Source organism: Echinicola marina (assembly GCF_020463795.1).
Taxonomy (GTDB): domain Bacteria; phylum Bacteroidota; class Bacteroidia; order Cytophagales; family Cyclobacteriaceae; genus Echinicola; species Echinicola marina.
Genome location: NZ_CP080025.1, coordinates 5,622,501 through 5,680,171, shown reverse-complemented (window position 1 = coordinate 5,680,171; position 57,671 = coordinate 5,622,501). Strand labels below are relative to the sequence as shown.

Here is a 57,671-nt window from a genome sequence, read left to right as displayed (position 1 = left end):
AGTGAGCTGGAAAAGTCTTCAAAGTATTTTTCGCAGGTTATTGGCTGGGTCTTCATATTTGTATGTCGTTTTTCTAAAAATACAAAATTCCATGAAAAAAGCACCGAAAAATAATCGGTGCTTATAATTTAATTTTACTCTAAATAATAGTTTTAACGTACACTATAAGATTGCCTAAATGCCCGTCCATTTGGGGTGAGTCCTTCAAGGACCAATCTTCCACTATAGTCTTCTAGGAATTGACCTATTTCCTCTGGATCCTTGGCAGGTTCGCCATTTATTTTGGTGAGAATAAATCCATTTCCAAGACCTAGTTCGTTTAAATATCCTCGGGATAGAGAAGTGATTTTTATCCCATATTCTATTTGCATCTTATCTTTTTCAACAGTGTTAACGGCTTCCAGTCTGGCTCCTAGAAGGGCGGAAGAATAGAACGCTCTTTTGATGATTCCAGTGCCACCTTCCAGGTTCTCAAGTGTGAGGTTGGCCGTCTTAGGTTTGTTGTCCCGGATATAGGAAATATTGATTTTGTCTCCAGGGTAATAATAAGAAAGGGCTTCTTCAAAGCTTCCTTTTCCAGTTATTCTTGTCCCATCAATACCTGTGATGACATCATTAACTTTTAAACCGGATTTTTCGGCAGCCCCATTTCGAATGATATGGCTTACTACTACTCCATCTAAGGATTTTAGATTCATTTCCTCGGCCAGTTCTGGCGTTATTTCTACTGCTTCAATGCCGGGGATTGCTTTTTGGACTTCTCCATATTTTATCAAATCATTGGCGATCTTCGAAGCTATATCTGCAGGTACTGCAAAACCATATCCAGTGTAGGAGCCTGTTCGGGAGAGAATAGCGGTATTGATGCCCACTAGTTCTCCCTTGGTGTTAACCAAGGCTCCTCCTGAGTTACCTGGATTAATGGCCGCATCTGTCTGGATAAAAGATTCCAAGGGGAAATCTCCCCCTAGGATATTGATCTGTCTTTCTTTGGCAGATACAATTCCTGCTGTAACTGTGGAAGTAAGATTAAAAGGGTTGCCCACGGCGATAACCCATTCTCCGATTTTCAGGTCTTTGCTGCTGCCTTTTTGAATGGCAGGTAGCCCTTTAGCTTCGATTTTCAGTACTGCTATATCTGTATTTGGATCAGTGCCAATGAGTTTGGCCTGATAGGTTTTTTTATGATGAACCACTTCTAGTGTTTCTGCATTTTCTACCACGTGGTTATTGGTAATGATATAGCCATCTTCAGAAAAAATCACACCAGAACCTGTGCTGACCCTTGGCGCTGGATTTCCCTGAGGCCCAAAGAAAAAGTCAAACATGCTATATCGTCGGTAGTCCGTACCCGAGAAATTCTTGATAAAGACAACAGATTCTGTGCTTTTTTCAGAAGCTTCCACAAAGGAAACAGGTAAGTCCATAGACGCCGTTGTATTTCTTGGGGTTTCGGCTGTATAATTTACTTGGTGAGATAAGTTTTCTTGCTGTATAAATTCATTTGAAGCTGTATCTACATCATCCATTAGAAATTCCTGATGAGACCATGCCCCCAAAAGGCCAGCAGAAAAAGCAATAATAATAGTTTTTAAGTTTTTTTGCATTTGGCTATTATTTAGAATTACTGAATAAACGCGCTTTTTAGATTTAAGATAAACTCTTTAACATTTTTTAATATTTCTGTTAGTTGTACTTTCTTTATAATTATGGTCAATTGATCCTTGAGGATATTGTCGAGCAATAGCAGTCCAAGGAAATGCCAAATTGCCCAAGGGTGAAAAAGTGGCAAAAAACAAAGGAAAAGTCTTTGAAGCTTGTAAATTTGTCAGCTTATTGAGAAGCCTTTATAATTGCCAAAGAGACAAAACGTCTCCTTAAAGAGAAATAAGACATCAATGTCAAAGAAGAAAAGAGTGGCCCTTTTGGGGTCAACAGGAAGTATCGGGAAGCAGACCTTGGAGGTCATTGCCCAGCATGAGGATAGGTTTGAGGTAGAAGTTTTGACCGCCCAAAATAATGTTGATTTACTTATTGAGCAGTCTTTGGCTTTTATGCCCAATGCAGTGGTCATTGCCAATGAGAATCATTATCCAAAGCTAAAAGCAGCATTGGATCCACATTTTATCAAGGTATATGCCGGTGAGGCTGCATTGGCACAAGTGGTGGAGATGGATAGTATAGATATTGTCCTTACTGCTTTGGTGGGCTATTCAGGCTTATTACCCACGATTAGTGCCATTAATGCCGGGAAACAAATAGCGTTGGCCAACAAAGAAACATTAGTGGTGGCCGGTGAACTGATTACCAAATTGGCTCAGGAGAAAGCAGTGAATATTTATCCTGTTGATTCAGAGCATTCTGCTATTTTTCAGTGTTTGGTAGGCGAATTTCACAATCCTATCGAAAAGCTAATTTTGACCGCTTCGGGTGGGCCCTTTAGAGGGAAGGACAAGGCTTATCTTGCCCATGTGACCAAGGAGCAGGCTTTGAAGCATCCCAATTGGGATATGGGGGCCAAGATTACGATTGACTCTGCATCACTGATGAACAAGGGGCTGGAAGTGATCGAGGCAAAATGGCTTTTTGGGGTCAGTACAGAGCAAATTGAGGTGGTGGTACATCCACAATCAATCATCCATTCCTTGGTTCAGTTTAGAGATGGTAGTATGAAAGCGCAACTTGGGCTTCCGGATATGCGTATTCCTATTCAGTTTGCCCTGAGTTATCCCGATAGATTTGAATCGGACTTTCCAAGGTTTGACTTTAGCGAGTATGCTTCATTGGATTTTGAGGCACCTGATTTGAAGACCTTTAAGAATTTACAATTGGCATTTGATGTCCTTGAAAAGGGAGGGAACAGCCCGTGCGTGTTAAATGCAGCCAATGAGATTGCCGTGGCCGCATTTTTGAGGGATGAAATAGGCTTTTTGGAAATGTCAGATGTAATCGCTGAAACAATTGGCAGGGTGGACTTTGTGTCCAAGCCTGCTTTGGAAGACTTTATAGAGACTGACAAAAAGGCAAGAATAATAACGGAAGAAATAATTAAGCATAAATAATATAACATGGATACTTTAATAATGGTGGGCCAACTCCTGCTGGGGTTATCGATTTTGGTGGGCCTGCATGAAGGCGGTCATATGCTTGCAGCAAAGCTGTTTGGGATGCGGGTCGAGAAGTTTTCTATTGGTTTTCCGCCAAAAATAGTAAGCTTTAAATATGGTGAGACGGAATATTCCTTGGGAGCAATTCCTTTGGGCGGTTTTGTGAAGATTTCTGGTATGGTAGACGAATCCATGGATACAGAGCAGTTGAGTTCTGAACCCAAGCCTTGGGAGTTTAGGGCAAAACCCGCTTGGCAGAGGTTGATTGTGATGTTGGGGGGGATAATTGTCAATGTAATTACAGGTATCATTATTTTTATTGCTTTGGTCTATAACCGTGGAGAGACCTATTTTTCCAGAGAGCAGATTATAGAACATGGTATAGTCGCTTATGATATAGGGCAGCAAATCGGTTTTCAGGATGGAGATAAGGTGCTGGATGTAAACGGCCATACATATGAAAGTTTAGCTGATCTTTCGAGTGGAGATGTGCTGTTGAGTGAAAATGGTTATTATACGGTGGATAGGGATGGTGAAATCTTGAAAATTGATATCCCAAGGGGTTTTATCAACTCATTCTCAAATAAGGAGAGCCTATCTAATTTTATAGATATCGGAGTGCCTTTTACTATTAAAGAAGCTACAAAAGGAAAGCATGCGGCTACTTTTGGTTTGCAGGAAGGCGATAAGATTTTGGCTGTGAATGGGGAAAGAATAAGGTATTTCTCAGATTTCCAGCGTGTATTGGAGGAAAATGCCGCCAAAAAAATTGAGCTTGCCTATGAGAGGAATGGGCAAAGAAAATCAGGTACTATGGATGTCTATGAGGATGGTACCATAGGAGTATTGGTCAATCCACTGATTCAGCCTGTAAGGAAAGAATTTACTTTTAATGAGTCCATCGGTAAAGGAACTGAAAAGGCCTTCAGTGTAGTGATCGTTAATGCCAAAGCATTGGGGAAAATGTTTACTGGGGAAGTTTCTACCAAAAATGTGAGTGGTCCTATTGGAATGGCCAAGATATATGGCAGCCAATGGGATTGGGTGAAATTTTGGAGCATTACAGGTTTGATTTCCATGATTCTCGCCTTTATGAATTTGCTGCCAATTCCAGCCTTGGACGGTGGACATGTGGTGTTTTTGTTATATGAGATGATTTCAGGGAGAAGCCCATCAGAAAAATTCCTAGAGAATGCCCAGAAAGTAGGTATGGTTTTACTACTGGCTTTGATGGTGTTTGCGATTGGAAATGATATATTGAAATTGTTCACCGGAGGTTAAGCATGAAATAGATACTGCCATTTTGTACCATTTAAAACATTGGCATATCCATTGAGTTTAGTAGAAGAACCTTTGATTTTAAAGGTTCTTCTTTTATTTTAAATTTAAATATGACAAAATAACAGTCATTCTCTATATGAATAAAAACAATAGTCCATTATATCAATCATTGATCGTAGGAGATTTTGCAAGTGAGGGAGACCTGATCCAGTTGATCACTGATGATGAGGACGATGATCAGTCGCAAAACGAGGATTACGCAGAGGAGATTCCTATCCTGTCCGTAAGAAATACGGTGCTTTTTCCCGGGGTGGTAATTCCAATAACTGTCGGAAGAGAAAGATCTATAAAGTTGGTCAAAAAGGCCCAGAAAGGCGATAAGATGATCGGGGTATGTGCCCAGATCAATCCAAATAATGATGATCCTTCTTGGGATGATATTTATCAGGTAGGTACCATTGCCAAGATCGTGAAAATGATCGTCCTTCCTGATGGCAATACGACGATAATTATTCAGGGAAAGAAAAGGTTCAAAATCAAAGAGCAGGTAACAGAGGATCCCTATTTTCAGGCAAAGGTGGAATATTTGTCGGAGAATTTTCCAGAAGGAAACAAGGAGATCCAAGCATTGGAAGAATCTTTGAAAGAGGCGGCAGTTAAGATTTTGCAATTGAATCCTGATATTCCTAGGGAGGCCCAGGTAGCTTTGGACAATATCGATAACACAGCATTTTTGACCCATTTCTTGTCTTCTAATATCAATGCGCCCGTTGAATCGAAGCAGAAGCTGCTGGAGATTAATGATGGCTTAGACAGGGCTACCCTGCTGTTGGAATTCATGATGAAGGATATACAGATGTTGGAGTTGAAGAGCGAGATCCATAAAAAGGTACATACGGATATAGACCAGCAGCAAAGGGATTATTTCTTGCGCCAGCAAATGAAGGTGCTCCAAACAGAACTTGGAGAAGAAGGGCCCGAAAAGGAAGTGGAAGAACTTCGCCTAAAAGGTAAATTGAAAAAATGGCCAGAAGAGGTAGGAAAGCATTTTGAAAAGGAATTGGATAAGATCTTGAGGATTAATCCTTCCGCAGCAGAGTATCCCATAGCCCTGAATTATGCAGAGGTAATGGTGGAATTGCCTTGGAATGAATTTACAGAAGATAACTTTGACTTAAAAAGGGCCAAGGAAATCTTGGACAAAGATCACCATGGCCTTGATAAGGTCAAGGAGAGAATAATAGAATATTTGGCTGTACTGAAGCTTAAAAAGGACCTTAAAGGCCCAATATTGTGCCTGTATGGCCCTCCGGGTGTTGGTAAAACTTCCTTGGGTAAGTCAATAGCCAAAGCCTTAGGAAGAAAGTATGTCCGTATGTCCCTTGGTGGACTTCATGATGAGGCAGAAATACGTGGGCATAGAAAAACCTATGTGGGTGCCATGCCTGGGAAGATCATCCAGAACATGAAGAAGGTTAAAACGTCGAATCCGGTCTATGTGTTGGATGAGATAGATAAGCTAAGCTCTGATTTCAGAGGAGATCCGTCTTCAGCTTTTCTAGAAGTGCTTGACCCTGAGCAGAACAGCGCTTTTGTAGATAATTACCTTGAGGTGGATTACGACTTGTCCAAAATCTTGTTTATAGCCACTGCCAATTCACTTGAGAGTATCCAACCAGCTTTGAGAGATAGGATGGAAATCATCGAAGTGACAGGTTATACCATGGAGGAAAAGGTGGAGATAGCCAAAAAGCATTTGATCCCTAAGCAAAGAAAAGAGCATGGATTAAAGGCAAAAGATATCAATTTCGACAAAGCGGCAATTGTAAAGATCATTGAGGATTATACTCGTGAATCTGGAGTAAGAAGCCTTGAAAGACAGGTTGGCACCGTAATTCGAAATGTAGCAAAATCCATTGCCATGGAAGAGGAATATCAGAAAAAGATCAGCCCAGATATGGTCCGAAAGATTTTGGGCGGAGAAATCTTCGATAAGGAAATGTACCAAGATAATAGTGTGGCAGGTGTGGTTACCGGACTTGCTTGGACCTCCGTTGGTGGTGAGATTTTGTTCATCGAATCATCACTGAGCAAAGGAAAAGGAAAACTTACGCTTTCTGGCCAATTAGGTGATGTAATGAAAGAATCAGCGATGACGGCTATCTCTTATTTGAAGTCAAAAGCTGAGAAGTATGGGATCGATAATAGGATTTTTGATAATTACGACCTGCATATTCATGTGCCAGCAGGTGCTGTGCCAAAGGATGGTCCTTCAGCGGGGATAACCATGTTGACCGCTTTGGCTTCGGTATATACACAGAGGAAAGTGAAGGCCAAACTGGCCATGACTGGTGAAATTACCCTGAGGGGCAAGGTAATGCCTGTAGGAGGAATAAAGGAAAAAATCCTCGCAGCGAAAAGGGCCGGAATCAAAGAAATTATTCTGTGTAAAAGGAATCAAAAGGATATCGAGGAAATCGATGAACAATATATCAAGGGAGTGAATTTCCATTTTGTGGACAATGTGGACGAAGTTCTTGAGATTTCCCTACTGAAAAATAGAGTCGATGAACCTTTGCAGTTTTCTTTCGAGAACAACTCAAAATCCGTTGAGGCTTAAGTATATTTTGATAACCGGCAGCATTAATCTTGCTGTCGGTTATTTTTTTCAAGCTTTTGTCAATCATTCATTTTTAAGCTTGATACTTTCTTGTAGCTATTAGTGTTAGATATAACAGCTTCGGCAAGACGGGAAAAGGAAAGCTTTAATTTGAACTAAAGTCATGTCGACATGTTTTATGTGTTAGTATGACAAATGAATTAAGAGAATAAATGGAACCAATTAGCCTTGGTTTCTTGACATAAAGACATTATGAAAGAAATTAATAATTTGACCCCCAAACAAATTGTCCATGAATTGGATAAATATATCATAGGACAGCGGGATGCAAAACGAAATGTAGCGATTGCCCTTAGAAACAGGATCAGAAGGATGATGGTGAAAAGTGATTTGCAAAAAGATATTGTGCCCAACAACATCTTGATGATCGGATCAACAGGGGTAGGAAAGACAGAAATAGCCAGAAGACTGGCGAGTGTGGCCAATGCACCATTTACCAAGGTAGAAGCATCAAAATTCACAGAAGTAGGTTATGTGGGTCGGGATGTGGAAAGTATGGTGAGGGATTTGGTAGAGCAGGCCATCAATTTAGTGAAGGAAAATAAGAACGAAGAGGTAAAAGAAAAGGCCGCCGAGAATGTGGAGGACATTTTATTGGATATCCTTATTCCACCAGTGAAGACTGCAGGTTTCAGCACTTCGAGGTCTATCAGCAATGGAGACTTAGATCCAGAAAAGGCATCAGAGCAGGAATTGAATGAAAAGACCCGTGAGCGTTTTCGTGAGAAATTAAAAAATGGAGAGCTTGAAGAAAGGAAGATTGAAATTAATGTGAAGCAATCTTCACCCGTAGGGGTAGGTATGATTGGGAATGGAATGATGGATGATGCAAGCATGGCGGGTTTGCAAGATATGATTAGTGGGATGATGCCCAAAAAGACCAAGAAGAGAAAATTGACTATTTCCGAAGCCCGGAAAATATTGATGGAAGAGGAGACCTCTAAGTTGATTGATTTTGATGAGGTGAAAGAAGAAGCCATATTCCTTGCCGAAAACAATGGGATCATTTTTATAGATGAAGTGGATAAAATAGCCTCAAAAAGTGGAAAGAATGGAGGTGGTCCAGATGTAAGCCGTGAAGGGGTCCAGCGGGATTTGTTGCCTATCGTAGAGGGTAGCTCGGTAAATACTAAGTATGGCCTGGTGCATACTGACCATGTGTTGTTTATTGCAGCAGGAGCTTTCCATGTGAGCAAACCATCGGATTTGATTCCTGAACTGCAAGGACGTTTCCCTATTCGTGTGGAACTAGATAGCCTTAGTCAGGAAGATTTTACCAGAATATTAAAAGAGCCTAAAAATGCTTTGACCAAGCAGTACCAAGCCTTGTTTGGTGCAGAAGAAGTAGTTTTGGAATATACGGATGAGGCAATTGAGGAAATCGCAAGAATAGCCTTCAAGATCAATGAAGAAGTGGAGAATATTGGGGCTAGAAGGTTACATACGGTAATGAGCCATTTGTTGAATGATTTTCTGTTTGAGGTGCCAGATACTATTCAGGCAAATTCTAAGATCATGATCACCAAAGATATGGTGGATGAACGATTAAGCTCATTGGTTCAAAACAGAGATTTATCCCAGTATATATTATAATTAAAAGAAAAGGAGGCAAATTTGTCTCCTTCTTTGTTATCAGGTATTCAGTATGAAACATCTATTTATTTTAACAGGTTGCAGTAAAGGGCTGGGCAAAGCTTTGCTAGGCAGTTTGTTAGAAAATAAAGAAAACCATGTCCTGGGCATATCCAGGTCTGCTATGCAAGAGCAAGAAAGATTTGTCCACATACAATTGGATCTGGCGGATACTACTGCCCTGATCAATGTTTTGCCAGAGGTCTTTCCTGAAGGAGATTTTGAGAAGGTTGTTTTGATCAATAATGCAGGCTGGATAGGAGAGATAGCTCCTTTAGGTAAATTGGATCCAGTGGGAATTTTAAAAATTCACACCATTAATGTGGTGGCTCCAGCGATATTGATCAATGAGTATGTGAAGAAATATGCTGACAGGGAAATGGAAAAGTTGGTGGTGAATATATCTTCAGGTGCAGCAGTGAAAGATATAGATGGTTGGTCCGGTTATAGTAGCTCAAAATCAGCGCTAAACCGTATTTCAGGTGTTGCTCAAGAAGAAAGTGACTTGAATGGCTATGGTATACGATATTTTGCATTGGCGCCGGGAATTGTGGATACCCCCATGCAAGAGGATATTAGGTCTGCAAAATCAGCAGATTTTAGTGGTCTGGAGAAGTTTCGATCCTTTAAGTCCAATAATGAACTAAGCTCTCCAGTAGAGGTTTCCAAAAAGGTGATTTACTTAATAGAACACTCTGATCTGTTCAAAGGGGTAATTCAGGATGTAAGAAAGTTTTAATTTCCAGTTTGGTTTTTTGGATAATCAAAGAACCAAACTTTAGCGTTTCGGGGGCTTATTTTTTCCCATGAATCCGTTTCAAAGATAAAGCCAAATTGTCCACAAGTAGGGAGATTGTCTATGTCTCCTCCAAGCTTTTCTACCAAATCATTGAGGCCTGGATTATGACCAAAAACAAAAGCTGTATTTTTGCTGTCAGGAATATGCCTAATTGTTTTCAATATATGACTTGATGATGCATGGTATAATTCATTGGTGAAATGAACTTGGTTTGGGGCATACTCCAAATTTTCGGCGGTTATTAAAGCCGTTGTTTTGGCTCTCTCGGCATCAGAAGAAAGCATATAGTCTGGTTGGATGTTTTTTGTTTTTAACCTTTGGGCCATTCTGGGAGCATCTCTCAATCCTCTTTCGGCAAGCGGTCTTTGGTGATCTTCCAAGAAGGGGTTAGCCCAAGAAGATTTGGCATGACGGTATATTACTAATTTTTTCATAATGATAAGATACTAAAAAAACATATTTGTTTTTTGGATGAATATTTTTACTTTAATAATTCGTTTTTAACCACTAACAATATTAATTATTATGCTTACTGGAACTGTTAAATTTTACAATGAGGCAAAGGGGTTTGGTTTCATTATAGACGATGAAACCCAAAATGATGTATTTGTCCATGCAACCGGGCTCGTTGACAAGGTCGAACAAAATGACAAAGTGTCTTTTGATGTAAAAGAGGGAAAAAAAGGATTGAATGCTATTAATGTAAAAAAGGAATAGTGTTTTTCAGGCCATTTTTTACACAAGAAAAGCGCACGGGATCATGCGCTTTTTTTTATGTCTGTGTGTGAATTTCCTCTATTCATGAAGGTTTTTATGTGTTGAGAAAAAAGAAAAGGATGGATACGCTTAGAACTATGATCATCCTTTTTGACTTGTCTTTAATTTCATGAGGAATTTTTCTTTTTCGAATAACCAATATGGCCAAACTCAAGGCCATGAATTGAGCGGCTAGGCCAAAGCCATTCAAGAAAAATATTTTCTTAGGATCCGCAAAGGCAGTTATATTGTTGATTAAAGGAATGAAGCAGAGGATTATCCCTACTATGCCAATGGTAAAAGACCTTTGCAATAATTGCTGGGGGTCTTTATTGTTTAAGTTCATCTTTGCTGCACTATTTGATTTTTGATTTTCTTTTTTGGAAATATTGGTTGATTTCTTCCAAGCTGAGCGCATTGAAGGTCATGGATTTACTCAATCCACCTTTTCTGCCGACCAAAACACCGTATTTCATATGTGCGTAGCCTGCTTTTTCATGAGCATCTGGGTTGATGGAGAGTTGTACGCCTTTTTCCAATGCATAATGTACCCATCTCCAGTCTAGGTCCAGTCTCCATGGATTGGCATTTATTTCAATGACAACTTGATTGGCAGCACAGGCATCAATGATAGCTTTATGGTCTACAGGGTAACCTTCCCTTCTGAGTAAAAGCCTTCCTGTAGGGTGTCCTAAGATAGTCGTATATGGGTTTTCTATGGCCTTTATTAGTCTCGCTGTGGCCTTTTTTCGGTTCATGTTTAGGCTGCTGTGAATGGAGGATACAATAAAGTCAAAGGATGCCAATACCTCGTCTGGGTAATCCAGATTTCCATCAGGTAGGATGTCGCTTTCTATACCACTGAAAATTTTAAAAGGAGCGAGTGCTTCATTGAGCTGCTTTATTTCATTTTGCTGCTCTTCTACTTGTTCTATGGAAAGCCCCCCTGCATAAGAGGCCGTTCTGCTGTGGTCCGAAATGCCTAGGTATTCATATCCAAGTTCTTTACAGTATTCGGCCATTTCTTTAAGACTATGTTTGCCATCACTGTAAGTAGAGTGATTATGAAGAATGCCTTTTAGATCAGTTTCTTCTAATAGTGTCGGAAGTTTGTTTTCTTTGGCCAGTTCTATTTCAAACTGGCCTTCTCTTAATTCAGGGAGAATATAGGCCAAGCCGGCTTCTTTATAAGCGTCTTGTTCCGAGTTGAAATTTTTGGATTTGAAGAAGCTTCCTAAAGTTTGCTCAGCATCTAAAGGTGCCAAAAGGTGGGCATTACTTGGGGTGCGCAGTAATTGCTCGTTTACGAAGGAGTTAGGCTCTGCTGCGAAAATGATGATTTCTAATTCCTTTTCCTTAAGCTTTCCTCTCCAGGTGAAAGGACTGGATACTTTTTTGTCTTGCTCCAGTACATCTATTTGATTAATTTTTTGAAAGGCTGTTTTACGATTGTCTGTGCTGAGGATTAACTCAGCCTTGTCTATGATTTCGGATTTCCTTGCATATTCTCCCGTGATGGCAATGTTTTCTTTGCCAAAAAGCTGGTTGAGTTTCTCCCATAATCCTTCTATATCCGATTCTATATCTGCATAGTGCCATTTTCCTTTATTGGAGGCGATGAATTCCAAAGACTGAATTATACTTTCCTGGGTCTTGGTACCAAAACCTTTAATTTTGGCCACTTCTCCTGCCTGACAGGCTTCCAGAAGTTCATGTACAGAGGTGATGCTAAGTTCTTTCCATAGCACTTTGATTTTCTTTGGCCCAAGCCCTTTGATTTCCAGTACTTCGAGAAGTCCCTTTGGGGTGTCTTTTAGAAGTTCCTCAAGGTATTCATGCGTGCCTGTCTCTTGGAGCTGTACAATTACCTCTGCAATGCTTTTTCCTATACCATTGATTTTTTGAAGCTCTTCCTTGGAGAGGTTTTCCAAGCTAATATTGCCTTGGTCTATGGAGTAAATCGCGGAAGTGTAGCTTTTGATTTTGAAGGCATTTACTTCGTGGAGCTCCATTAGCTGGGAGGTCAATTTCAGTATTTTGGTGATTTTTTTATTGTCCAAAGTGATCTATAGTTTTTGGATTTTGAATGGTACAAATGTCCGTAATAATTGTTTTAAAATAAAATCATATACCTTATCTTAAGGAACAATCAAGTTATAAATATGCGCTTAGAAACAAATAAAGTACTGCTATTATTTTTGCTGATATTCTATGTTCAGTTGGGGGGCATGGCTCAGGTTCAGTTTGTGCAGCGGGCAGAGGTACCAACAGAATGGGAGGATTATGATTATATCGTGATGCCCACCAATGATGGGACTATTGCTTTTAGAACCAAATCAGAAAGAGGGCTAAGGTCCCAACAAAAGCTGCAATACTTTACTACAGACAGGCAGTTGAACAGTTCAGTGGTTTATGAATTTCCAGTGGAGGATTATTATCACCTTTTGGGCTTTGATCTGGATGATGACTACTTGTACGTATTGTTTCAAGAAGGGGAATCCATTTCTGGTGACAGGATTATCTATACTGTAAGTCTAAAAGATCAAGTGATGACCGCTGTTACCTTGGAAAGTGTCTTGGATATGGATTTACAAGAGTTTTTGGTGATGGAGGGCAAGGCCATTTTGATGGGGATGATGGATTACAGGCCTGCGATTCAGGTTTTTGATATTAAAAGTGAAGATGTTATTACCATTCAGGGTGTGTACCAAAATGAAGCGAGTATCCTTCAGCTGAGAAAAGATCCTGAACTAAAAGTATTTGATGTTTTGGTGAGCAAAAGGGATCGGTTCAAAAAGCGCTCTCTTTCATTGATGACTTTTAACTTGGAAGGTGATAAGCTCAGGGAAGTGAAGGTGGAACCCCGCGAAAAGCCTGACATGGAAATAGTAGAAGGTGTACTCACGCCCATCATGAATTATAAGCAGGTATTGATAGGTCCATATGGCGAGCGGAAAAGAGAACCTAATATGGGACTTTACATGTCAAAGATCAACGAGTTTGGGGAATATGAAAATGAGTACTATGGTCTCGAAGATTTTGAGAATTTTTATAATTACTTACCCGATAACCAACGACAGAGGAGGGAGAAGTCCGTAGAAAGGGCCATTGAAAAGGGAAAGAAAGTTACCATACCGAATAGCCTTGTGACCAGAGAGGTGATTTCAGGTAAAGATGATTTTTTGGTTTATAATGATTATTATCTCACGAGTTCAGGAAGGTATTCACCGAGGGATTTGATGTACTCGGGGGATTTTTATCGCTATGCTCCTCTGGGGATGCGAAACAGGATTTTGTCCTCAGGAGGTTATCCTTGGTATTATTCAGGTTATTCCAATAGTAGTATCAATAATGAATACAAATTCATGGCTGCCCAATTTGTGCTTATGGATGCTCAAGGTAGGATGATTTGGGACAATACATTAAGTCTTGAAGACAAAACCAGCGCAAGCCCAGGGAAATTTGGAGAGGTGAGCTATGATGGTCATCACCTGTTTTATATGTATTTGGAAGACGATAAGCTTAAGCTTAGCCTGTTGGAGGACGGGGAGGTTATTTATCAGAATGAGGAGTTCGAATTGGCATTGGTAGATGAAAATGAGCGGATCAGAGATACCCAATACGAGAGTTTGTCTTTGTTTTGGTGGTATGATGATTACTTTTTATTGTCTGGTAAACAAAGGATTCGCTTTTTGGACGAAACGGGTAAGGAAGGCAACCGGGAAGTGTTCTTTATGACGAAAATTAAGGTTTTGCCATCTGTAATGCCAGAGCAGGAAGAATAAAGAGGATGGATGAAACAGGTTTTTATTCAGTCGGATACAAAATAGGGCATAGATTCATGTTTTATAATTGTTTTAATCAAAGGCTGAAAGTAATTTATTTTTATATTTGTGCTCAAATCACAGCTATGCAAAAAAGACTCGTCTTAGACCAAAAGCAAATAGCCATTACCTTGGATCGGTTTTGTCATCAGTTGATAGAAAATCATGATGATTTTGAGAATACTGTACTCTTGGGGCTTCAGCCTAGAGGGACCTTGGTGTTGGACAAATTAGTCAAAAGACTAAAAGAAATCAGTGGCGTGGAAGTTCCCTCAGGATATTTGGATGCCACTTTTCACCGTGATGATTTTAGGAGGAGGGATATTCCCCTGAAGGCCAATGAGACCAAAATTAATTTTTTAATTGAGAACAAGAAGGTAGTGTTGGTAGATGATGTTCTTTTTAAGGGTCGCTCGGCCAGAGCAGCCATGGATGCAATGATTGCTTTTGGACGGCCAAAAAAGGTGGAACTGATGGTGCTGATTGATAGAAAATATACCAGAGATTATCCTATCAAACCTGACTACTGCGGTAGAAAGGTGAATACCTTGGAAAGTCAATATGTAAGTGTGGAATGGGCTTCCCAAGGCTTTGCCCAAGATGCGATTTGGATTACAGAAAAAGAAGTTAAAAGCTAATTAATGCAACAGCTAAGTACCAAACATTTATTGGGTATCAAAGGACTGACAGCAGAAGATATCCAGTTAATTTTCGAAACTGCTGATAATTTTAAGGATGTTATCAATCGCCCGATTAAAAAGGTGCCATCCTTAAGGGATATCACGATAGCCAATGTTTTCTTTGAAAATTCTACAAGGACCAGGCTATCCTTCGAACTCGCTGAAAAGCGGCTTTCGGCTGATGTGATTAATTTTTCTTCCAGTAATAGTTCCGTGAAAAAAGGTGAAACCCTAATAGACACGGTAAATAATATCTTGTCCATGAAAGTGGATATGGTGGTGATGAGACATAGCAGTCCGGGTGCTCCTCATTTCTTATCCCAGAATATTGATGCCAATATCGTGAATGCGGGTGATGGTACGCATGAGCATCCTACCCAGGCATTGCTGGATTCATTTTCCATAAGAGAAAAATTAGGTGATGTGGCGGGAAAGAAAGTAGCCATTATTGGGGATGTCTTGCATTCTAGGGTGGCGCTTTCCAATATTTTCTGTCTACAGAAATTAGGTGCAGAAGTAATGGTCTGTGGGCCGGTCACTCTTTTGCCTAAGTACATTAGCAGTTTAGGGGTTAAGGTGGAATATGACGTGAAAAAAGCACTACAATGGTGTGATGTAGCCAATATTCTTAGGATTCAACTAGAAAGGCAGCAAATCAAATATTTTCCTTCTCTAAGAGAGTATTCTCTGTATTATGGAGTGGACAGAAAGCTGTTGGATCAGTTGGATAAGGAAATAGTTATCATGCATCCAGGGCCTATCAATAGAGGTGTTGAATTGAATTCAGATGTGGCGGATAGCGAGCATTCCATCATTCTTAATCAAGTAGAAAATGGTGTGGCGATCAGAATGGCGGTGCTTTATTTGCTAGCTGGAGTGAAATAACAACAGTCTTCAAAATGAAGAAAAAGGAACAGTCGGCAAATGGCAGGCTGTTCCTTTTTTGTTTTGTGGGAGGTTTTATTCATTGATTTTGTTTTAAAAGTAGGTGTAAATTGAACTTAGTAGAAGTGATAAATATTTGTAAATTGCCTTAAAAATAACCCATAAATCATGATATATAATTCCATCATAGAAACCATAGGGAATACTCCTTTGGTAAGGCTGAATAAGCTAAACAGCGGGATAAAAGGCCAAGTGTTGGTAAAAGTGGAATACTTTAACCCCGGGAACTCTATAAAAGACAGGATGGCGATAAAGATGGTGGAGGATGCAGAGAAAGAAGGAATATTGAAACCGGGTGGGACGATCATAGAGGGAACCAGTGGAAATACAGGAATGGGGCTTGCTTTAGCGGCCATTGCAAAAGGATACAAATGTATTTTTACCATGGCAGATAAGCAGTCCAAGGAAAAAATAGACGTGCTCAAAGCCATGGGAGCAGAGGTGGTCGTGTGTCCTACCAACGTTTCTCCAGATGACCCGAGGTCTTACTATTCGGTCGCCAAAAAGCTAAATGCTGACATTCCGAATTCTTTTTATCCTAATCAGTATGACAACCTTTCGAATTGGAAAGCCCATTATGAAACCACCGGGCCAGAGATTTGGGAACAGACTGAAGGGAAAGTCACGCACTTTGCTGCGGGAGTAGGTACTGGTGGTACCATGAGCGGCACAGCAAAATATCTGAAAGAGCAAAATACGGGTTTGATTTCAGTGGGTATTGATACTTATGGGTCTGTTTTTACGAAGTATAAGGAGACAGGACAGTTTGATGAAAATGAAATTTATCCTTATTTGACAGAGGGTATTGGGGAAGATATTCTTCCAGAAAATGTGGATTTTTCAGTGATTGACCATTTTATAAAGGTTACTGATAAAGATGCGGCGATTATGACCAGAAGGTTGTCCAAGGAAGAGGGGTTGTTTGTGGGCTGGTCATGTGGGTCGGCAGTTCATGGGGCTTTAGAATATGCCAAGGACAATTTGAAAGAAGACGATGTGATGGTGGTTATTCTTCCGGATCATGGAACGAGGTACCTTGGTAAAGTGTATAATGATGATTGGATGCGTAATCATGGTTTCTTGGAGGATATTACCTTTGGAACCGCCAGGGATATTATCAAAGGAAGAAAGGACGATTATGAGTTGGTGGTGGCCAGAAAAGGGGACAAAGTTAAAAATGCCATAGAGGCGATGAATGAAAAAAGTGTTTCCCAGATTCCAGTAATGGATAATGGACAGGTAATTGGAAGCATCACAGATAATAAGTTGCTAAGTAAAATCATCGTAAAGCCAGAGCTGAAGGATGCCAATGTAGAAGATGTCATGGAAGAGTCCATGAAGTTTGTAGCGATGGATAGCACATTGGATGTACTTTCTTCAATGGTGGACAAGGATAAAGCAGTCTTGGTAAGGGATGATTTGCATCAAATTCATATCATTACCAAACATGATATCTTAGGAGCGATCACCAAGTGATTGTAATTATTTGGGTTTTACATGAATTCATGCTCGATAATTTGAAAAATACACGGTAATTTGCCGTGTATTTTATTATAAGTATAAAAAATGGATAAAAACAGTTTAAATCGGCTGATCGAAACAGGCTATGATTTTGATGTAAAGCAAGTACTCCAAAAGGGCTGGGAGTTATTTACCATAAAGCCTTTGTTTTCAATAGGGTTTACTGGTTTTATATTGTCTTTGCAGTTACTTTTTGTATTGTATCTTAAAGAATATGCTATACTATACAGTGTTTTTCTTTCAGGGCCTCTTTTTTCAGGGTTCTATTTGGCTGCCAATAAGATGAAGTCAGGGGAGGAAATTATTTATCCTGATTTTTTTAAGGGATTTCAATACTACATCCCGATTATTTTGATCTGGTTGATTGGGCAGATTTTAGTTTCTATTGGATTAATAGCATTTGTGATCCCAGGAATATATCTGATGGTGGGCTATATGTTTGCGGTACTCCTGCATATTTTTGCTGGTTTGGATTTTTGGGAATCTTTAGAATATAGTAGAAAGTTGATCACTGTGAAATGGTGGAAGTTTTTCACTCTCGTACTTATTTTTATTGTGATCAATGCAATTGGTTTATTTTTAATTGCAGGACTATTTATTACCATTCCTGTATCTTTTTATGCAGCTTATTGTGTTTTTGAGGAAGTTACGCATGAAGCGGTGCACCAACAATAAGGCACGATTTTGGTGGTATCGAAATTGTTCCGAAATTTGTTGAAAATCAGAGAATTGTGAAGAGGAAAGAAACTGCCCATAAAGCCAGGAAAAAAGTGGTGCTAGGCTTTTTGCTGGCCATTTTTTTGGTACTTAGTGTTAGCGCCATTACCTATTTTAGTATTGACAAGCTTTTGAATACAGCGCAAAACTTGTCAGAACCGAATGATAGGATTCAGCAGCTAAATGCTTTATTGGCTGATGTTTATCAATTGGATAAGGTAAAAGGTGACTTTAAAGCACAGGCAGATACTACAGTAACAGAGACTTATTTAGATCTGATAGAGGGAAGGTTGGATTATCTGGAGAAAAGCGCAAATGACAGTGCTGAATTAAACCATCTTAAGAAAATCAACTTTAATATCAATGAGCTGGTAGTCGTATACAACGGTCTGAAAGATGTGAAGAAAAACCTGATCAACAGGAATTTCAGTCAACAGGCTTTGAAAAGTCTAGAAACAAAAATAAAGCGGCAGGAGGAAATCAATAGGTTGCAAAGCTTGGGCCGTATTAGGTTTGACCATAAGATTAGGCGAACCAAGCCTATAGAAACCGACCAGAACAATAATAAAAAAAGCAGTTCAGATTCCGGTTATAGAAGTTTGATGTCCTCAGAGGAAATGGAAAATCTTCGGAGTATGTTCCAGCAATTCAGGCCGCAAGAAGGTAAGGATGATTCTGTTGAATTTGGAGGAGATAATACTTCAGATTCTATTTTATATGCCGTAAAACGCTTTTTACTGGATATTAATTATCAAGAACAACATTTGAGGTCGAGTTTGGCAAACCTGGAGGGAGAACTTACCTTGAAAAACAAAGAGCTGATAGAAGAGATACAGTCGCTGATTTCCAATCTTCAAGAAGATGCCATCAAGGAGAGTCAGCAGAAAAACGATTCCTTGTATGAATTGGCTTTTGATGTATCCATACTTTTAGGTGTAATGATTTTAGTGGGGGTATTAGGAACTTCCGCTTTTATATACAGTATCCTTACTGAGATTAGGAAAGATGAAAGTTACCGGGAAGATTTAGAGGTAGCCAAGGAAAGGTCAGATAAATTGGCCATAGCCAAGCAGAATTTCTTGGCAAATATGAGTCATGAAATCAGAAATCCTCTTCATACTATTCAAGGTTACAATGCGGCCATCAAGAAGACAAAAATGAGTCCTGATCAGACAGATTATGTGAATATGGTAGGTTTTGCAGCAGAAACTTTATCAGGGATTGTGAATGATATTCTTGATCTTTCTAAGTTGGAAGCAGGTAAAATTTCCATTGAAAAATCTCCATTTGACCCCCATAAACTTTTTAATTCCATTAAGAACAGTTTTGAATTGAAAGCCAATGAAAAGCAGGTTGATTTTGTCTGGAATGTGAATTTGCCAAAGGATAAATGGATAGTAGGTGATGAGTTGAGAGTGAGTCAGATTCTGAATAATTTGATCAGTAATGCCCTTAAATTTACGGAACAGGGTAAAGTGGAAGTAAGCATTGATTTTGACAAAAAGGGACTTTTGCTGATGAAGGTGGACGATACAGGCATAGGTATGACCGAAGAGTTTAAAAAGAATATTTTTAAGGAATTTAATCAAGGTGATGCTTCTATTAACCGTAGGTATGGGGGGACAGGTTTAGGCTTGACCATTGTAAAGAGGATGCTGGAGCTTCAAAAAGGAGAAATGGAACTGGATAGCGAGGTAGAGAAAGGAACCTCTATTTCCTTGAGCATACCATCTAAGCTGGTGGATGCGAAGGTGAAAATAATGCCAGATAATGAAACCACTTTTGATATCAGTAACCTTAATATTTTATTAGTAGATGATGATGCTGTTGGACTTAAATTTGCCAAATTATTGTTGGAAAGTAATGGGGCTACTGTTAAGGCCGTTCAAGGGGGGACCAAAATCAGGGATGGCGTCATTGATGAAGAGTATGATGTCTTTTTGATTGATATTCAAATGCCGGAAGTCAGTGGTTATGATGTGTTGAGATTATTAAAGGAAAGAGATAAGTACAGGGATATTCCTGCTATCGCCATGACGGCCAATGTTTTTGCCAAAGAGAGAGATGAGCTCTCCAATATTGGTTTTGAGGCGATTGTATTGAAGCCTTTCAAAGAGGAGGACCTGTTGAATAAGATAGGGAGCCTGCTAAAATTGGAGACAGTAGCCAAAGTGAAAAACTCGAATACCTCTCCACATGAAGAAAGTGTTTCCGAGGACTCAAGCTATGATACAGCTGATCTTAGGAAATTTTGCATGGATGATGAAGAAATGTTGAAGGAAGTATTGACTGACTTTTGTATCAGTACCAGCAATGATTTAGTAGAGCTTAAGAAATTTAGTGAGGCTAAAAACTGGTCAGAAGCATTGGAAGTGGCACATAAACTAGGTAGTCGACTAGGGCAATTGAAAATTAAAACAGCTACCTTGGCAAGGGGACTGGAGCATGATCTCAAGATGGGGGATCATTCGAAAGCCCCTGATATGATTGAAAAAATCAAAGTTGATACCCTTCAAGTTATCGATCGAATCCTCAAAGAATATCAACTTATGAGTAAAATTGATTGATTAATGGTGAGCTTAATCAATCCCGTATTTTTCTATTTTATTATAGAGTGTTTTTCTGTCAATATTCAGGATTTTAGCAGCTCTTGATTTATTGTATTTTACTTCATTCAAAGTTTTTATGATCATTGCTTTTTCCTGTGTTTCGAAAGAGGATTTAAGGTCCTTTGTTTCGGCAGTGTGAATGCTGGCGTTTTCTGGTATCAATAAATCAACGGGTAATGCCTCTTTCTGAATATAGCCCTCGGGTGTTAGTAAAACGGCTCTTTTAATGATGTTTTTAAGTTCTCTGAGGTTTCCTGGCCAGCTGTATTTTTTGAAAACTTCGATTACTTCAGGAGAGAAGCCTTCTATATTTCTGCCCAGATCCTCGTTTGCCTCTTCCAAGAAGATATCTGCATAATGAAACAGGTCTTCCGTCCTTTCTCTTAGAGGAGTGGATTTTAAACTGAATTCATTGAGCCTGTGGTATAGGTCTTCCCTGAATTCACCAGCTTTTGATGCTTGGGAAAGGTCCTCATTGGTAGCCACTATGATCCGTACATCTATTGGTATATCTTTTGTGCTCCCAATTTTTTTGATTTTTCGTTCTTGTATTGCTCTAAGGAGCTTTATTTGCACTTCGTAGCTTAAGTTGCCAATTTCATCTAAAAATATAGTGCCTCCGTTGGCGGTTTCGAAGTGTCCTGTTTTATTGTCTAAGGCGCCTGTAAAGGAGCCCTTTACATGGCCAAAGAGTTCACTGCCTGCAAGCTCTTTTGAGAGTGAACCACAGTCAATGGCGACAAAAGGACCGTTTTTTCTGGATGACTTTTCGTGTATTCTTTTTGAAATAAATTCTTTACCCGTACCACTTTCTCCCAATACCATCACGCTCATTTCAGTGGGAGCAACTAAAGAAATATACTGCTCAAGCTGTAATGCCTCCGGGCTTTTGCCTACCACATATTGAGTGTTTGTGGTTTGTTTATGTGATGGGCTTTTATTGCTTGATGGAGTGGGGGTGGGACTTTCTTTAGAAGTTTGTTTTTTGGGAGCAGCTTTTAGCGCTTCCTGAACTGTAGAAAGTAATTCGTCAGGATTGACAGGTTTGGTAATGTACTCAAAAGCCCCTAGCTTCATGGATTTTACAGCTGTGCGGATATCTGAATAGTTGGTAATAAGGATTACCCTTGTATTTTTTTCTGATTGAATAATGTTTTCCAATACTTCCATTCCCGTACCATCTGGAAGCCTGTAATCAGTGATGACCAGGTCGTACTCTTCCTTTTCCATATCAGAGGAGGCATCTTTTATCCTGGTTGTGGTGTGAACCGTGAACTGATGCTTCTCCAAGAAGTTTTTTATGATTTTGGAATAAGTTAAATCATCCTCAATGAGAAGTATTTTTTCTTTAGCCATAGGTTTCTTTTATATCAATAATCAGGTATAAGCCGAAACTATGCCATAAAGCTCGGTCTTCCGGATTATTTGTTAATAATCAATCTCCTTATGCTGGTTCTTAGGCCAAGGATGGGTTGTTATTTGTTGATTTTTAGGGTGTTGTGGTTTGGTGTTGTCTACAAAAGTAACCATAAAATTATTGTCATTATCAATAAAAATAGAAGATTTTTGGTGGTTTTTTAGGCGCTTTATTACCAGTGGGGGAAAATGTATTTTGAAGTAGGCAAATTGAGTTTTGTGAGCTTTTTGCTTATGAGTGGTTTTAGTTAAGTGTTTATTTATTAGTTGCTTATGATGTTTCCGTGTTCGTCAAAGGTGGCTGTAATGGCAAATTGTTCGTCATCTACAAATTTAAGGTCATAGTAAACTTTGCTCCTTAATTTGAGCATATTGGCTTCTACTAATTTTAAGTTGGAGAAAATCAAATCAGCTTCGATGTTTTTGGTCACTAAAGCAGGTATTTCATGTGTTTCAATTGGCTTAAGTTCAACTGCCAGTGTTGTCGTTGATTTTACGTTAGTGGCATGGTTATTTGAAGGGTGAAGTTTTTCCTGCTTGGTACACCCTTCTAGTATTAATGGAAATAGAGGAATAATAAGTAATCTTAGGAATTTCATTTTAAGTACTTGTTAGGGTGTATTTGTGCCAAAGGTATTTAATTGTTGATATGGAAATTATTTCCAATGATTATTAATGCACGAATATCAGACCAATAACAAAAAATGATGTAAAAGTAACTTATTTGTAACTGTATAACATCTTATGAAACGAGCGGTGTGGAGTTTTTTCTACAGTTTGTAGAGTTCTGACTTAGCTTTTAGGAGGTTTTGTGTTCAATAAATCGAAGGAAAGAATGTTTTTTCAATGGTCCTAAATAATTATATTTGAGATAAATAATAAATTAACTAACTCTTTGCTTGCAAAAAGGCCCTCAGGTACGTGCACTTGAGGGCTTATTTTTTGTGTGGCGAATGACTATATTTGGCAGTTGAATCTGAAAAAAATATGGAAGCGTCCTCTCCGATAGGAATTTTTGATAGTGGTATAGGTGGTTTAACAGTGGCTAGGGCAGTCAAGAACCTAATGCCTAATGAACAGCTGATTTATTTTGGTGACACAGCGCATTTACCTTACGGGGACAAAAGCACTGCATCTATTCAAGCTTATTCTGTGAAAATCGCCGATGTGTTGTTGCGGGCGAGGTGTAAGGCAATTCTTATTGCTTGTAATTCAGCATCTACCGCAGCATTTGAATTGGTAAAAGCATATGTGGCATCAAGGGCAAAAGTATTTGATGTGATAGAACCGGTAGTGGACTATGTGTCTGTGCACCATGGAGGAAAAAAAGTAGGTCTGATTGGTACTAAGCAGACCGTTAATTCTGGCGTGTACAGGCAAAAGATTGAGGCACTCAATAAAAGAGTGCAGTTTTCCTCATTGGCGACACCTTTACTCGCTCCGATGATTGAAGAGGGGTTTCATAATAATCAAATCAGTCAGGTGATCGTGGAAAATTATTTGGAGGATGAAGAACTGAGGGGGGTGGAAGCATTGATTTTGGGTTGTACGCATTATCCCTTAATTAAAGCGCAAATAGATAGTTTTTACGATGGAAGCGTAGAAGTGATTGATAGTTCAGAAATGGTTGCACAGGCGACATTTACAGCATTAAATTCACTCGGACTATTGAATACGGGAGAGAAGCGAAAGGATAGGTTTTTGGTTTCTGACTATACGCCGTCTTTTGAAAATACGACCAAGCTTTTTTTTGGCAAAGAGGTAAGTTTGGAAAAATATCCACTTTGGGAATGATTTGATTAGCAAGAGTTCCGGGGGCAGGGGATGATCGGTTTTATGATGTTGTTTTTTTTATAATTATCATGAAGTATAATAATGTTTGTGGGAATTATACTGTGGTAAATTTATGGAGGTTCAGAATTTTGTTTACCTGATTTTTTTATTACTTATTTATATTCTGAAAAAATGAATTTTTCTTTTGGAAATAAGGTTATGAAAGCCCGTGTTAATGTGGGGGAAGTTATAAAAAAGATGTAACTTTGCTTCTTAAAATATTACTTGCTAACACTCGATGAGCGATCAAATCAAACACGAATGCGGGATTGCCATGATCAGGCTCCGCAAACCTCTTCAATATTATATTGATAAGTACGGAACTCCCTTGTATGCAGCGAACCGACTTTATGTCCTTATGCAAAAGCAGATCAACAGGGGACAAGATGGTGCAGGTATTGCGAATATCAAGATCAACAGCAAACCAGGGACGCGGTATATCAGTAGGTATCGGTCAATTGACCCGCAGGCAGTTAATTCCATCTTTGCCAAAGTTTCCAAGAAATACAAGAAAGCTAAGAAACTTGGCGGTGAAGAGGGACTCAAAGATGCCCAATGGATAAAGGACAATGTCGCTTTTTCGGGAGAAGTCTGGTTAGGTCACCTGAGGTATGGGACACATGGAGAAAACAGTATTGAGACCTGTCATCCATTCCTAAGGCAGAATAACTGGCGGAGTAGAAATTTGGTCATGGCGGGAAACTTCAATATGACCAATGTGGAGGAATTGTTCGGTAAGCTGGTGGAATTAGGGCAGCATCCTAAGGAAAAAACAGATACTGTAACGGTGATGGAGAAGATCGGTCACTTTGTAGATGAAGAAAACCAAAGAATCTTCAATAAGTACAAAGAGGAATACTCCAATAATGAAATCACAGAGGTGATTGAAAGAGAATTGGATGTGGCCAGGATTTTAAGAAGGTCTTGCAGGGACTTTGATGGCGGTTATGCCATGGCTGGTATTATTGGAAATGGAGCCAGTTTTGTGGTGAGAGACCCTTCAGGAATCAGGCCTGCCTATTACTATGCTGATGATGAAATCGTGGTGATAGCTTCAGAAAAGCCGGCCATTAAATCAGCTTTTAATATTGATTATAACGCCATCAAGGAAATTCAACCGGGAAATGCCTTGATCGTAAATAAGGATGGATCTTTTGGAGAACATGAGATCATTCCTGCTTTAGAAAAGAAATCTTGTAGTTTCGAAAGAATTTATTTTTCCAGAGGTACGGACCCGGACATCTACAGAGAGCGCAAGCAGCTAGGCAGGGCGCTCATCCCCCAAATTTTAAAAACCATAGATTTCGATCTGAAAAACACTGTCTTTTCATATATTCCTAATACCGCTGAAACTGCCTTTTTGGGACTGATTGAAGGCCTAGAGGATTATCTAAGTGTCAAAAGGAGAGAAATTCTACTGGATGGTAAGCCCCATTTGGGAGATATAGAAGAGTTGTTGAATTTCCGTCCTAGGGTGGAGAAATTGGTAAATAAAGATGTCAAACTTCGGACATTTATTACCAATGACAATGACAGGGATGTAATGGTGGCCAATGTATATGATACTACCTATGAGGTGATAAAACCCGGCGTGGATACTATTGTAGTGTTGGATGACAGTATTGTAAGGGGGACCACTTTGGAAAAAAGCATTCTGACCACGTTGGATAAATTAAATCCCAAGCGGATCATTGTAGTTTCTTCAGCTCCTCAAATTAGATTCCCAGATTGTTATGGTATTGATATGTCTAAGATGAAGGAATTTATTGCCTTTAGAGCGGCTTTGAAATTGTTGGAGGAAACTGGTCAACAATATATTCTGGATGAAGTGTATGAAAAATGCAATGACCAGCCGAATGCAGGGGAGAATTTTGTAAAAGAGGTTTATAATCAATTTACCCCTCAGGAAATATCCGATAAGATTGCAGATATCATTACTGCCGACCATATCAAAGCGGAGGTGAAAGTAATTTATCAAACGGTAGAGAACCTTAATAAGTCCTGCCCAGAGCATCTTGGTGATTGGTATTTTACGGGTAATTTCCCTACCGCCGGAGGGATGAGGGTGGTCAATAAATCCTTTGTCAACTTTATGGAAGGAAAGGCCGTAAGGGCATATTAAAAGTATAGGAAAATAAATTGTAGAAAGGCCATTTTAATAGATGGCCTTTTTTGGTATTAGGACCATAATGTCTAAATTTCTCATCTTAATTCTAATAAAAACATGAGTATAAATACAGCACTTTTAAAGCAAGTTTGTGAAATAGCCGGTGCGCCGGGTTTTGAGAAAAGAATCAGGGATTTGGTGATCGATCAAGTTACTCCACTGGTAGATGAGGTGAAAGTGGATAATTTGGGGAATGTCATCGCTATCAAAAGAGGCGTGAATAATCCTGATGGAAAAAGGGTTATGGTGGCCGCCCATATGGATGAAATAGGTTTTATTGTTACCCATATAGATGATAATGGCTTTTTGAGGTTCCATACCTTGGGAGGTTTTGACCCGAAAACATTGACAGCGCAGCGTGTGATCGTTCATGGTAAGAAGGATTTGATTGGTGTGATGGGTAGTAAGCCTATTCATGTAATGACGCCTGAGGAGAGAAATAAACTTCCCAAAACTATTGATTACTTTATTGATCTTGGGATGAGTAAAGAGGAAGTGGAAGAGTATGTTGCTATTGGTGATTCAGTAACCAGAGATCGAGAATTGGTGGAGATGGGCAATTGCGTTAACTGTAAATCAATAGATAATAGGGTAGCTGTATTCATATTAATTGAAGCACTGAAAAGTATCAAGAATCCGCCTTATGATGTCTATGCTACATTTACTGTTCAGGAAGAAGTAGGTTTGAGAGGCGCCAATGTCGCAGCCCATGGAGTTGATCCGGATTTTGGAATAGCTTTGGATACTACCATTGCCTATGATGTGCCAGGGGCATCTGCTCATGAGAAAATTACCGAGTTGGGAAAAGGGACAGCCATTAAGGTGATGGATGCCATGACGATCTGTGATTATCGAATGGTGGATTTTATGAAGAAAACAGCGACTGAGAAAAATATCCAATGGCAGCCTGAGATACTTACTGCGGGTGGCACTGACACAGCCGGAGTACAGAGAATGGGGAAGCAGGGCGCTATAGCGGGTGCGATATCTATTCCGACCAGACATTTACATCAGGTGATTGAAATGGCCAATAAGGATGATATAGCCGCCAGTATTGAATTGCTCAATGCCTGCCTGGAGAACCTAGATCAATATGACTGGAAGCATTGAAGTATTTGAAATAAAATATGTATGTCCCCAAGTGTGCCTCTTTGTTCATCGAAATCTGGTGCAATAAAGAAAATCTTATCTGAACTATTTGGTATCTCAACTATAAAAAAAATCAGCCATCCAACTCCTTGATAGTTGAGGAAATGTTGACTTATCATGAGGACGGAAAGAAAGGAGGGTAAGCTGTTTATAGTTAAAATATTGAAAGGTATGTTCCTTTACTTCTCTAGGCCTTAAGGAGTAGATTACCCTAAGTCTCTGATAAGAGAAACACGGCTAAAACACGGGATAAACACGGGATAAGCAGGGGTTAAATATGGGTTAAACAGGGCCGTTAAAAATGTTACATTCATTAATATGCCTATCGGTTTTTACAGCAATAACCGTATTCCCCATTGATACCGCGGACCTGGCTAAAGGCTGTAGACAGATTTACGCTTATGAACTACCCAGCGATAGACAGGTTTAATCAATCATTTCTGTGAGATCTGTGCCATTTGTGAGAGCATGTTTTGAAGCGTATATACTCGTGCAATAACAGATACACAGATAGCAAAAAAAAAGGCCTTCTGATTCTAAACTCAGAAGGCCTTTTTTATGCTTTGACTTTCTTTTTGGGGACCTTTTTCATGAGGTATTTATAGAGTTCTTGATAGGAGGTATGCTCATGGTTGCTAAGACTAATGGAGGTTTTGTCCTCAAATGCAATGGTAATTTGTCTAAACTCTTTTTTATTGGTAATGACAATTTCCTCTTGCCAAGCTAAGACTTGGTTCAAGTCATATTGTTTTTTAAATCCTTTTAATGGTAATTTAACTTCAATTTTTTCCTTTCCTGCGTTGATAAACCGGTAGCCGGCCATCATTTTGACGAGAATCAATAATATGACCACGGTGAGCAGGGCTGCACTGATCAAATAGAAAAATAATCCATAGGACCTAGAAGTGCTGAAGTCATTAAGAATATAACTGAGCCCTGAAATTAATATGACCACTATGGCGCTTAATGATATATAAGTAGCTCTTTTTGGTTTACACTGAATCATAATCTTTTAATAGCTCATCAAGTTTTCCTTTGGCAAATTTAACCAAATCAGGAAAGAAAGCATCAAAATAGGTCTTAAGCTTTGCTTCGTTTTCTTTTAAAAACAGGTGTGCGGTTTCCATTTTAGAGTCAAATTTCGTGTGTTTGGAAATGCCCGTTAGGGAGGCTTTCATTCCTTCAATAGTGCCATAAGCCACCAGCCAATTGTCTTTTTTCATATAATGAAATAAATACATGAAGTTTTGCGGGAGAAGGTGGTCGTTTTTTTCTATGGTACTATACACTTCATCAGCAAATTTTTCGATGCTTCTGTCATCATAGTCTTTCCAGTATTTGCTCAAAAAATAGTCGAAATATACATCGGTTATGACCAGTGAGTATCTTTTATAGTGGGGTTTCAGGAGTTCTTGGGCTTCTTTGACCATAGGGTGACTGTCAGTAAAATCATCTATTGCCCTATGTAACTTGATGCCAATGACTATTCCAGGTTCGAATTGTTCTTCTAAATTCCCCCGGACAAAATCACCAATAAAGTTGCCCAAAAGCACCTTTGGATGATCAAATGAAAGATATGCATGTGCTAAAAAATTCAAGATAGAAAATAGGGTTAAATGGTTTGCGACATTATCAAATACATTAGATTTGATGATTAAAAATAACCATTGATGTCGAAAATACAGGAAGAATTAAAATTTACTTTACAACTTTTGAAAAAAGAGTGGGCAGAGGACCTGGAGCAATACCGCTTGAAGACATTAAGTGCTTCACTGGCGGATAAGAAAAAGGAAGGGATATGTTGGTATCCTGTCCAGGTTATCAAAACTAAAGTAGGTATGGGTGAAAGGTTGATATTGGAAGTGGAGAGAGCGGAAAGCGGACAGTCACATAGTTTCCAGTCGGGTAAATCCATTTCCTTGTTTTCCAATTTTTCGGAGGGCAAGGCTCCTAGGGTCAATGGAATAGTGAATTTTGTGCGTAAGAATACCATGACCATTACGCTGATGGGCAATGAATGGCCAGACTGGTTGCATGATGGCAAACTGGGAGTGGACCTGCATTTTGATGAGGCCAGCTATAGGGAGATGGACTTTGCGATGAACAGTGTGATCAAAGCAGAAAGTGGTAGGCTGGGCCAATTAAGAGATGTTTTCTTAGGGGAAAAACAAGCTGATTTTGATGATGGATTTATTACAGGGGATATTGATGGTTTGAATAATAGCCAAAATGAAGCGGTCCGAAAGGTGCTGAACACTCAAGACGTGGCGGTGGTACATGGTCCTCCAGGAACAGGGAAAACTACCACCTTGGTTGCTGCCATTAAAGAGGTTTTAAAAAGACATCCTCAGGTTATGGTGTGTGCTCCCAGTAATGCTGCGGTGGACCTTTTGGTTGAAAAATTAAGTATAAGTGGTGTGTCGACACTTCGGATAGGGCATCCTGCCAGAGTCGATGATCAGATATTGGAACAGACTTTAGATGCTAAAATAGCTGCGCACCAGAGTTATAGGGACCTTAAAAAACTCCGAAAATCTGTGGAAGAATATAGGAGAATGGGCAGGAAGTACAAGCGAAATTTTGGTCAGGCAGAGCGAGAGCAAAGAAAACGTTTACTGGCTGAGGCTAGTAAAGCCAAAGAGGCAGCGGCACATTTGGAAGATTATATAATTTTTGATGTTTTTCAGCAAAGTCAAGTTATGGCGACCACTTTGGTTGGGGCCAATAATCCGGTCTTGAAAGGAATGAAATTCCCCGTTGTATTTATCGATGAAGCTGGTCAAGGATTGGAACCGGCTACTTGGATACCTGTGATGAAAGCAGATAAGATCATCATGGCGGGAGATCACTGCCAACTTCCTCCGACGATCAAATCTTACGAAGCCAGTAAAGAAGGCTTAAGTGAGACTTTGTTTGAAAAGGTGATCAAGCGACAGGCCAATGCCAGTATTATGCTGAGGATGCAGTACAGGATGCCTGAAATGATTATGAAGTTTTCCAGCGAATATTTCTATCAAGGGGCTTTAAAAGCTGCAGAGAACACCTTGCAACACGCTTTAGGCAAGGAAGAGCCAGTGATTGAATTCATAGATACTGCGGGGAGTGGTTTTGCCGAACACCTTGAGAAAGATTCGCTCAGTAAGCTCAATACAGAAGAAGCGAGGTTTTCTCTTGGAATGTTGGAAAAGCTGATTGATAGATTGGGAATGGAAGCTTTTCAATCAGAGAAGTATTCTATTAGTATTGTCTCACCTTATAAGGCGCAGGTGAAAAAGCTTACGGAATTATTGGAGGAAGGAGAGGGATTTGGTCAATTAAGGGAATTAAGAGATAATATAAGCGTAGGGACTATCGACGGATTTCAAGGGCAGGAAAGAGATATTATTTTGATCAGTTTGGTCAGGTCCAATGAGCAAGGTGAAATAGGTTTTCTGGCTGATATCAGAAGGATGAATGTGGCTTTGACTAGGGCTAGGAGGAAGTTGATCGTTGTGGGAGATAGTGCTACTTTGAGTGCTCATCCGTTTTACCAGCAGTATTTGGATTTTGTTACCGAAAATGGTTTTTATAAGAGCATTTATGAAGTTATGGAATTTTAATTGGCCATAATGCCTGGAGGAAATGGCCTTTCAGGCATTATGACATCAGAAATTATTTTTGATCTTTCTTTTCTTCCATATAGGCAAGGTTGAGATAACTCAAAACATTTCCAAAGGCTTGGGCGGACTTTTCCTGTTCCGGACTTAGTTTCTTGCCAGTAAGGCGGCACAGAAGAAGCCCATAGACACCGTTGATGCAGATTTGGATTTCATGACCTAAGTCTTGTCCATCAGCATTCATAATGGCTTCGATTACATGAGGCTTGGCTTCATTGTATATTTTGAAATATTCCTGATCAGTTTTAAGCAGATCCCAATGGATTTTGGCCAAGTGATCCACTTCTTTTTGGGTAGTGGAAAGGTGTCCGGTTTCTTGGATTTTCTCATGCTTCATTTGTTGAACCAGCGAGCGGAACCAATCAGTGATATCTGTCCTTTCTTGATCGGATACAGGGTAATGGGAGATGACATATTGGCGGATTTCATCCATATTGAATTGGTAAGACCTGATCAGGTCCTCCATTTGGTACATATAAACAATATATTCCCCTATATTTTTCTCTCTTTTCTTTTCCGCCAGTTGTTTCATGATTTGAGTTTGATTTTGGAGCTGCAAAGATAAGGAGCATAATAAGGTTCAACAAGTCCATTAAGCTAAAGAAAAGCTAGTGAAGGTGATAGGGATATAAGGTATTAGGGAACTATATGATAAATATGTCAATGCTATACTATTAAAACACTAACTATTTACTATTTTTGCCCTCAGAATGGATATGCAAAAAATAAGAAATTTCTGTATCATAGCCCATATTGATCATGGGAAGAGTACATTGGCGGATCGTCTCCTACAGTTTACCAATACGGTGACCGAAAGGGAGATGCAAGATCAATTATTGGATAATATGGATTTAGAGCGTGAGAGAGGGATTACCATTAAGTCTCATGCCATCCAAATGAAATATAATTACCAAGGGGAGGAATATGTCCTGAACCTGATAGATACTCCTGGCCACGTAGATTTCTCCTATGAGGTTTCACGTTCTATTGCGGCTTGTGAAGGCGCATTATTGATTGTGGATGCTTCTCAGGGGGTAGAAGCTCAGACCATTTCCAATTTATATTTGGCCATGGAGCATGATCTTGAGATCATACCTGTATTGAATAAGATAGATCTTCCAGGTGCAGACCCTGAGGTGGTTGCCGATGAGGTGATCGACTTGATTGGATGTGAGAGAGAAGATATCATCCATGCTTCCGGTAAGGAAGGTTTGGGGATAGAAGATATTTTGAATGCAGTGGTTGAAAAAGTGCCCGCTCCAAAAGGAGATGTGGATGAGCCATTGCAGGCTATGATTTTTGACTCTGTTTATAATCCTTTCCGTGGTGTGGAGGTACTTTTCCGTGTGTTCAACGGAACCATCAAAAAGGGCGATAAGATTAAATTTGTTAATACAGGAAAGGAATATGATGCGGATGAAATCGGGATTTTAGGTATTCAACAAAAGCCGCAGGACACGATAAGTGCTGGTAACGTTGGCTATTTGATTTCTGGGATCAAGGTAGCAAAGGAAGTAAAAGTAGGGGATACCATTACCCATATAAAAAGACCTTGTACCAAAGCGATCCAAGGTTTTGAAAATGTGAAGCCCATGGTTTTTGCAGGGATTTATCCTGTAGATACTACCGAGTTTGAGGAGTTAAGGGCTTCTATGGAAAAACTTCAGTTGAATGATGCTTCTTTGGTTTGGGAACCGGAGACCTCAGCAGCATTGGGCTTTGGATTCCGTTGTGGATTCCTGGGGATGCTTCATATGGAAATTATCCAGGAGCGATTGGAGCGGGAATTTGATATGACGGTTATCACTACAGTGCCATCAGTCCAGTTCAAAGCATTAATGAACAATGGGGAATATAAACTGATCAATGCACCGTCTGATATGCCTGATCCGAACCTTTTCAAGCATATTGAGGAGCCCTTTGTTCATGCCTCCATCATCACTAAGTCCGATTACGTGGGGCCAGTGATTCAGCTTTGTATGGAAAAGAGAGGCCAGATCAAGAACCAGGTATACCTCACTGCGGATCGGGTGGAATTGTCATTTGATATGCCATTGGCAGAGATTGTATTTGACTTTTTCGATAAATTAAAAACTATTTCCAGAGGTTATGCTTCATTGGATTATGAGCTGAGAGAGAACAAGCCATCCAATATGGTTCGTTTGGATGTGATGTTGAATGGTGAAGTAGTGGATGCCCTTTCGGCTGTAGTCCATAGAGACAAAGCCTATGAGTGGGGCAAGCGACTTTGCGAAAAATTAAAGGAATTAGTGCCACGTCAAATGTTTGAAATTGCTATTCAGGCGGCGATTGGTACCAAGATTATTGCCAGAGAAACTGTAAAGGCCATGCGTAAAAATGTATTGGCCAAGTGTTATGGTGGAGATATTTCCCGTAAGCGTAAGCTACTTGATAAGCAGAAGAAAGGGAAGAAGCGAATGAGACAAGTAGGTAATGTGGAAGTGCCTCAAGAAGCATTTATGGCAGTATTAAAGTTAGATTAGAAGAGGCTAGATTCAAGATGTAAGACTTTTATTGTTCTGAATTAGAAGCCATGATCTTGAATCATAGAATAATCTTTAGATATTAAATTTGGTAAATAAACTGTGATTAACAGGTGGGATTCCCACTTCGTACTTCTCACTTAAAGAATAAATTATGCCTACAATAATAGACGGTAAAAAAACATCAGCAGAAATTAAAAACGAAATTGCTGACCGAGTTAAGGAAATCAAAAAAGAAGGAGGTAAAATTCCTCATTTGGCTGCGATCTTGGTGGGTAATGATGGAGCCAGTCAGACTTATGTAGGAGCTAAGGTAAAAGCTTGTGAATTTGTTGGGTTTGATTCCACATTGGTACGATTAGAGGATAGTGTCTCTGAGGAGGAGTTATTGAAAACAGTGGAAGATATCAATGAGAATCCGGAGATCGATGGGTTGATCGTTCAGCTTCCATTGCCTGATCATATATCAGTGGAGAAAGTGACCGCTAAGATCAAGCCTGAAAAGGATGTGGATGGTTTTACCCCAGCCAATGTAGGTAGAATGGCTTTGAATTGGCCTACATATGTTGCTGCAACGCCATATGGAATTGTTGAATTGCTTAAGCGATATCATGTTGAAACTTCCGGTAAGCATTGTGTGGTGATAGGAAGAAGCCATATTGTGGGGTCGCCAATGAGTATCTTGATGGCCAGAAATGGAAACCCAGGAAATTGTACGGTTACCCTTACTCATAGTAGAACACAAAACTTAAAGGAGATTACCAAAACCGCAGATATTCTTATTGTGGCCATTGGTAAACCTGAATTTGTCACTGCGGATATGGTGAAAGAAGGAGCTGTTGTAGTGGATGTGGGGATCCATAGAATTGAAGATGCTTCTAAAAAGAGCGGGTTCCGATTGATTGGAGATGTTAAGTTTGATGAAGTTGCTGATAAAGTTTCAGCAATTACTCCTGTTCCAGGAGGTGTTGGTCCGATGACCATTGCTTCATTGCTTTATAATACCTTACAGTCAGCAGAAAAAAAGGTATATCCTTAAGATAGGTAGATATTTTTAAGGGCAGGCTTTTTAATTGGGAGGGAACTTCCAGTCATGAAGCCTGCTTTGTTATATAAAAAGGCCTAAAGCCAGAACATAAGCGGTTCAATTACCCGCTCAATCAAAAATTATTATGATAGATAAAGATTTAGTAGAAAAGGGATTGAAGCTTCCTGTCATGGAAGCGTTTTACACCATTCAAGGTGAAGGGACATTTACAGGACATCCTGCTTATTTTATCCGCTTGGGAGGTTGTGATGTTGGTTGTGTTTGGTGTGATGTGAAAGAATCATGGGAAGCAGGTAAATGGCCCGTATTATCTATCGAGGAGATTGTACAGGGGGCTTTGGAACATCCCGGAAGATTGGTGGTGATCACTGGTGGAGAGCCTTTAATGTATGATTTAAATCCGCTCACATCCCTATTAAAAGAAAAGGGTTTCATTATCAATATTGAAACCAGTGGAACGCATCCCTTTTCAGGACATTTTGATTGGGTTTGTTTTTCCCCAAAGAAATTTAAAGAACCACACGAAAGTATTTTTGAAAGGGCGGATGAACTAAAGGTGATTGTTTTTCATAAGAGTGATTTTGATTTTGCAGAGAAGCATGCTGCTATGGTTACTGAAAAGTGTAAAAAACTGCTTCAACCCGAGTGGAGTAGGTCAGAAAAGTACATCAACGACATAATTAATTACGTAAAAAGTCATCCAGATTGGAATATTTCGCTTCAAACTCATAAATTTATGGATATACCATAAATAAATGCGAACAACCCAAATAGTCCTCTTTTTTATATTTATCAGTTTTCATCTTTACGGCCAAGAGTATACCGTTGATGATAGGAGAGCTATTAAGCTTTATCAAGAGGGGGAAGATTTGACTTTGAGAAGAAGGTATGATGAAGCGATGGAGAAGTTTGAGTTGGCGGTAAAAAGAAATGATAATTTTTTGGAGGCATATAGAAAGTGGTCTCAGTTATTGTTAAATAAAGGAGATTATCCAGAGGCGCTTCAGGTGTCCATCAAGGGTGATTTGAAAAGTGCGGGGAATATTGAACATAAGGCCAGTTTTGCATGGTTGATCACGAAGATATATTTGAAGTCTGGTGATTTTGATCAGGCCGTAATGAAGTTTCAATCATCTCAGCGATATTTTTCCAATGCCCTAAAGGCTTCTCACGCTTATAAGGAAATGGATGAACAACTTTCATTCATTGAAAGTGAAATGAGAAAGACCAAGCAGATCGATAAGGAGAAGCTGCCAGTACCACTCAATGAATTTTATCAGCAGTATTTTCCTGTATTAACAGCAGATAGCAGACAGATGCTGTTCACAAAAAGAGATGGGATAGCGCGAACTGATCATGAGGATATTTTTACTTCTACCTGGGATGGGCTGAGCTGGTCCAGTCCTGAGACTTTGGGAAATAATATAAACACCGTATATAATGAGGGTACTTGTACCATTTCCGCAGATGGGAATATATTGATATATACTAGCTGTGATGCGCCTGATTCCTTTGGTTCTTGTGATTTATACATTGCCTATAAGATAGATGGTAAATGGCAGCAGCCAAAAAATATGGGCGAGAAGGTGAATTCCAGGTATTGGGATTCTCAGCCATCATTATCTGCTGATGGCAGTATTCTTTTCTTTTCATCTAACCGAAGGGGAGGATTTGGAGGGAATGATATTTATTATTCCATGAGGGATAAGTTAGGTGTTTGGTCGGTTCCTGTGAACGTAGGGGCTGTTGTGAATACCAAGTTTGATGAGGTTTCACCTTTTTTATATTTCAATAATGAGTTGTTGTTTTTTGCTTCTAATGGACATTTGGGTTTTGGAGGGATGGACCTGTTCAGTAGCAAGATCAGTAAAGGAGAATTTGAAATGCCTGATAATTTGGGTTATCCTATAAATGATCAGCAGGATCAATTGGCCTTGTTTATTACTGCACAAAGGGATTATGCTTATTATACCGAGAATTCTATTCGGAACGGTGTTCTGGACAGATCTTATTTGTTTCGCTTCACTTTTCCTGAGGAAATTGATCTTGGAGAACGCTTGATTGTTACCGGAGGTAAAGTCGTGAATGAAAAGACAGGAGAGCCAATTGTAGCTTCTTTGGCTTTGGTAAATTTAGAGAACGACAGTACCCTCTATGAGTTTAGGTCAAGTGGAGATTCAGGGCAATTTATGATGATTTATCCTGATAAGGCGTTTTCTGGACTTTATGTTGAGAAAAAGGGCTTTTTGCCAAAGATCTATAATGTGGAAAAAGATAGCTTAAAGGATATCAAAAATATGGAGATTGGTCTTAAACCAGTGGCCAAAGGTGAACAGTTCCTATTTGAAAATGTGTTTTTTGATTTTGATAAATCAGAATTAAAACCAGCGTCAAAAAGCTCCTTGTCAAGACTCAAAAAGTTCCTTTTGGAAAATGAGCAAGTGAATATTGTAATAGAAGGGCACACGGATAATATTGGAGAAGAAAGTTATAATCAAGATTTGAGTATGCGCAGAGCGAAAAGTGTACAGTCTTATCTTATTGAAAACGGTATTCCAGCTTCCAGATTGGAAGTGATGGGCTGGGGGGACAAAAAGCCCTTGGTACCTAATTCCAATCAATCCAATAGGGCTAAAAATCGAAGGATTGAGATTGTAATAAATTGAAATCAAAGAAAATTCGTTGGTTTTGTTTTTATTTGGAGGTAATTTTTATTATGTGTATCCGTTTTACTGCACGTATGGGTAAGTGCCCGCAATAACGAGCCTTTCAAAGAGTCCTTTGCCAAAATATCTTCGGTTCAATCTGTAAACAAACTCATTTAAATAGTTCTGTAAATATTTATAAGTTATCATGTGATATACCCCCAACAGGGTTCTTTTAAGATTACTGATTGCTTTGTGTACCCATTTTAAGGTGTCGTTTACGGACTCCTTTCCCGATGGAACGGCCAAATGGGTGGCCACCACTTCCTCTATTTTCGAGTAGGCCGTGTTCTTGTCTGTAAACAGTACCACATCCCCTACGGTATTGGCCCGGATAAAGGCATTGACACTCTCGCAGTCCACTTTGTCCATGACCCTCATTTTGAAATAGCCACAGCGCTTTGTTTTCTGCCCGGAATCCAGGTCTTCCAAGGGTACCGATTCGGCCGCCACCGCTACTGCGGTCTGTTTCTGGCTGCCTTTTCCACGTTTAAGCTGACCCAAGATCTGGTTCTCCTGTACGGTTTCCATATAACACTCGTCATATTCAATCATGTCACTGAGGATATAAAGCTCATCTCGTTGTCCCATGGCTGACCGTATCCTGTGCATCAGACGGAAAGTGGTCTCATATCGGCTAAGCCCCAGTTGCCGCTGGAGCTCAAGGCAGGAAAACCCTTTCTTGGTCGCCGACATAAACAGCATGGCCAATAGCCAGATACGGAGCGGAAGCTTGCTGTTTTCCATTACCGTCCCTGATTTAAGAGAAGAACGTCTCCGACAACTGCTGCATTCGAAAAACCTGCCGTTGGCAAACCAATAGTGTCGGGTTATCTTCTCACAGTTTTTGCACCGTATACCGCTTTTCTCACGGTATTTCTTGATGTATTGTTCACAACTTTCCTCATCTGGGAAATGGCCCGTAAATTCTATAAGGTTCATAGCTTTTCTTGTTTTTATGCAAGAAAACAACTATCCTGATACCTTGAAATTTAATGACACGTATTGTCATATTTTATTACGTGCACTCTTACGGATACACATAATTTTTATTTAGCTGTTTGTTTTTTTGCTCTCATGTTTGAGTTTTTTTAATGAATTGTTTTTCAGTTGGTTATTTCGCTTTTTTTTGTGCAACATAGTTTTATGAAGGTATTATTTAAATAATTTTTAGATTTTGAAAGGAAGAATTCCATTTTAATCTTAAATATGTTATAAATGGTGTTTGGTTGTTGTTTGTGGTCAAAATATTGCTTTGTATTACTGTTTATTTTATCTGTTAGGTTAGGTTTTGTTGATTTAGATCATGTTTTGGTTTGCGTTGTTTATTCAGAATTAAATTTTGTAAACAATAGTTAGGTTGGTTTGTTGTAGGATTATTGATTTTTATAGTTTATTGAAATTGGGGCTTGTTATTGGATTATTAAGAGAGAATAAACTATATTATAGATGTTAAACCAAAATAAAATTATTTATCATGAAGAAAGTTTTACTGCTAGGACTGGTATTCCTTGTGGCTTGTGCCATGGTATACGGTCAAAGCCGTACTGTCACCGGAATAGTGTCTTCCACAGCTGATGGAGAAGCCATTCCGGGGGCTACGGTTCTCGTTAAAGGGACTACAGTAGGAGTAGCTACAGATTTAGATGGGGCGTATTCCATCAATGTGCCATCCGGTAGTTCCGTTCTTATTTTTAGTTTTGTGGGGATGAAGACGATAGAAGTTCCTATTGGAACCAAGTCAATCATCAATGTTGAATTAGAGCCTGATGTGCAGACCTTGTCGGAGTTTGTTATCACATCTTACGGTGACCAATCCAAAAGAGAGATCACAGGGGCTATTGCTTCAGTCAAGGGAGAAGTCTTTGCGAACCTTCCCATGCAATCATTTGATCGTGCCATGCAGGGGAGAATAGCCGGTGTACAGGTTACTTCAGGAAGTGGGCAGCCAGGAGGAACGCTGAATGTAAGGATTAGAGGGACGGGTTCGATCAATGCGGGCAATTCACCACTTTATATTGTGGATGGAGTACAATTGACCACAAGAAGTGCCTCTACCCAAGGTTCCCAAAATGCTCTTGCGGCGATTAACCCAAATGATATTGAATCCATTGAAGTATTGAAAGATGCGGCAGCAGCAGCCATTTACGGAGCACAAGCGGCTAATGGTGTGGTTTTGATCACTACCAAAAGAGGCCGTGAAGGAAAAACTGATATTACACTTTCAGTTCAAGAAGGTGTTGTGCAGCCTTTGGGAGTATATGATGTGATGAATGCCCAACAGCTGGCTCAAATCAAGCAGGCATCTTATACCAATGCAGGATTAAACCCAAATGATGCAGCAGCAATCTATGGTAATCCGGAAGATCCGGACCTAGAGTCCACTGATTGGGTGGATGCGCTTTATCGGGACAATGCTCGGCTGAGTATTTATGATCTTTCTATTTCAGGAGGGGATGAAAAGACTACTTTTTATCTTTCTGGTTCTTATACTTCTCAGGAAGGTCAAGTGATACAGTCAGATTATGAGCGGGGCACAGGTAGACTCAACCTTACCCACCGTCCCAATGACAAATTTACTGTAACAGCCAACTTGTCTTTAGCTTATCAAAGGACCAATGGGACCATTGATAGGGGAAATTTTGTGAATGGCCCATTTGTTTCAGGTTATGCGGCCAGGCCAAATGTTCCTATTTATGATGAAGATGGAGAATTTGCTGCTTATCCTTCTGATCATCTTTTCGGATACAATATTATTCAAGGTGTATATCAGGAATTGAGACGTGCGACAACTGTTCAGTCTGTTTCCAATTTATCCTTGAATTATCAATTTACACCATGGTTGAGTTTTACTTCCTATGCGGGTATAGACTTTACGGATAACCGGGATGAAAACAGCAGACCTTCTACTATTCCTGCTTTTTCGTCTTATGGAGGATCTGCGAGTTATACAGACAGAAGGTATAATAATTTCAATACCAACCATAACTTTAATTTCAACAAGAGTTTTGAAGATGTACATAATATCTCAGGTATTTTGGGATTTGAGTATAAGGGGGCTCAGGATGAGTTGAGTTCTGCCACGGGTAGAGGTTTTGCAAACCCAACATTGAGGTATCTTCAGAATGCTGCCACACCATATGATGTGAATGGTAATTATACAGAATATAAGCGTGCCGGTATATTCGGGCAGGCCAAATATGATTATGACGACCGGTATAATGCGGAGGTAATTCTTAGAAGAGATGGAAATTCCCGCTTTGGTTCAGAATATAAGTGGGGAACATTTTATGCATTTTCTGCTGGATGGAGGATTTCATCAGAAGATTTTCTTCAGGATATGGATTGGATCGACAATTTAAGGATGAGAGCTTCGTATGGTGTTACAGGTAATTCAGAGATTGGGAATTTTGACTCAAGGACCTTGGTAGGAAGTGCGGGACAATACTTGGGAAGTGGAGCGCTTTGGGTGTCCCAGTTAGGTAATGATTTGTTGACTTGGGAAGAAGCAGAAACCTATAATATAGGCTTGGATTGGACTTTATTTAATGGACGTATAATTGGTACGGTGGATTTTTGGAGAAAAAATTCCAATGCATTGCTTTTGGATACTCCACTCCCTATTGATGCGGGCTTTAAGACGATTACAAGGAACACCGGAAAAGTAAGGAATCAAGGTATTGATTTTGATTTGCAAACTGTCAATATAGTTTCAGGAGATTTTCAGTGGAATACTGCATTCAATATCACCTTCTTGGAGAATGAATTGATGGAATTATATGATGGTTTGGATAGGATAGGAAATGATCTTATTGTAGGTAAACCTATTAATTTCTTGTATACCAATCAGTTTTTGGGCGTTAATCCTGCGAATGGTAGGGTAATGTATGAGGACGAGAACGGAGAGTATACTTATATAGCGGGTGAATCATCCTTGAGGTATATAGGTAGTGGCCTACCGAGTAATTATGGTGGTTTATCCAACTCATTTAGCTATGGGCCAGTTTCATTAGAAGTGTTCTTCCAATATCAGTTCGGAAACAAAATCTTTAATTCAGATTTGTATAATATAGCTTATGCAGGATCTAGTCCAGACAATCAGGATGTTTCTCAGTTGGACTATTGGAAGGAACCTGGTGATATAACCAAAACACCTATGCCATATGAAGGAGGGCAGGCACCAGGTACTTCAAGTTTAGGTACATCATCTACCAGGTTGGTCAATGATGGTGGGTATATCCGATTAAAGCAAGTGACCTTGAATTATTCTTTACCAGTGGCTATTGCCAATAAAATAGGGATGAAAAGTGCGAGGATTTATGCTCAAGGGATCAATTTGGCAACATTTACCAAGTTCAATGGGATTGATCCTGAAGTGTTGAGCGTGGGTGAAAGTACCTATGGCGCTTATCCAAATTCGAAGCAATTTTCTGCAGGTATCAATCTAACATTCTAAGACTAAAGCAAAATGAAAAATATTATAAAAATACTATTTGTAGGTTCGGCTTTAGCAATGGGGGCATGTTCAGATTTATTGGATACAGAGCCTCGCCAAAGCTTAACACCAGAAACTGCACTGGCAGATGTAGAGGGGTATCAATCCTTGGCTTTTTCCATGTATGGAAGGACCAGGGGCTTTGATTATTACGGTCAGGTCATGCAGATAGCACCGGAAGTGATGGCAGATAATTTAAAAGTTATTGCAAACACTGGTAGGTATATTGGTCAGGAAGCCAATGCAGATCGTCAACACATTAACTTGTGGGAATTTACTGAGGTAGATACGGACACGGATAATAATCCTGGTTTGTATGGCTCCATCAATGATGCCAATATTATTTTGGCTGGAATAGACGAAGTGGAAGGAGATGAAGATTTACGCAATAGGGTAAAAGGAGAAGCATATTTTATCAGGGCATTGAATTACTTTGACCTGGCTAGGGTCTATGGATATGAGCCTGGACAAGAAGTAAATGGATTTGATTTAAGTGTTATCTTAAGAACTACGCCTACCTTAGGCCTATCCGCTGCGGATTTTAGAGCAAGATCTACCAATACTGAGGTTTATGCCCAGATAGTTTCGGATCTAAACAGTGCCATCGAGTTATTGCCCAGTGCTAGTATAGGAACAACAGATGTTTATAGGGCATCAAAGGGAGCTGCTCAGGCCTTATTGGCCAGGGTTTATCTGTATATGTCAAATTATGCAGATGCAGCTACTATGGCCACTAATGCCATGGTGAGTTTTGGCTTGACCGATGATGGGACTGGCCTGATGGATGCTGAGGGCTATGTAGCAGGCTTTTCTACCGCTCCCAATCCAGAATCATTATTTGAAGTGGAGATCCGTTCTCAGGATTGGCTGGGGACTGATGGGCTGAATAATTCTATGTGTTCCCTTTTGGCCAATGTATATGCCAGTGCCCAGTTTATTCTAACGGTATCAGATGATTTACTGGCCTCCTATGAAGCCGGAGATGTGAGGTTGGATACTTGGGTAGAAACAGAAAGAGAGGGGACTGCAGGTACATTTTACCGATCTACTAAGTGGTTGGGTCATAAAGGTGACTTTCTCGAGAATATTCCAATTTTCAGGGCTTCTGAATTGTATTTAATTAGGGCTGAAGCACGCTATAAAACTTCCAATGAAACAGGCGCCAGAGCAGATCTTAATGCGCTGAGAAGTAAAAGAGGTTTGGGCAATACTGCAGCTAGTGGTGCCGCTTTGATGGACTTAATTATGCATGAGAATAGGGTGGAGTTTGCAACCGAGGGACACAGATGGTTCGACTTGAAGAGAAATGGTATGACAATTTCTAAATCTGGAAATTTCGAACCTGTACCTTACTCAGATTATAGGATTTTATCTCCTATTCCTCAGGATGAAATCATACTGAATGATTTGTTGGAAAATAATCCGGATTATAACTAAAAGAAGGAGAAATGATGAGACAGCATAAATCAAAATATATATACTTATTGGTAGCTTTAGTATCTTTTATGGCTACATCCTGTTTCGATGATCCAGGTTTAGATACAGTTTGGAGCGGGGTAGAAATTGAGTTCAATGATGCCAATCTACCCAATGGTTATACTGAGAATTTTGAAAAAGAAGAAGGCAACACTGATCAAACGGATATGGGAAAGATCCAAGTCAATTTGGTCGGAGCAGCAGGTACTAGTGATCTTACGGTTCAAGTAGAGGCGGACCCTAGTTCTACAGCTATTCAAGGTGTCCATTATAATTTACCATCCAATACAGTGACCATTCCTGCTGGTGAAGTGACAGCAACGTTGATGGTGGAAGTATTGATAGGTAATATTGGGTTAGAAGAAACTCCCGATTTGGTTTTGAAAATCACAGATGCCAGTGGTGCGAAAATAAGTGCTAATTATGGAGAGTTGACCTATAAAATGAGGATGGTTTGCGCATCCCAGTTAGAGGGAACTTATTCTGTGTTTTGGGAAACTTTGATTTTGGGAGATGGTAGTGGAGGAGCAAGCCAAACATTAACCAATTACACTTTTAATAATACCATTGATATTGCAGAAGTGGGAACAGGGGTTTATCAATTGAGTGATATGACCTTTGGATTATATCCAAACGGATATGGGGACTCAGGTGCGACAGGTAGGATATCGGATAACTGTAATGATATTACTGGTGATGCAAGCAATACAGATCAATATGGGGATCCATTTACGATCAGCGGAACTGCAGATCCAATAAACGGTACCATAAGGATAGTATGGTCAAATACTTATGGAGATGGAGGAACTGTAGTGCTTACAAAACAATAAGCGGTTATAATATTTTTTAAAAGGGAGATATAATGTCTCCCTTTTTTATTACAAACTTTTTATAAATTGGAAGAGTTATTTATTGAGGCCAAGTGGATTATCTATGAAAAAATTATTACTGATAAATGTTTTTTTGTTTTGCGCTTTTGTTTTAGCAAAAGCACAGGAGTCTTCAGAAATAGGACGGAAAATTGATGAAGTAAGAAAGGGGATTCAAGTAGATTTTGATGCCAATTATAAGCAATATTTACTAGGTAATGATGCCCTTAAGGTCATGGCGGCTTCTAAGGGAGTTCCGATTAAATTATTTTTGGAAGAGGGAAAAGTAGGCGAGCTGCGATATTTTGATGAAAATGGAGCACCAGTTTACTATATCACTTATAATGTGAGAGCGGCGCAAACCACCCAAACAGATGCCCTTCACCCCAATGGGGACCTTGGCCTTAACCTTACAGGTAAGGGTTTGACCATAGGTGTTTATGATCAAACTCGTCCAAAACCTGATCATGCAGAATTCGGAGGGAGAGTTAGACAGGTCGATGGATCAAGTGAGGTGATCAGTAACCATGCTACTCACGTTACGGGTACGCTTTTGGCCGAAGGCTTGAATGAGAATGCAAAGGGCATGGCCTATGAGTCAAATGGCTGGGCATTTAACTGGGAAGGGGATATTTCAAAAATGGGCACTAATGCCTATGATAAAGAAACTAAGCCAGATGGACATTTGGTTTCGAATCATTCCTATGGGATTGTTTTGGGATGGTACCGGGATCAAAATGGAACCTGGAAATGGGCCGGAAATCCATCAGTTGATCCTAATGAGGATTATCGGTTTGGTTTATATACAGCAAAAAGCAAATCTTTGGACGATATAGCTTTTTCAAAACCTTATTATACCATGGTTTGGGCTGCAGGAAATGATAGGACAGATAGAGGAGATGGAACCAGGGACCCTGATGGTCCAGATGATACCATTGGGCCGGAAGGAATAGCTAAAAATGTCATTACAGTTGGGGCAGTATCTCCCTTTGAGGAATATAATGATAGGTCTTCACTGGCAATAAGTGATTTTTCGAGTTGGGGCCCTACAGATGATGGCCGGATTAAGCCAGATTTAGTAGGCGTAGGAGTTGGTGTTTTTAGCACGGCAATTTCGGAAAATGGAACGGATGCCTACACGACCTTAAGTGGTACCTCTATGGCTTCTCCCAATGTGGCAGGTTCCCTCTTGCTACTTCAACAATTATACGCCCAGAGGAATAGTGGAGATTATATGCGGTCATCTACCCTTAAGGCATTGGCCATTAATACTGCCTTGGATGGAGGACTTTATGAGGGACCGGATTATGTATATGGTTGGGGAATATTGAATGCAAAAGCGGCAGCTGAAATGATCATAGAGGAGAATGGTTCTTCAGATTTAATTAGAGAACTTACCTTGGAACAAGGTGGAGTATATGAATATGAAATAGTATCAGACGGAATAAGCCCAATAAAGGCCACTATTGCATGGACAGATCCTTCATCCAGTCCGAGTCCAACTATATTGAACCCGTCAAACTTAAAGCTGGTCAATGATTTGGATATGCGTATTGTAGACGAGACCGGCCAGGAATATTTCCCTTGGTCACTTGATCCAAGTAAAGGAGCCAACAGTCAGGCAATTAACTCTGCTGATAATTTTAGGGATAATGTGGAACAAGTCATTATCAGTTCTCCGACCCCAAAGAAATATACGGTGAGGGTAAGCCATAAGGGAAGTTTGACCAATGGAGCGCAGGAGTTTTCCTTAGTGTTAAAGGCGGGTACGGTTGATGGTGCAGATGAGACTTTATATTGGGTAGGTGGGGCAACAGGAGACTGGAGTGATGCTGCCAATTGGTCTGAAACACAAGGAGGCGTTTCAGCCAATAAAATTCCTGACGCTGATTCAAGAGTACTTTTTGAACTGGCATCAGGTCAAAGTACCCAAGTGAATTTGTCAGAGAATTCTTCCGCTTTCAGTGTCAATATTTTTGGTGGAGGAGTAGTCAATATGAATATGAATACTTTTGAGTTGGCCGTAGGAGGAGGTTTTAGAGTAAGTAACCAGTTGACGAGCATAAGTCATGGAGAGGTGATTTTTGATGCTGCTGACGAACAGGACAAATTTATGGAATTTGCGGGAGTTGTATTTGAAGACCTTACAGTTAGAATAGTTTCTGGTAATTGGAATCTTACCAATGCAGAATTATTGGATAGGTTGGAGATAGTGGGGGGAGAACTTTTGGTAGGAGCTGAAAGGCTGGAGTTAAACAGTTTGTTTTTGGAACAAGGTTCGGTTTTGAAGGGTAATGTTGATGTTTTGGAATTCCATGAAAGTATCGATATTTCAAATAACTCAAGCTTCACATTTGAGGGGAATTTTATTTTCGATGGGGTCAATGGATCCTTGACCAACAATAATGGAGCTATTAATTCCCTAGAGGTACAATCTGGTGACTTGGTGTATAATGGTAGTTCCAGTTTTATAAGTGATATATATATTCAAAATGGCAGCATGATCCTGGGAAGTGTTGCCGGTTTTACAGCCAATAATTTGGTAATGGGACAAGGAGCCCTTTTGGATTTGTCCCCAAGTAAACAATTTAATCTATTAGAAAATCTTGTTGTCGAATCTACCAGTAATAGTGAAGCACGCATATACGCATCACAGAAAGGTGAATTTGTTCATGATATTTATAAAAAGTATTGTTTTGAGTTCCTTAATATAGACGGAGTTGATTTGTCGGGAGATGCGATTGTGAATTTAGGTTTAGGTGCAGAAGTGATCAATGCCGATAATTGGTTGGTCCAAAATTGTGAAGATGTATTATTTGCCAACTTTACTTCCGCATTTAATTGCGTAGGAGGATCAACAGAATTTACGAATCTTAGTGAGGGAAGTATCAGTACATATACTTGGAATTTTGGAAACGCAGGAAATTCAGATTTGGTAAACCCTAGTTTTAGCTTCTCTGAAACAGGAGAATATGATGTGGTGCTAACCATTGGGAACAATATCCAAAGTGAATCATTTACAAAGACCGTGACTATAAGCGAGAATGGACTGCAGGTTCCGGTGATAGTAGTAAATGGGAGTGTGATGACCAGTCAGACTTTGGCAAATGCCTATCAATGGTATTATAATGGGGCGAAGATACCGGGTGCTACTAACCGTTCCTATGCTGCAGATAATGATGGGATGTATCAGGTGGCCATATCCGACGAGACGTGTAACAGACTTTCTGAACCAGTTTTGGTCACTGCCATAGAAGATGAAGAACCTTCGCTAGGAACCTTTGGGGTTTTTATTGGGCCTAGTCCTACAACGGGGAAAGTCAATTTGAGGATTAATAATGAATATGAGGGGGAATTGGAGTTGGCTGTATATACTCTTAATGGCAGGGAAATTTCATCTAGGTCCTTTTATAAACAACAAAGAGAGGTGAATTTTGAATATCAATTGTCCCAACCTGCTGGAGTTTATCTGTTTATGATCCAAATGGGTGATTTAGTTTTAAGAAGTAAAGTGATAAAACATTAATCATGCGAAATTCAATAAATTTAGTATTAATATTCGTTTTTGTTAGTTTTAATAGTTTTGGTCAAATAGCTAATGTCGAAATGAATGGTGTTCCCTTGAGGGTGTCATCTTATGAGGGGATTCTAGGCTCTCCTTTTTTATTTGATGATTGGTCAAATGCCAGTTACACCATGGAGAAGGGTTGGACAAAAGAAAATGTACCAACCAAAATCAATGTTTACGAAAAGGAAATTTTGGCTGCAAACGATAATGGTAATCAAATTGTCTTGGATAAAAAACAAATTTATTCATTCGTCCTGAACCGACCACAGGATAATCTTAGAGACAATGACGGGGCTTTGGTGAAAATGGTTTTTAAAAAAGGATTTGATGAAGTTCCTGGAGTTTCCGAAAGCGACTTTGTTAATGTCCTATTAGAAGGAGAAAATTATGTTTTAGTGAGGGTTTTTAAGAATAAGTTGGAAACACCTCCTAAGAATTCTTACTCTCCAAGTCCGGGAAAAAGATTTATTCCATCTGAATCTTATTATTTGATTAATTCTAGCGGGGAAGCCATTTCAGTAAGGCTCTCCAATAGAAGTATGGTGAAAAGTTTAGATTCCGATGATCAAAAAGAAGGAAAGAAATACCTGAAAGAGAATAAGCTAAACCTTAACAGGGAAGATCACCTTATACAATTTTTGGTCAAAATGAATGAAATAAGTTAAGTCTTTTAGTGGATTCCTAAGTTCATGATATTAGGGTGTTACTTTTTTTTTATCTTTGCAGTCTCAAACCGTAATACCAGTCATGATACAAGTCTCTAGAAAAGAACACTTCAATGCAGCTCACAAACTTTGGAACCCTAAATGGACTGAGGAGAAGAATATTGAAGTATTTGGACCATGTGCCAATGCCAATTGGCATGGACATAATTTTGATTTAATAGTGACCGTTAAAGGATTGCCGGATGAAGATACGGGCTTTGTAGTAGACTTGAAGGCTCTGAGTACTTTGATTAGAACTTTGGTAATAGAAAAGGTAGACCATAAAAACCTTAATGTGGATGTGGATTTTATGTCTGGTAAAATGGCCAGTTGTGAGAATTTGGTGATGGAGTTCTGGAAAATTCTTGAACCTGCTATTGATAAAATTACTCCTCATGGGGGCTTGTACAAGTTGAAACTTTATGAAACTCCCCGGAATTTTGTGGAATATTATGGAGAATAAAAAAAGCCCTTTTAAAAGGGCTTTTTCTTTTTCTATGCTTACTTTGCCAAATGTCTTAGGACAGGTTCATGGTAATTCCCTTTATTTATATTTGCTAATATTGCCTGTAGCATTGGGTAATTTCCCTTTATTCACTTTTATATGAAGTACTATATTATTTCCGGTGAAAGATCCGGCGATTTACATGCGTCCAACTTGATAACTGCCATCAGAAAACTTGACCCTCAGGCCAATTTGAGGGGGATGGGCGGAGACTACAGTGAGCAGGCTAATCTCTCTCTGGTGGCTCATTATGATGACGTTGCGCTAATGGGCTTCGTTGAGGTTTTGTTTGGCTTCAGGAAAGTGCTCAAATACCTCAAGCTGGTAAAGGAAGATATTCTTGCATTCCAGCCAGATGCTGTGATTTTGGTGGATTATGGCGGTTTTAATATGAAGATTGCCAAGTTTTGCCACGAAAAAGGTATACCTGTCCATTATTATATTTCTCCTAAGGTATGGGCCTGGAATCAAAAACGTGCTTTTAAGTTGAAAAAGTATGTTGACCACTTGTATTGCATATTGCCTTTTGAACCAGAGTTTTTTAAGCGGTTTGATTGGGATGTGAATTATGTAGGTAATCCGCTCTTGGATGAAATGGCAAAATTTACGCCACATGATTTTTTTCATCAAAAAAATGAATTGAGCTATAAGCCAATAATCGCTTTACTTCCGGGAAGTAGAAGGCAAGAGGTGGACAAAATGATGCAGACCATGGTGGATATTGTTCCTCTGTTTTCGAATGCCCAATTTATCATAGCGGGTGTTAGAAACCTGCCAGAAGAAGTTTATCAAAATGCCATTGACATGGGTGTGAAGGTGATTTTTGACCAAACATATGATTTGCTCTATCATGCCAATGCGGCTATAGTTACTTCAGGAACTGCTACTCTGGAAACGGCATTGTTTAGGGTTCCACAAGTGGTGGTTTATAGAACATCTGGCATTAGCTATGCCATAGCAAAGAATTTGATAAAAGTACCGTTTATCTCCTTGGTGAATTTGATTGTTGATAAGGAAGTGGTAAGGGAATTGATTCAGGGAGAATATAATAAAGAGGTTTTGTTAGAGGAACTTAGGGCTATTTTGGGAAATGCCCAAAGAAAAGCTGAAATCCTAGAGGGGTATAATTTGGTCAGAGAGTTGTTGGGTAATAAAAGTGCTTCTCAGGAAACCGCGAAGATGATTGTGGAAAGTATAAAAAAATAACCTGCCAACAATTTGTTAGCAGGTTATTAATTATTTCAAACAGTTTGATTATGCTACTTGGAGTTTTTTGAACTTTGATTTGTCAAATTGCTCTTGGGCATATTTTCTGTTTATTACTAATTCCTTGATGTCAGTTTCAGACGGAAGTTCATACATTGCATCAGTGATTATGGCCTCACAAATAGACCTAAGTCCTCTTGCTCCAAGGTTATATTCTACTGCTTTTTCAACTATATAATCAATACCACTCTCTTCAAATAGGAGATTGATGCCTTCCATTTCCATCAATTTGATGTATTGCTTGGTAAGGGCATTTTTAGGATCAGTAAGGATGCTTTTGAGAGTTTCCTTATCCAGAGGATCCAAGTGAGTTAGTACTGGAAGACGGCCTATCAATTCGGGTATTAGTCCAAACGATTTCAGATCAGGAGCTGTCACATATTGCAATAAATTGTTCCTATCAATAAGCTCCTGTTCGGTTTTCTTGCTAAAACCGAGAGGTTGTGTATTTAGTCTATTGGCAATATGTCTCGCAATACCATCAAATGCACCGCCGCAAATGAAAAGGATATTTTCAGTATTGACAGCAATCATTTTTTGATCAGGGTGCTTCCTGCCTCCCTGAGGTGGAACGTTGACCGTGGTGCCTTCCAATAATTTAAGCATGGCCTGTTGAACACCTTCACCACTTACATCTCTGGTAATCGATGGATTGTCCGATTTACGGGCAATCTTATCGATTTCATCAATATAAACGATACCTCTTTCTGCAGCTTCTACATTATAATCGGCAGACTGTAATAATCTGGTAAGGATACTCTCGACATCCTCGCCTACATAGCCTGCTTCTGTCAAAACCGTAGCATCAGCAATACAGAAAGGAACTTCAAGAATTTTAGCCAATGTTTTGGCCAAATATGTTTTACCTGTTCCTGTATCCCCAACCATGATAATATTGGACTTTTCTATCTTGATTTCGTCATCATTGGTCTTCTGAAGCAATCGTTTATAGTGGTTATAAACAGCAACAGAAAGTACCTTTTTGGCTTCGTTTTGACCAATGACATATTGATTGAGGTACTGGGTAAGTTCCTTCGGTTTTTTTAATTTAAACTTCGGTTTTTTATCCTGTTTTTTTGTCTTTTCTTCCTCTCCTAAGATTTGGAAGGCCTGATCAATACAGAAATTACAGATATGCGCTGAAATTCCCGAAACCATCAGGTCTACATCTTTCTTATTTCTCCCACAAAAGGAACAAGTAACTTGAGCCATTATTATTTTTTTCTAGTCAATACTTCGTCTATCAAGCCGTATTCTTTGGCTTCAGGGGCTCTCATCCAGTAGTCGCGATCTGAGTTTTTCTCAATTTGCTCGATGTCTTTACCAGAATGATGAGCCAATATTTCATACAATTCTTGCTTCAATATCAAGATTTGCTTGGCAGTGATTTCAATATCAGAAGCTTGGCCTTGAGCGCCACCAAGAGGTTGGTGAATCATAACCCTTGAATGGGGTAAGGCCGCTCTTTTGTTCGCAGCTCCACCAGCCAATAATACAGCGCCCATAGAGGCTGCCAAACCAGTACAAATAGTTCCCACATCAGGGTTGATATACTGCATGGTATCATAGATGCCTAAACCCGCATAAACAGAGCCGCCTGGGCTATTGATGTATAATAGAATGTCTTTCTTAGAGTCTACAGATTCCAAGAAAAGTAACTGAGCAGTGATGATATTGGCAATATGGTCATCTACTTGTGTACCCAGAAAAATAATGCGATCCATGATCAACCTAGAGAAAACATCAATTTCACGGAAATTGGTAGGTCTTTCCTCAATTACCGATCTGGTCATGTTTTCGATTTGTTGGGTATATTGATCAAAAGCAGTGCCGCTCACACCTTGGCTGTGAATGGCATATTTTCTAAATTCTTCTTTGTTAATCATATCGTCTTTTTTATGAATTAGTACAAAAATAAAAAAAGCCCTTAGAAAAGGACTTTTTATTAACGATTAATTATGTGAATTAGTTTTCGATTAGCTCTTTAAACTTCTCGACATCTATCTTTTCTTCTTTAATGGTAATCTTGTCCTTGACAAGTTCCAGGACTTTGTCGTTTTGAACAGCTGTTAACATCTGCATATAGTTCTGTCCTTCGTTGCCTTGAAGATAGTTGTTGACAAACATGTCCATATTGTCTTCCATTTGAGCTCCTAGACCTGAAGCTGCCAATTGCTCACGAACCATATCTTGGGTCTTGGCAATTACATCCTCATGCTCAGCCTTGATTTCATTCTCTTCAGCAATTTTGTTGGAGATTAGCGACCAAGTCAATTGCTTAGCATAGATTGGGAATTCTTTTTCCACATCAGCTTCTGTCACTTTTCCGTCATTGGCTTTCAATAACCACTCTTTAAGGAATGCTTCAGGAAGTTCAATATTGGCTTTTTCTACGAGAAGCTCTTTAATTTTCTCCTCGTTGAAAACCTTTGTTTCTTTATTATAGTTGTCGCTAAGGATTTCTTCTACCTTGGCTACAAATTCTTCTTCAGTTTTTACTTGGTCAGGCCCAAATACTTTGTCGAAGAATTCTTGGTCCAATGCTGCATCTTCAGTTCTGTTGATGTTCTGCACGGTGAAAGTATAGGTACCAGCGATATTGGCAGCTTCTTCCTCACTTAGGCTTAATACTTCTGCAAGATCAGTTTTGATGGCTTTAGATGGATCAAACTCGATGACAGCACCTTTTTCCACACCAATGAATTTCTTTACTGATCTTCCGTCCATTTTAGAAAGAGGAAGAGATAATGTTTGCTCGTAAGAACCATCTGCAGACTTAAGGTCACCATATAGGAAGTCGTTTTCTTGACTTACTTCAGGGTTGGTCATTTTACCATACTGACGTCTTAAGTTTTCGATAGCATCATCGACAGCCTTTTTGTCAACCTTTAGTTTATAATCAGTGGCTTTGATAGACTTGTCCAAAGCAACTTCAACGTTTTCTACAAATCCGATTTTATATTCAAAATCAAATTCTTTTTGCTTATTCCAGTCGATAGCATCAGCATCTTCAACCACTGGAAGAGGTTCGCCTAGAATTTTGAAGCTTTGCTCTTTGATATAGTTGTTCAAAGATGAAGAAAGGATCTCGTTGATTTCTTCAACCAAAGCAGACGTTCCGTATAGTTTTTTAACCATACCAATTGGAGCTTTACCAGGGCGAAAACCTTTAATATTGGCTTTCTTGGCATAGTCTTTTAGTTTGGCATCAACTTTAGGTTGATAATCTGCTTCATTTAAACTAATTTTAATTGAAGCTTGATTAGTAGATTGCTTGTCTAGTTTGATTTCCAAGGCTGTAATTGATTAAATTTTGCTATAAACTAAAAACCCTCAACCTCGACACCATTTGCCCGCCCGATGGATCGGTTAGGATTGGTGGTTCGTGATTGAGGGCTGGTTGATTAGTGCGGATGGAGGGACTCGAACCCCCATGCCTCGCGGCGCTAGATCCTAAGTCTAGTGCGTCTACCAATTTCGCCACATCCGCTTGATTTGCCAATGTAAGTGTTACCCTTTTGGTTTTGATTACATTTGCTTCTCTAATGTGGATGCAAAGGTAATAATGAAATTATAACCTGCAATAGATAACAAGAAAAAAAGTTGAATAAATTTCATGGTAAAACATTAAGTGGTTGAAAATCAATAAGAATAAATTTTGGTGTGAAAACACCAGTGATAATCTTTCTTTGCCTACTGGGCTTTTGGAGAAAAAAGATTGAAATTAGTGTGTAATTTGGTGAGTTGGAACCTGAGAGCTGCAGAGCAGTTTGTAACTACGATTTTAATAATATGATTAACATAGATCCAGAGGTCGAAAGAAAAGAAATACTTAAGAGATACAGAAAGCTGCTAAGGTTGGCCAAGCCTTTATTGAAGAGTGGTGATGCCAAAGTCATCAAAAAGGCTTTTAATGTTTCTAGCGAGGCCCATAAAGAGATGCGACGGAAATCAGGTGAGCCTTATATTTATCATCCGCTAGAGGTCGCTTTGGTTTGTGTAGAGGAGATAGGTTTGGGAACCACCAGCATTGTGGCTGCCTTGTTGCATGATGTAGTGGAGGACACGGAATGGGAACTAGAGGATATTGAAAGGGAATTTGGGCCACGGGTGACCAAGATCATAGATGGGCTGACCAAGATCTCAGGTGTGTTTGAGTATGGCAGTTCCCAGCAGGCTGAAAATTTCCGGAAAATGCTCTTGACCCTGTCAGATGATGTTAGGGTGATTTTGATCAAGCTGGCAGATAGGCTGAACAATATGAGGACACTGCAAAGTATGCCACGGCATAAGCAGTTGAAGATCGCCTCAGAGACCATGTACCTCTATGCCCCGTTGGCGCATCGTTTGGGGCTTTATAGCATCAAATCAGAGCTGGAGGATTTATACCTAAAATATACCGATACGGAAACATACCAGTTTATCGTGGGTAAGATCAAAGAAACTAGGGTTTCCAGGAATAAATTCATCAAGAGCTTTGTTGCGCCAGTAGAGCGTGAACTCGAAACGCAGGGCTTTAAGTTTAATATCAAGGGAAGACCAAAGTCTGTTTATTCTATCTACAACAAGATGAAAAAGCAGAATATACCATTTGAAGAAGTCTATGATTTGTTTGCGATCAGGGTCATTATTGATTCAAATGATGAGTCAGAGAAGGCTGATTGTTGGCAGGTTTATTCCATTGTGACAGATTTTTATCGCCCCAACCCGGATAGATTGAGGGATTGGATCAGTACGCCTAGGGCCAATGGTTATGAGTCCCTTCATACCACAGTGATGAGCAATACAGGGCAATGGGTCGAAGTTCAGATAAGGACGAAGAGGATGGATGATATTGCTGAGAGAGGTTATGCGGCGCACTGGAAATACAAGGAGAAAGATGTTAGTTCCTCAAAAGGTGGAGCGGGGCTGGATGAATGGATCACACAGGTGAGGACCCTGTTGGAATCCAATGATGGTTCGGCTATAGAGTTCATGGATGATTTTAGGGGGAACCTTTTTCAGGATGAAGTATTCGTTTTTACCCCCAAAGGTGATTTAAAGGTCTTGCCATTCGGAGCTACGGCTTTGGATTTTGCTTTTGAGATACATTCCGAAGTAGGTGCAAAATGTATTGGAGCTAAAATTAATCAGCGTTTGGTGCCCATTAATCATAAGCTGAAAAATGGTGACCAAGTAGAGATCCTGACGTCCAATAAGCAAAAACCATCAGAAGATTGGTTAAGGTCAGTGATCACTTCTAGGGCAAAGGCAAAAATCAAGGATGCGCTCAAAGAAGAGAAAAAATCCTTGATCATGGATGGTAAGGAGATCGTACAGCGCAAGCTTCGCCAGATGAAGATGGATTTTACCTCGGTAGTGGTAGAGCAGTTGCGGGCGTTTTTTGAAACCAAGACTGCAAATGAGTTTTATTTCAAAGTTGGGAAAGGGATTATTGATCCTACATCCATTAAATCTTTCAGGGATTTTAAGCAGACCAAAAAGAAAAAAGTCAAAAGCCCGTTACAAAATGTGGTGGATGAGTCCTCTTTTGTTAAGGAAATCAAAAACCTTAAAGGTCCAGACCATGATCAACTGCTGATAGGTGAAGACATGGATGTAGTGGATTATATTTTGGCAAAGTGCTGTAACCCTATTCCCGGAGACGATGTTTTTGGTTTTGTGACTGTAAATGAGGGTATAAAAATCCATAGAACCAGTTGTCCTAATGCATTGGAATTATTGTCCAATCATGGTAATAGGGTGATAAAGGCTCGGTGGACGAGTCAGCAAGAAATAGCTTTTCTTGCTGGATTGAAGATAGTGGGGACTGATAGAGTAGGTTTGATAAATGACTTGACCAGGGTGATTTCTGATGAACTTAAGGTAAATATGAGGTCAATAACAGTAGACTCCGAAAGTGGGCTTTTTGAGGGTTCCATCAAACTGTATGTACATAGTACCAATCATCTCGAAAACCTGATTGCGAATCTATCCCAAGTGCCAGGTGTGATTAAAGTTACTAGGTTTGATTAATTAGTCAGGTCTTATTTGAATCTTTTCTAAATAAGAAGTGTATATTTGTAAAAATAAAACACGAGAAAATGGCATTGAATGAGACGCTATTTGAAGAAGTAAAGAAAATATTTACCGCCTACCTAGAGAATAAGAAGCTAAGGAAAACTCCCGAGCGTTATGCGATTTTAGAGGAGATTTATGGGAGAGACGGACATTTTGATGTAGAATCACTTTATATCAGCATGAAAAACAAGAATTATAGGGTCAGTAGGGCTACTGTATATAATACTTTGGATTTGCTGGTGGAATGTGATTTGGTTACAAAGCATCAATTTGGTCAAAACTTGGCTCAGTATGAGAAATCATATGGTTACAAGCAGCATGATCATTTGATATGTACTGAGTGTCATAAAGTGGTTGAATTTTGTGACCCTAGGATTCAAAACATACAAAATACGGTTGGTGAAATTTTAAATTTTAATATTCTACATCATTCCTTAATTTTGTACGGAAATTGCAATAAGAAGGATTGTGAAAACAAACTAGCCGTATGAAATTAACCTATAGCTCTAAAAGAGAAGATCATAATTTAATCCTTTCCATAAAAGGGGATTTAATCGGGGATGAGTCCGGTCCAAAATTGGTTGAAGTAATTTCTGATGCTTTGCAGGCAGGGGTTAAAAGCTGCATTATTGACCTAGAAGAGGTGAGGTATATCAGTTCTAGCGGTATTGGTGTTTTGATCACTATGCTTACCAAGATGAGGAACGCAGGAGGCGAAGTGTTTTTGGCTTCTCCGTCTGAGCATGTGAAAAAACTGCTGATCATCACCAAGCTTAATAATATATTTACCGTGTACGAATCTTTGGAAGATGCCAGAGAAAAAGTAAAATGATTGGTTTTTACTAAAATTTAAAGCTTTGGATATAAAAAAAGTAGCATTGAGTTGCTATTTTTTTTTGTTATTGCAAACTTCACGCGGAATTTGACAAATACAAAAATTAGACATTAAATATATACAATGAAAATGGACGTTCTTTTAGGCCTACAGTGGGGGGATGAAGGCAAAGGTAAAGTAGTTGACTTCCTCGCACCTAAGTACGATATGGTTGCCAGGTTTCAAGGAGGTCCTAATGCTGGTCATACCTTGGAGTTTGATGGGATTAAGCATGTCCTTCACCAGATTCCGAGTGGTATTTTCAGGGGGAACCTTAAAAATGTCATTGGTAATGGGGTGGTTTTGGATCCTGTAGTATTGAGGAAAGAGATTGAAGGGCTTAAAAAGTTTAATATAGCTTATCAGCAAAACCTTTTTATTTCTAAAAAAGCTACGATCATTATACCTACACATAAGTTGTTGGATGCTGCTTATGAAAAATCCAAAGGAGATAAAAAGATTGGTTCTACCTTAAAAGGTATTGGGCCGACTTATCAAGATAAAATTGGAAGGGTTGCCTTGAGAGTGGGGGACATTCTTAGCTCAGACTTTCAGGATAAATACAATGCTTTAGTAGAAAAGCATAAAAATACCTTAGGTTTCTATAATTATGACATTTCAGAATTGCCACAATTAGAAACCGCTTTCTTTGAGGCTATCGATTTCTTCAGGACACTGAATCTGATCAACAGTGAGTATGAGGTGAATACGGAGTTGTCTTCTGGCAAGCAAGTTTTGGCGGAAGGAGCGCAAGGTTCCTTGTTGGATATTGATTTTGGTAGTTATCCATTCGTTACAAGTAGTAGTACGATGACTGCTGGCGCT

Annotated in this window: 45 protein-coding genes and 1 tRNA gene (2 of these 46 cut by a window edge); 31 read left to right on the top strand and 15 right to left on the bottom strand. The window is 39.5% G+C overall.

What is annotated here, in order from left to right; all coding sequences use genetic code 11:
• Positions 1 to 56: the 5' end (the start) of a nucleotidyltransferase substrate binding protein gene (locus KZP23_RS22960; RefSeq protein ID WP_226334124.1), read on the bottom strand. The gene continues 358 nt to the left of window position 1, outside the view; the window shows 56 of its 414 coding nt (coding positions 1–56); its start codon is at positions 54 to 56; its stop codon lies beyond the left edge, outside the window.
• Between the two features lie 96 nt (positions 57 to 152).
• Positions 153 to 1,607: a S1C family serine protease gene (locus tag KZP23_RS22955; RefSeq protein ID WP_226334123.1), complete on the bottom strand. Its 1,455-nt coding sequence runs from the start codon at positions 1,605 to 1,607 to the stop codon at positions 153 to 155.
• A 291-nt stretch (positions 1,608 to 1,898) separates the two neighbouring features.
• Here KZP23_RS22955 and KZP23_RS22950 point away from each other — a divergent pair, with 291 nt between their 5' ends.
• The 5 genes from KZP23_RS22950 to KZP23_RS22930 all read left to right on the top strand — a co-directional run bounded on the left by KZP23_RS22950 (position 1,899) and on the right by KZP23_RS22930 (position 9,439).
• Positions 1,899 to 3,062: a 1-deoxy-D-xylulose-5-phosphate reductoisomerase gene (locus KZP23_RS22950; RefSeq protein ID WP_226334122.1), complete on the top strand. Its 1,164-nt coding sequence runs from the start codon at positions 1,899 to 1,901 to the stop codon at positions 3,060 to 3,062.
• Positions 3,063 to 3,068: 6 nt separating this feature from the next.
• Positions 3,069 to 4,388: an RIP metalloprotease RseP gene (gene rseP, locus KZP23_RS22945; protein ID WP_226334121.1), complete on the top strand. Its 1,320-nt coding sequence runs from the start codon at positions 3,069 to 3,071 to the stop codon at positions 4,386 to 4,388.
• Positions 4,389 to 4,524: 136 nt separating this feature from the next.
• The gene (gene lon, locus KZP23_RS22940) at positions 4,525 to 7,008 is read left to right on the top strand and encodes an endopeptidase La (protein ID WP_226334120.1); all 2,484 of its coding nucleotides are present in this window, start codon (positions 4,525 to 4,527) and stop codon (positions 7,006 to 7,008) included.
• A gap of 252 nt (positions 7,009 to 7,260) precedes the next feature.
• Positions 7,261 to 8,661, top strand: a complete 1,401-nt coding sequence (hslU, locus tag KZP23_RS22935; protein WP_226334119.1) for an ATP-dependent protease ATPase subunit HslU — start codon at positions 7,261 to 7,263, stop codon at positions 8,659 to 8,661.
• Between the two features lie 52 nt (positions 8,662 to 8,713).
• Positions 8,714 to 9,439, top strand: coding sequence for an SDR family NAD(P)-dependent oxidoreductase (locus tag KZP23_RS22930; protein WP_226334118.1), 726 nt, complete (start codon positions 8,714 to 8,716; stop codon positions 9,437 to 9,439).
• Here the strand turns inward: KZP23_RS22930 and KZP23_RS22925 are convergent.
• Positions 9,436 to 9,933, bottom strand: coding sequence for a SixA phosphatase family protein (locus KZP23_RS22925; RefSeq protein WP_226334117.1), 498 nt, complete (start codon positions 9,931 to 9,933; stop codon positions 9,436 to 9,438). The genes KZP23_RS22930 and KZP23_RS22925 overlap by 4 nt on opposite strands.
• A 91-nt stretch (positions 9,934 to 10,024) precedes the next feature.
• On the opposite strand from KZP23_RS22925, the gene KZP23_RS22920 reads away from it, so the two are divergent.
• The gene (locus tag KZP23_RS22920; protein ID WP_186758402.1) at positions 10,025 to 10,216 is read left to right on the top strand and encodes a cold-shock protein; all 192 of its coding nucleotides are present in this window, start codon (positions 10,025 to 10,027) and stop codon (positions 10,214 to 10,216) included.
• A 94-nt stretch (positions 10,217 to 10,310) separates the two neighbouring features.
• Here the strand turns inward: KZP23_RS22920 and KZP23_RS22915 are convergent, their stop codons facing one another.
• Both KZP23_RS22915 and KZP23_RS22910 read right to left on the bottom strand, forming a co-directional pair.
• Positions 10,311 to 10,601: a hypothetical protein gene (locus KZP23_RS22915; RefSeq protein ID WP_226334116.1), complete on the bottom strand. Its 291-nt coding sequence runs from the start codon at positions 10,599 to 10,601 to the stop codon at positions 10,311 to 10,313.
• Positions 10,602 to 10,611: 10 nt separating this feature from the next.
• Positions 10,612 to 12,315, bottom strand: a complete 1,704-nt coding sequence (locus tag KZP23_RS22910; RefSeq protein ID WP_226334115.1) for a helix-hairpin-helix domain-containing protein — start codon at positions 12,313 to 12,315, stop codon at positions 10,612 to 10,614.
• A 102-nt stretch (positions 12,316 to 12,417) separates the two neighbouring features.
• Here KZP23_RS22910 and KZP23_RS22905 point away from each other — a divergent pair, with 102 nt between their 5' ends.
• The 6 genes from KZP23_RS22905 (at position 12,418) to KZP23_RS22880 (ending at position 20,509) form a co-directional block, all read left to right on the top strand.
• A complete protein-coding gene (locus KZP23_RS22905; protein WP_226334114.1) occupies positions 12,418 to 14,040 on the top strand; it encodes a transcriptional regulator in 1,623 nt (540 codons plus the stop codon).
• 125 nt (positions 14,041 to 14,165) lie between these two features.
• Complete coding sequence (gene pyrR / locus KZP23_RS22900; RefSeq protein ID WP_226334113.1) at positions 14,166 to 14,717, top strand: bifunctional pyr operon transcriptional regulator/uracil phosphoribosyltransferase PyrR; 552 nt, start codon at positions 14,166 to 14,168, stop codon at positions 14,715 to 14,717.
• 3 nt (positions 14,718 to 14,720) lie between these two features.
• Positions 14,721 to 15,644, top strand: coding sequence for an aspartate carbamoyltransferase catalytic subunit (locus KZP23_RS22895; protein WP_226334112.1), 924 nt, complete (start codon positions 14,721 to 14,723; stop codon positions 15,642 to 15,644).
• A gap of 168 nt (positions 15,645 to 15,812) precedes the next feature.
• On the top strand, positions 15,813 to 17,180 hold the full coding sequence (locus tag KZP23_RS22890; protein ID WP_226334111.1) for a cystathionine beta-synthase: 1,368 nt from the start codon (positions 15,813 to 15,815) through the stop codon (positions 17,178 to 17,180).
• A gap of 90 nt (positions 17,181 to 17,270) precedes the next feature.
• Positions 17,271 to 17,900 (top strand): hypothetical protein, encoded by a 630-nt coding sequence (locus tag KZP23_RS22885; RefSeq protein ID WP_226334110.1) that lies wholly within the window; start codon positions 17,271 to 17,273, stop codon positions 17,898 to 17,900.
• Between the two features lie 56 nt (positions 17,901 to 17,956).
• Positions 17,957 to 20,509, top strand: coding sequence for an ATP-binding protein (locus KZP23_RS22880; RefSeq protein ID WP_226334109.1), 2,553 nt, complete (start codon positions 17,957 to 17,959; stop codon positions 20,507 to 20,509).
• A gap of 12 nt (positions 20,510 to 20,521) precedes the next feature.
• Here the strand turns inward: KZP23_RS22880 and KZP23_RS22875 are convergent, their stop codons facing one another.
• Both KZP23_RS22875 and KZP23_RS22870 read right to left on the bottom strand, forming a co-directional pair.
• Positions 20,522 to 21,907 (bottom strand): sigma-54-dependent transcriptional regulator, encoded by a 1,386-nt coding sequence (locus KZP23_RS22875; protein ID WP_226334108.1) that lies wholly within the window; start codon positions 21,905 to 21,907, stop codon positions 20,522 to 20,524.
• Between the two features lie 323 nt (positions 21,908 to 22,230).
• Positions 22,231 to 22,566, bottom strand: a complete 336-nt coding sequence (locus tag KZP23_RS22870) for a hypothetical protein (protein ID WP_226334107.1) — start codon at positions 22,564 to 22,566, stop codon at positions 22,231 to 22,233.
• Positions 22,567 to 22,954: 388 nt separating this feature from the next.
• Here KZP23_RS22870 and murI point away from each other — a divergent pair, with 388 nt between their 5' ends.
• From murI to KZP23_RS22855, 3 genes are all read left to right on the top strand, one after another.
• Positions 22,955 to 23,761 (top strand): glutamate racemase, encoded by an 807-nt coding sequence (gene murI / locus KZP23_RS22865; protein ID WP_226334106.1) that lies wholly within the window; start codon positions 22,955 to 22,957, stop codon positions 23,759 to 23,761.
• 277 nt (positions 23,762 to 24,038) lie between these two features.
• Complete coding sequence (locus KZP23_RS22860) at positions 24,039 to 25,922, top strand: amidophosphoribosyltransferase (protein ID WP_226334105.1); 1,884 nt, start codon at positions 24,039 to 24,041, stop codon at positions 25,920 to 25,922.
• Between the two features lie 102 nt (positions 25,923 to 26,024).
• Positions 26,025 to 27,077 (top strand): M42 family metallopeptidase, encoded by a 1,053-nt coding sequence (locus KZP23_RS22855; protein ID WP_226334104.1) that lies wholly within the window; start codon positions 26,025 to 26,027, stop codon positions 27,075 to 27,077.
• Between the two features lie 595 nt (positions 27,078 to 27,672).
• Here the strand turns inward: KZP23_RS22855 and KZP23_RS22850 are convergent.
• Both KZP23_RS22850 and KZP23_RS22845 read right to left on the bottom strand, forming a co-directional pair.
• Positions 27,673 to 28,122 carry a hypothetical protein gene (locus KZP23_RS22850; RefSeq protein ID WP_226334103.1) on the bottom strand — a complete coding sequence of 150 codons (450 nt, stop codon included), beginning with the start codon at positions 28,120 to 28,122 and terminating at the stop codon, positions 27,673 to 27,675.
• On the bottom strand, positions 28,109 to 28,714 hold the full coding sequence (locus KZP23_RS22845) for an acyl carrier protein phosphodiesterase (protein WP_226334102.1): 606 nt from the start codon (positions 28,712 to 28,714) through the stop codon (positions 28,109 to 28,111). The genes KZP23_RS22850 and KZP23_RS22845 overlap by 14 nt, the downstream gene beginning before the upstream one ends.
• A gap of 72 nt (positions 28,715 to 28,786) precedes the next feature.
• Here KZP23_RS22845 and KZP23_RS22840 point away from each other — a divergent pair, with 72 nt between their 5' ends.
• Positions 28,787 to 30,715 (top strand): AAA domain-containing protein, encoded by a 1,929-nt coding sequence (locus KZP23_RS22840; RefSeq protein ID WP_226334101.1) that lies wholly within the window; start codon positions 28,787 to 28,789, stop codon positions 30,713 to 30,715.
• Between the two features lie 52 nt (positions 30,716 to 30,767).
• Here KZP23_RS22840 and KZP23_RS22835 read toward each other — a convergent pair whose 3' ends face one another.
• Positions 30,768 to 31,304 carry a DUF4924 family protein gene (locus KZP23_RS22835; protein WP_226334100.1) on the bottom strand — a complete coding sequence of 179 codons (537 nt, stop codon included), beginning with the start codon at positions 31,302 to 31,304 and terminating at the stop codon, positions 30,768 to 30,770.
• A gap of 184 nt (positions 31,305 to 31,488) precedes the next feature.
• On the opposite strand from KZP23_RS22835, the gene lepA reads away from it, so the two are divergent.
• The 4 genes from lepA (at position 31,489) to KZP23_RS22815 (ending at position 36,990) form a co-directional block, all read left to right on the top strand.
• Positions 31,489 to 33,276, top strand: a complete 1,788-nt coding sequence (gene lepA / locus KZP23_RS22830; RefSeq protein WP_226334099.1) for a translation elongation factor 4 — start codon at positions 31,489 to 31,491, stop codon at positions 33,274 to 33,276.
• A 154-nt stretch (positions 33,277 to 33,430) separates the two neighbouring features.
• On the top strand, positions 33,431 to 34,315 hold the full coding sequence (locus KZP23_RS22825; RefSeq protein ID WP_226334098.1) for a bifunctional 5,10-methylenetetrahydrofolate dehydrogenase/5,10-methenyltetrahydrofolate cyclohydrolase: 885 nt from the start codon (positions 33,431 to 33,433) through the stop codon (positions 34,313 to 34,315).
• Between the two features lie 133 nt (positions 34,316 to 34,448).
• Complete coding sequence (locus tag KZP23_RS22820) at positions 34,449 to 35,075, top strand: 7-carboxy-7-deazaguanine synthase QueE (RefSeq protein ID WP_226334097.1); 627 nt, start codon at positions 34,449 to 34,451, stop codon at positions 35,073 to 35,075.
• A gap of 4 nt (positions 35,076 to 35,079) precedes the next feature.
• The gene (locus KZP23_RS22815) at positions 35,080 to 36,990 is read left to right on the top strand and encodes an OmpA family protein (protein ID WP_226334096.1); all 1,911 of its coding nucleotides are present in this window, start codon (positions 35,080 to 35,082) and stop codon (positions 36,988 to 36,990) included.
• A gap of 63 nt (positions 36,991 to 37,053) precedes the next feature.
• Here the strand turns inward: KZP23_RS22815 and KZP23_RS22810 are convergent, their stop codons facing one another.
• Positions 37,054 to 37,971 (bottom strand): IS1595 family transposase, encoded by a 918-nt coding sequence (locus KZP23_RS22810; protein WP_226332547.1) that lies wholly within the window; start codon positions 37,969 to 37,971, stop codon positions 37,054 to 37,056.
• Between the two features lie 535 nt (positions 37,972 to 38,506).
• Here KZP23_RS22810 and KZP23_RS22805 point away from each other — a divergent pair.
• The 7 genes from KZP23_RS22805 (at position 38,507) to lpxB (ending at position 49,852) form a co-directional block, all read left to right on the top strand.
• Positions 38,507 to 41,485, top strand: a complete 2,979-nt coding sequence (locus tag KZP23_RS22805) for a SusC/RagA family TonB-linked outer membrane protein (RefSeq protein ID WP_226334095.1) — start codon at positions 38,507 to 38,509, stop codon at positions 41,483 to 41,485.
• A 12-nt stretch (positions 41,486 to 41,497) separates the two neighbouring features.
• Positions 41,498 to 42,961 (top strand): RagB/SusD family nutrient uptake outer membrane protein, encoded by a 1,464-nt coding sequence (locus tag KZP23_RS22800; protein ID WP_226334094.1) that lies wholly within the window; start codon positions 41,498 to 41,500, stop codon positions 42,959 to 42,961.
• Positions 42,962 to 42,972: 11 nt separating this feature from the next.
• On the top strand, positions 42,973 to 43,830 hold the full coding sequence (locus KZP23_RS22795) for a DUF4843 domain-containing protein (protein ID WP_226334093.1): 858 nt from the start codon (positions 42,973 to 42,975) through the stop codon (positions 43,828 to 43,830).
• Between the two features lie 103 nt (positions 43,831 to 43,933).
• A complete protein-coding gene (locus tag KZP23_RS22790; protein WP_226334092.1) occupies positions 43,934 to 47,395 on the top strand; it encodes a S8 family serine peptidase in 3,462 nt (1,153 codons plus the stop codon).
• A 2-nt stretch (positions 47,396 to 47,397) separates the two neighbouring features.
• Positions 47,398 to 48,102, top strand: a complete 705-nt coding sequence (locus KZP23_RS22785; RefSeq protein ID WP_226334091.1) for a hypothetical protein — start codon at positions 47,398 to 47,400, stop codon at positions 48,100 to 48,102.
• Positions 48,103 to 48,184: 82 nt separating this feature from the next.
• Complete coding sequence (locus tag KZP23_RS22780) at positions 48,185 to 48,604, top strand: 6-pyruvoyl trahydropterin synthase family protein (RefSeq protein ID WP_226334090.1); 420 nt, start codon at positions 48,185 to 48,187, stop codon at positions 48,602 to 48,604.
• 141 nt (positions 48,605 to 48,745) lie between these two features.
• Positions 48,746 to 49,852, top strand: coding sequence for a lipid-A-disaccharide synthase (gene lpxB / locus KZP23_RS22775; RefSeq protein WP_226334089.1), 1,107 nt, complete (start codon positions 48,746 to 48,748; stop codon positions 49,850 to 49,852).
• Positions 49,853 to 49,900: 48 nt separating this feature from the next.
• Here lpxB and clpX read toward each other — a convergent pair whose 3' ends face one another.
• From clpX to KZP23_RS22755, 4 genes are all read right to left on the bottom strand, one after another.
• Positions 49,901 to 51,124, bottom strand: a complete 1,224-nt coding sequence (gene clpX / locus KZP23_RS22770) for an ATP-dependent Clp protease ATP-binding subunit ClpX (RefSeq protein ID WP_226334088.1) — start codon at positions 51,122 to 51,124, stop codon at positions 49,901 to 49,903.
• Positions 51,125 to 51,126: 2 nt separating this feature from the next.
• Positions 51,127 to 51,798, bottom strand: coding sequence for an ATP-dependent Clp protease proteolytic subunit (locus KZP23_RS22765; RefSeq protein ID WP_186758372.1), 672 nt, complete (start codon positions 51,796 to 51,798; stop codon positions 51,127 to 51,129).
• Positions 51,799 to 51,877: 79 nt separating this feature from the next.
• Entirely contained in the window at positions 51,878 to 53,206 is a 1,329-nt protein-coding gene (tig, locus tag KZP23_RS22760; protein ID WP_226334087.1) for a trigger factor, read from the bottom strand.
• A 114-nt stretch (positions 53,207 to 53,320) separates the two neighbouring features.
• Positions 53,321 to 53,402 (bottom strand) — tRNA-Leu (locus KZP23_RS22755).
• Positions 53,403 to 53,704: 302 nt separating this feature from the next.
• On the opposite strand from KZP23_RS22755, the gene KZP23_RS22750 reads away from it, so the two are divergent.
• From KZP23_RS22750 to KZP23_RS22735, 4 genes are all read left to right on the top strand, one after another.
• On the top strand, positions 53,705 to 55,927 hold the full coding sequence (locus KZP23_RS22750) for a RelA/SpoT family protein (RefSeq protein ID WP_226334086.1): 2,223 nt from the start codon (positions 53,705 to 53,707) through the stop codon (positions 55,925 to 55,927).
• 68 nt (positions 55,928 to 55,995) lie between these two features.
• Complete coding sequence (locus KZP23_RS22745; protein WP_186758361.1) at positions 55,996 to 56,463, top strand: Fur family transcriptional regulator; 468 nt, start codon at positions 55,996 to 55,998, stop codon at positions 56,461 to 56,463.
• Positions 56,460 to 56,804, top strand: a complete 345-nt coding sequence (locus KZP23_RS22740; RefSeq protein ID WP_226334085.1) for an STAS domain-containing protein — start codon at positions 56,460 to 56,462, stop codon at positions 56,802 to 56,804. Before KZP23_RS22745 ends, KZP23_RS22740 begins: the two co-directional genes overlap by 4 nt.
• 126 nt (positions 56,805 to 56,930) lie before the next feature.
• Positions 56,931 to 57,671, top strand: the 5' portion of a protein-coding gene (locus KZP23_RS22735) for an adenylosuccinate synthase (RefSeq protein WP_226334084.1). Its footprint extends 531 nt past the window's final position; the window shows 741 of its 1,272 coding nt (coding positions 1–741); its start codon is at positions 56,931 to 56,933; its stop codon lies off the right edge, out of view.

What these genes read in the sequence shown, in the direction of transcription:
- KZP23_RS22955 (WP_226334123.1), bottom strand. Translation starts at nt 1,607, where the DNA reads ATGCAAAAAAACTTAAAAACTATTATTATTGCTTTTTCTGCTGGCCTT.
- KZP23_RS22950 (WP_226334122.1), top strand. Translation starts at nt 1,899, where the DNA reads ATGTCAAAGAAGAAAAGAGTGGCCCTTTTGGGGTCAACAGGAAGTATC.
- rseP (WP_226334121.1), top strand. Translation starts at nt 3,069, where the DNA reads ATGGATACTTTAATAATGGTGGGCCAACTCCTGCTGGGGTTATCGATT.
- lon (WP_226334120.1), top strand. Translation starts at nt 4,525, where the DNA reads ATGAATAAAAACAATAGTCCATTATATCAATCATTGATCGTAGGAGAT.
- hslU (WP_226334119.1), top strand. Translation starts at nt 7,261, where the DNA reads ATGAAAGAAATTAATAATTTGACCCCCAAACAAATTGTCCATGAATTG.
- KZP23_RS22930 (WP_226334118.1), top strand. Translation starts at nt 8,714, where the DNA reads ATGAAACATCTATTTATTTTAACAGGTTGCAGTAAAGGGCTGGGCAAA.
- KZP23_RS22925 (WP_226334117.1), bottom strand. Translation starts at nt 9,933, where the DNA reads ATGAAAAAATTAGTAATATACCGTCATGCCAAATCTTCTTGGGCTAAC.
- KZP23_RS22920 (WP_186758402.1), top strand. Translation starts at nt 10,025, where the DNA reads ATGCTTACTGGAACTGTTAAATTTTACAATGAGGCAAAGGGGTTTGGT.
- KZP23_RS22915 (WP_226334116.1), bottom strand. Translation starts at nt 10,601, where the DNA reads ATGAACTTAAACAATAAAGACCCCCAGCAATTATTGCAAAGGTCTTTT.
- KZP23_RS22905 (WP_226334114.1), top strand. Translation starts at nt 12,418, where the DNA reads ATGCGCTTAGAAACAAATAAAGTACTGCTATTATTTTTGCTGATATTC.
- pyrR (WP_226334113.1), top strand. Translation starts at nt 14,166, where the DNA reads ATGCAAAAAAGACTCGTCTTAGACCAAAAGCAAATAGCCATTACCTTG.
- KZP23_RS22895 (WP_226334112.1), top strand. Translation starts at nt 14,721, where the DNA reads ATGCAACAGCTAAGTACCAAACATTTATTGGGTATCAAAGGACTGACA.
- KZP23_RS22890 (WP_226334111.1), top strand. Translation starts at nt 15,813, where the DNA reads ATGATATATAATTCCATCATAGAAACCATAGGGAATACTCCTTTGGTA.
- KZP23_RS22885 (WP_226334110.1), top strand. Translation starts at nt 17,271, where the DNA reads ATGGATAAAAACAGTTTAAATCGGCTGATCGAAACAGGCTATGATTTT.
- KZP23_RS22875 (WP_226334108.1), bottom strand. Translation starts at nt 21,907, where the DNA reads ATGGCTAAAGAAAAAATACTTCTCATTGAGGATGATTTAACTTATTCC.
- KZP23_RS22870 (WP_226334107.1), bottom strand. Translation starts at nt 22,566, where the DNA reads ATGAAATTCCTAAGATTACTTATTATTCCTCTATTTCCATTAATACTA.
- murI (WP_226334106.1), top strand. Translation starts at nt 22,955, where the DNA reads ATGGAAGCGTCCTCTCCGATAGGAATTTTTGATAGTGGTATAGGTGGT.
- KZP23_RS22860 (WP_226334105.1), top strand. Translation starts at nt 24,039, where the DNA reads ATGAGCGATCAAATCAAACACGAATGCGGGATTGCCATGATCAGGCTC.
- KZP23_RS22855 (WP_226334104.1), top strand. Translation starts at nt 26,025, where the DNA reads ATGAGTATAAATACAGCACTTTTAAAGCAAGTTTGTGAAATAGCCGGT.
- KZP23_RS22850 (WP_226334103.1), bottom strand. Translation starts at nt 28,122, where the DNA reads ATGATTCAGTGTAAACCAAAAAGAGCTACTTATATATCATTAAGCGCC.
- KZP23_RS22840 (WP_226334101.1), top strand. Translation starts at nt 28,787, where the DNA reads ATGTCGAAAATACAGGAAGAATTAAAATTTACTTTACAACTTTTGAAA.
- KZP23_RS22835 (WP_226334100.1), bottom strand. Translation starts at nt 31,304, where the DNA reads ATGAAACAACTGGCGGAAAAGAAAAGAGAGAAAAATATAGGGGAATAT.
- lepA (WP_226334099.1), top strand. Translation starts at nt 31,489, where the DNA reads ATGCAAAAAATAAGAAATTTCTGTATCATAGCCCATATTGATCATGGG.
- KZP23_RS22825 (WP_226334098.1), top strand. Translation starts at nt 33,431, where the DNA reads ATGCCTACAATAATAGACGGTAAAAAAACATCAGCAGAAATTAAAAAC.
- KZP23_RS22820 (WP_226334097.1), top strand. Translation starts at nt 34,449, where the DNA reads ATGATAGATAAAGATTTAGTAGAAAAGGGATTGAAGCTTCCTGTCATG.
- KZP23_RS22815 (WP_226334096.1), top strand. Translation starts at nt 35,080, where the DNA reads ATGCGAACAACCCAAATAGTCCTCTTTTTTATATTTATCAGTTTTCAT.
- KZP23_RS22810 (WP_226332547.1), bottom strand. Translation starts at nt 37,971, where the DNA reads ATGAACCTTATAGAATTTACGGGCCATTTCCCAGATGAGGAAAGTTGT.
- KZP23_RS22805 (WP_226334095.1), top strand. Translation starts at nt 38,507, where the DNA reads ATGAAGAAAGTTTTACTGCTAGGACTGGTATTCCTTGTGGCTTGTGCC.
- KZP23_RS22800 (WP_226334094.1), top strand. Translation starts at nt 41,498, where the DNA reads ATGAAAAATATTATAAAAATACTATTTGTAGGTTCGGCTTTAGCAATG.
- KZP23_RS22795 (WP_226334093.1), top strand. Translation starts at nt 42,973, where the DNA reads ATGATGAGACAGCATAAATCAAAATATATATACTTATTGGTAGCTTTA.
- KZP23_RS22790 (WP_226334092.1), top strand. Translation starts at nt 43,934, where the DNA reads ATGAAAAAATTATTACTGATAAATGTTTTTTTGTTTTGCGCTTTTGTT.
- KZP23_RS22785 (WP_226334091.1), top strand. Translation starts at nt 47,398, where the DNA reads ATGCGAAATTCAATAAATTTAGTATTAATATTCGTTTTTGTTAGTTTT.
- KZP23_RS22780 (WP_226334090.1), top strand. Translation starts at nt 48,185, where the DNA reads ATGATACAAGTCTCTAGAAAAGAACACTTCAATGCAGCTCACAAACTT.
- lpxB (WP_226334089.1), top strand. Translation starts at nt 48,746, where the DNA reads ATGAAGTACTATATTATTTCCGGTGAAAGATCCGGCGATTTACATGCG.
- clpX (WP_226334088.1), bottom strand. Translation starts at nt 51,124, where the DNA reads ATGGCTCAAGTTACTTGTTCCTTTTGTGGGAGAAATAAGAAAGATGTA.
- KZP23_RS22765 (WP_186758372.1), bottom strand. Translation starts at nt 51,798, where the DNA reads ATGATTAACAAAGAAGAATTTAGAAAATATGCCATTCACAGCCAAGGT.
- KZP23_RS22750 (WP_226334086.1), top strand. Translation starts at nt 53,705, where the DNA reads ATGATTAACATAGATCCAGAGGTCGAAAGAAAAGAAATACTTAAGAGA.
- KZP23_RS22745 (WP_186758361.1), top strand. Translation starts at nt 55,996, where the DNA reads ATGGCATTGAATGAGACGCTATTTGAAGAAGTAAAGAAAATATTTACC.
- KZP23_RS22740 (WP_226334085.1), top strand. Translation starts at nt 56,460, where the DNA reads ATGAAATTAACCTATAGCTCTAAAAGAGAAGATCATAATTTAATCCTT.